Origin of the sequence: Aestuariivirga sp., from assembly GCF_047602625.1 — a bacterium.
Taxonomy (GTDB): domain Bacteria; phylum Pseudomonadota; class Alphaproteobacteria; order Rhizobiales; family Aestuariivirgaceae; genus Aestuariivirga.
The window spans coordinates 2407501-2463090 of record NZ_JASGGV010000002.1 but is presented as its reverse complement, the minus strand read 5'-3'; the positions used below and the strand labels follow the sequence as shown (position 1 = coordinate 2463090).

55 protein-coding genes, 1 tRNA gene, 2 rRNA genes and 1 pseudogene (2 of these 59 cut by a window edge) are annotated in these 55590 nt (G+C 62.1%); 31 read left to right on the top strand and 28 right to left on the bottom strand.

Annotated features, from left to right (window positions below; translation table 11 throughout):
• A protein-coding gene (locus QM694_RS17210; protein WP_415008141.1) for an aldehyde dehydrogenase family protein crosses the window boundary here: on the top strand, positions 1-816 show its 3' portion. Its footprint begins 654 nt before the window's first position; only the last 816 of its 1470 coding nucleotides appear in the window; its start codon lies beyond the left edge, outside the window; the stop codon is at positions 814-816.
• Between the two features lie 27 nt (positions 817-843).
• Positions 844-1869: a hypothetical protein gene (locus tag QM694_RS17205; RefSeq protein ID WP_415008140.1), complete on the top strand. Its 1026-nt coding sequence runs from the start codon at positions 844-846 to the stop codon at positions 1867-1869.
• Here QM694_RS17205 and QM694_RS17200 read toward each other — a convergent pair.
• The 3 genes from QM694_RS17200 to QM694_RS17190 are packed head-to-tail and all read right to left on the bottom strand — an operon-like array spanning position 1817 to position 4267.
• Positions 1817-2005, bottom strand: coding sequence for a tautomerase family protein (locus QM694_RS17200; RefSeq protein ID WP_415008139.1), 189 nt, complete (start codon positions 2003-2005; stop codon positions 1817-1819). The genes QM694_RS17205 and QM694_RS17200 overlap by 53 nt on opposite strands.
• A gap of 18 nt (positions 2006-2023) precedes the next feature.
• Positions 2024-3559, bottom strand: coding sequence for a UxaA family hydrolase (locus QM694_RS17195; RefSeq protein ID WP_415008138.1), 1536 nt, complete (start codon positions 3557-3559; stop codon positions 2024-2026).
• Between the two features lie 6 nt (positions 3560-3565).
• Positions 3566-4267 (bottom strand): GntR family transcriptional regulator, encoded by a 702-nt coding sequence (locus QM694_RS17190; RefSeq protein WP_415008137.1) that lies wholly within the window; start codon positions 4265-4267, stop codon positions 3566-3568.
• Between the two features lie 136 nt (positions 4268-4403).
• Here QM694_RS17190 and QM694_RS17185 point away from each other — a divergent pair, with 136 nt between their 5' ends.
• The 5 genes from QM694_RS17185 to QM694_RS17165 are packed head-to-tail and all read left to right on the top strand — an operon-like array spanning position 4404 to position 8165.
• Positions 4404-4856, top strand: a complete 453-nt coding sequence (locus QM694_RS17185) for a hydantoinase/oxoprolinase N-terminal domain-containing protein (RefSeq protein WP_415008136.1) — start codon at positions 4404-4406, stop codon at positions 4854-4856.
• Positions 4763-6472 (top strand): hydantoinase/oxoprolinase family protein, encoded by a 1710-nt coding sequence (locus QM694_RS17180; protein ID WP_415008135.1) that lies wholly within the window; start codon positions 4763-4765, stop codon positions 6470-6472. The genes QM694_RS17185 and QM694_RS17180 overlap by 94 nt, the downstream gene beginning before the upstream one ends.
• An 11-nt stretch (positions 6473-6483) precedes the next feature.
• Positions 6484-7395, top strand: a complete 912-nt coding sequence (locus QM694_RS17175) for a hydantoinase B/oxoprolinase family protein (protein WP_415008134.1) — start codon at positions 6484-6486, stop codon at positions 7393-7395.
• A complete protein-coding gene (locus tag QM694_RS17170; protein ID WP_415008133.1) occupies positions 7349-7771 on the top strand; it encodes a hydantoinase B/oxoprolinase family protein in 423 nt (140 codons plus the stop codon). The genes QM694_RS17175 and QM694_RS17170 overlap by 47 nt, the downstream gene beginning before the upstream one ends.
• Positions 7683-8165 (top strand): hydantoinase B/oxoprolinase family protein, encoded by a 483-nt coding sequence (locus QM694_RS17165; RefSeq protein ID WP_415008132.1) that lies wholly within the window; start codon positions 7683-7685, stop codon positions 8163-8165. The genes QM694_RS17170 and QM694_RS17165 overlap by 89 nt, the downstream gene beginning before the upstream one ends.
• A 95-nt stretch (positions 8166-8260) precedes the next feature.
• Here QM694_RS17165 and QM694_RS17160 read toward each other — a convergent pair whose 3' ends face one another.
• Positions 8261-9532, bottom strand: coding sequence for a D-amino acid dehydrogenase (locus QM694_RS17160; protein ID WP_415008131.1), 1272 nt, complete (start codon positions 9530-9532; stop codon positions 8261-8263).
• 54 nt (positions 9533-9586) lie between these two features.
• A complete protein-coding gene (locus tag QM694_RS17155; protein ID WP_415008130.1) occupies positions 9587-10444 on the bottom strand; it encodes an FCD domain-containing protein in 858 nt (285 codons plus the stop codon).
• Between the two features lie 205 nt (positions 10445-10649).
• Here QM694_RS17155 and QM694_RS17150 point away from each other — a divergent pair, with 205 nt between their 5' ends.
• The 5 genes from QM694_RS17150 (at position 10650) to QM694_RS17130 (ending at position 14250) form a co-directional block, all read left to right on the top strand.
• A complete protein-coding gene (locus tag QM694_RS17150; protein WP_415008129.1) occupies positions 10650-11735 on the top strand; it encodes a DSD1 family PLP-dependent enzyme in 1086 nt (361 codons plus the stop codon).
• A gap of 9 nt (positions 11736-11744) precedes the next feature.
• Positions 11745-12164 (top strand): RidA family protein, encoded by a 420-nt coding sequence (locus tag QM694_RS17145; protein WP_415008128.1) that lies wholly within the window; start codon positions 11745-11747, stop codon positions 12162-12164.
• On the top strand, positions 12161-12964 hold the full coding sequence (locus tag QM694_RS17140; protein ID WP_415008127.1) for a PhzF family phenazine biosynthesis protein: 804 nt from the start codon (positions 12161-12163) through the stop codon (positions 12962-12964). The genes QM694_RS17145 and QM694_RS17140 overlap by 4 nt, the downstream gene beginning before the upstream one ends.
• Positions 12965-12971: 7 nt before the next feature.
• Positions 12972-13715 (top strand): SDR family NAD(P)-dependent oxidoreductase, encoded by a 744-nt coding sequence (locus tag QM694_RS17135; RefSeq protein WP_415008126.1) that lies wholly within the window; start codon positions 12972-12974, stop codon positions 13713-13715.
• 61 nt (positions 13716-13776) lie between these two features.
• Positions 13777-14250, top strand: coding sequence for a hypothetical protein (locus QM694_RS17130; RefSeq protein WP_415008125.1), 474 nt, complete (start codon positions 13777-13779; stop codon positions 14248-14250).
• Between the two features lie 5 nt (positions 14251-14255).
• Here the strand turns inward: QM694_RS17130 and QM694_RS17125 are convergent, their stop codons facing one another.
• The 5 genes from QM694_RS17125 to QM694_RS17105 all read right to left on the bottom strand — a co-directional run bounded on the left by QM694_RS17125 (position 14256) and on the right by QM694_RS17105 (position 19703).
• A complete protein-coding gene (locus tag QM694_RS17125; RefSeq protein ID WP_415008124.1) occupies positions 14256-15023 on the bottom strand; it encodes an SDR family NAD(P)-dependent oxidoreductase in 768 nt (255 codons plus the stop codon).
• Positions 15024-15042: 19 nt separating this feature from the next.
• Positions 15043-16002 carry a cyclase family protein gene (locus QM694_RS17120; RefSeq protein ID WP_415008123.1) on the bottom strand — a complete coding sequence of 320 codons (960 nt, stop codon included), beginning with the start codon at positions 16000-16002 and terminating at the stop codon, positions 15043-15045.
• Between the two features lie 68 nt (positions 16003-16070).
• Entirely contained in the window at positions 16071-17102 is a 1032-nt protein-coding gene (locus tag QM694_RS17115; protein WP_415008122.1) for a substrate-binding domain-containing protein, read from the bottom strand.
• A 25-nt stretch (positions 17103-17127) separates the two neighbouring features.
• The gene (locus QM694_RS17110; protein WP_415008121.1) at positions 17128-18147 is read right to left on the bottom strand and encodes an ABC transporter permease; all 1020 of its coding nucleotides are present in this window, start codon (positions 18145-18147) and stop codon (positions 17128-17130) included.
• On the bottom strand, positions 18144-19703 hold the full coding sequence (locus QM694_RS17105; protein ID WP_415008120.1) for a sugar ABC transporter ATP-binding protein: 1560 nt from the start codon (positions 19701-19703) through the stop codon (positions 18144-18146). Before QM694_RS17105 ends, QM694_RS17110 begins: the two co-directional genes overlap by 4 nt.
• Before the next feature lie 210 nt (positions 19704-19913).
• On the opposite strand from QM694_RS17105, the gene QM694_RS17100 reads away from it, so the two are divergent.
• From QM694_RS17100 to QM694_RS17080, 5 genes are all read left to right on the top strand, one after another.
• Positions 19914-20849 (top strand): aldose 1-epimerase, encoded by a 936-nt coding sequence (locus tag QM694_RS17100; protein ID WP_415008119.1) that lies wholly within the window; start codon positions 19914-19916, stop codon positions 20847-20849.
• Between the two features lie 197 nt (positions 20850-21046).
• Positions 21047-21286, top strand: a complete 240-nt coding sequence (locus QM694_RS17095; RefSeq protein ID WP_415008118.1) for a hypothetical protein — start codon at positions 21047-21049, stop codon at positions 21284-21286.
• 102 nt (positions 21287-21388) lie between these two features.
• Positions 21389-22288 carry a DnaJ C-terminal domain-containing protein gene (locus tag QM694_RS17090; protein WP_415008117.1) on the top strand — a complete coding sequence of 300 codons (900 nt, stop codon included), beginning with the start codon at positions 21389-21391 and terminating at the stop codon, positions 22286-22288.
• Between the two features lies 1 nt (position 22289).
• On the top strand, positions 22290-22568 hold the full coding sequence (locus QM694_RS17085) for a chaperone modulator CbpM (protein ID WP_415008116.1): 279 nt from the start codon (positions 22290-22292) through the stop codon (positions 22566-22568).
• Between the two features lie 91 nt (positions 22569-22659).
• Positions 22660-23301 (top strand): SH3 domain-containing protein, encoded by a 642-nt coding sequence (locus QM694_RS17080; RefSeq protein ID WP_415008115.1) that lies wholly within the window; start codon positions 22660-22662, stop codon positions 23299-23301.
• A 4-nt stretch (positions 23302-23305) separates the two neighbouring features.
• On the opposite strand, the gene QM694_RS17075 is transcribed toward QM694_RS17080, so the two are convergent.
• The 6 genes and pseudogenes from QM694_RS17075 to QM694_RS17050 form a co-directional block, all read right to left on the bottom strand.
• Positions 23306-24202, bottom strand: a complete 897-nt coding sequence (locus QM694_RS17075; RefSeq protein WP_415008114.1) for a PfkB family carbohydrate kinase — start codon at positions 24200-24202, stop codon at positions 23306-23308.
• Positions 24199-25188 (bottom strand): sugar phosphate isomerase/epimerase family protein, encoded by a 990-nt coding sequence (locus QM694_RS17070; protein ID WP_415008113.1) that lies wholly within the window; start codon positions 25186-25188, stop codon positions 24199-24201. Before QM694_RS17070 ends, QM694_RS17075 begins: the two co-directional genes overlap by 4 nt.
• A 9-nt stretch (positions 25189-25197) precedes the next feature.
• Positions 25198-26068 (bottom strand): annotated as a pseudogene (locus tag QM694_RS17065) (carbohydrate ABC transporter permease).
• Positions 26069-26070: 2 nt separating this feature from the next.
• A complete protein-coding gene (locus QM694_RS17060; RefSeq protein ID WP_415008112.1) occupies positions 26071-27183 on the bottom strand; it encodes a carbohydrate ABC transporter permease in 1113 nt (370 codons plus the stop codon).
• Between the two features lie 68 nt (positions 27184-27251).
• Positions 27252-28901 (bottom strand): twin-arginine translocation signal domain-containing protein, encoded by a 1650-nt coding sequence (locus tag QM694_RS17055; protein ID WP_415008111.1) that lies wholly within the window; start codon positions 28899-28901, stop codon positions 27252-27254.
• A 186-nt stretch (positions 28902-29087) separates the two neighbouring features.
• The gene (locus tag QM694_RS17050) at positions 29088-30149 is read right to left on the bottom strand and encodes an ABC transporter ATP-binding protein (protein ID WP_415008110.1); all 1062 of its coding nucleotides are present in this window, start codon (positions 30147-30149) and stop codon (positions 29088-29090) included.
• 93 nt (positions 30150-30242) lie between these two features.
• Between QM694_RS17050 and QM694_RS17045 the strand changes: the two genes are divergently transcribed.
• Genes QM694_RS17045 through QM694_RS17035 form a run of 3 tightly spaced genes read left to right on the top strand, consistent with a single transcriptional unit; the run spans position 30243 to position 32452 of the window.
• Positions 30243-30989, top strand: a complete 747-nt coding sequence (locus tag QM694_RS17045; RefSeq protein ID WP_415008109.1) for a creatininase family protein — start codon at positions 30243-30245, stop codon at positions 30987-30989.
• A 12-nt stretch (positions 30990-31001) separates the two neighbouring features.
• Positions 31002-31673, top strand: a complete 672-nt coding sequence (locus QM694_RS17040; RefSeq protein ID WP_415008108.1) for a dienelactone hydrolase family protein — start codon at positions 31002-31004, stop codon at positions 31671-31673.
• Complete coding sequence (locus QM694_RS17035; protein ID WP_415008107.1) at positions 31673-32452, top strand: hypothetical protein; 780 nt, start codon at positions 31673-31675, stop codon at positions 32450-32452. Before QM694_RS17040 ends, QM694_RS17035 begins: the two co-directional genes overlap by 1 nt.
• Here QM694_RS17035 and betI read toward each other — a convergent pair.
• Positions 32449-33039, bottom strand: a complete 591-nt coding sequence (gene betI / locus QM694_RS17030) for a transcriptional regulator BetI (RefSeq protein ID WP_415008106.1) — start codon at positions 33037-33039, stop codon at positions 32449-32451. The two genes, QM694_RS17035 and betI, sit on opposite strands and share 4 nt — an antisense overlap.
• A 218-nt stretch (positions 33040-33257) precedes the next feature.
• Between betI and QM694_RS17025 the strand changes: the two genes are divergently transcribed.
• From QM694_RS17025 to QM694_RS17000, 6 genes are all read left to right on the top strand, one after another.
• Positions 33258-34130 carry a protein-L-isoaspartate O-methyltransferase family protein gene (locus tag QM694_RS17025; RefSeq protein WP_415008105.1) on the top strand — a complete coding sequence of 291 codons (873 nt, stop codon included), beginning with the start codon at positions 33258-33260 and terminating at the stop codon, positions 34128-34130.
• Positions 34131-34139: 9 nt separating this feature from the next.
• A complete protein-coding gene (locus QM694_RS17020) occupies positions 34140-36728 on the top strand; it encodes a hypothetical protein (RefSeq protein ID WP_415008104.1) in 2589 nt (862 codons plus the stop codon).
• Between the two features lie 24 nt (positions 36729-36752).
• Positions 36753-37691 carry an alpha/beta hydrolase gene (locus QM694_RS17015; RefSeq protein ID WP_415008103.1) on the top strand — a complete coding sequence of 313 codons (939 nt, stop codon included), beginning with the start codon at positions 36753-36755 and terminating at the stop codon, positions 37689-37691.
• An 85-nt stretch (positions 37692-37776) separates the two neighbouring features.
• Positions 37777-38988, top strand: a complete 1212-nt coding sequence (locus QM694_RS17010; RefSeq protein WP_415008102.1) for a lipase family protein — start codon at positions 37777-37779, stop codon at positions 38986-38988.
• Positions 38988-40187: a lipase family protein gene (locus QM694_RS17005; RefSeq protein WP_415008101.1), complete on the top strand. Its 1200-nt coding sequence runs from the start codon at positions 38988-38990 to the stop codon at positions 40185-40187. The genes QM694_RS17010 and QM694_RS17005 overlap by 1 nt, the downstream gene beginning before the upstream one ends.
• Positions 40188-40248: 61 nt before the next feature.
• Positions 40249-40533 carry a DUF3606 domain-containing protein gene (locus QM694_RS17000; protein ID WP_415008100.1) on the top strand — a complete coding sequence of 95 codons (285 nt, stop codon included), beginning with the start codon at positions 40249-40251 and terminating at the stop codon, positions 40531-40533.
• Positions 40534-40680: 147 nt separating this feature from the next.
• On the opposite strand, the gene QM694_RS16995 is transcribed toward QM694_RS17000, so the two are convergent.
• From QM694_RS16995 to QM694_RS16980, 4 genes are all read right to left on the bottom strand, one after another.
• Positions 40681-43929 (bottom strand): efflux RND transporter permease subunit, encoded by a 3249-nt coding sequence (locus QM694_RS16995; RefSeq protein ID WP_415008099.1) that lies wholly within the window; start codon positions 43927-43929, stop codon positions 40681-40683.
• Entirely contained in the window at positions 43926-44939 is a 1014-nt protein-coding gene (locus QM694_RS16990) for an efflux RND transporter periplasmic adaptor subunit (protein WP_415008098.1), read from the bottom strand. The genes QM694_RS16995 and QM694_RS16990 overlap by 4 nt, the downstream gene beginning before the upstream one ends.
• Positions 44940-45018: 79 nt before the next feature.
• A complete protein-coding gene (locus tag QM694_RS16985; RefSeq protein WP_415008097.1) occupies positions 45019-45222 on the bottom strand; it encodes a DUF2892 domain-containing protein in 204 nt (67 codons plus the stop codon).
• Between the two features lie 35 nt (positions 45223-45257).
• Positions 45258-46550 (bottom strand): NAD(P)/FAD-dependent oxidoreductase, encoded by a 1293-nt coding sequence (locus tag QM694_RS16980; RefSeq protein WP_415008096.1) that lies wholly within the window; start codon positions 46548-46550, stop codon positions 45258-45260.
• Between the two features lie 177 nt (positions 46551-46727).
• Between QM694_RS16980 and QM694_RS16975 the strand changes: the two genes are divergently transcribed.
• Positions 46728-47051 (top strand): ArsR/SmtB family transcription factor, encoded by a 324-nt coding sequence (locus QM694_RS16975; RefSeq protein ID WP_415008095.1) that lies wholly within the window; start codon positions 46728-46730, stop codon positions 47049-47051.
• A gap of 85 nt (positions 47052-47136) precedes the next feature.
• On the opposite strand, the gene QM694_RS16970 is transcribed toward QM694_RS16975, so the two are convergent.
• A tRNA-Met gene (locus tag QM694_RS16970) sits at positions 47137-47213 on the bottom strand.
• Positions 47214-47358: 145 nt separating this feature from the next.
• Here QM694_RS16970 and QM694_RS16965 point away from each other — a divergent pair.
• On the top strand, positions 47359-48501 hold the full coding sequence (locus tag QM694_RS16965) for an MFS transporter (protein ID WP_415008094.1): 1143 nt from the start codon (positions 47359-47361) through the stop codon (positions 48499-48501).
• On the opposite strand, the gene QM694_RS16960 is transcribed toward QM694_RS16965, so the two are convergent.
• Positions 48498-49403 (bottom strand): acetamidase/formamidase family protein, encoded by a 906-nt coding sequence (locus QM694_RS16960; protein ID WP_415008093.1) that lies wholly within the window; start codon positions 49401-49403, stop codon positions 48498-48500. The genes QM694_RS16965 and QM694_RS16960 overlap by 4 nt on opposite strands.
• A gap of 70 nt (positions 49404-49473) precedes the next feature.
• Here QM694_RS16960 and QM694_RS16955 point away from each other — a divergent pair, with 70 nt between their 5' ends.
• Positions 49474-50484 (top strand): arginase family protein, encoded by a 1011-nt coding sequence (locus tag QM694_RS16955; protein WP_415008092.1) that lies wholly within the window; start codon positions 49474-49476, stop codon positions 50482-50484.
• A 146-nt stretch (positions 50485-50630) separates the two neighbouring features.
• On the opposite strand, the gene QM694_RS16950 is transcribed toward QM694_RS16955, so the two are convergent.
• Positions 50631-51182: an HdeD family acid-resistance protein gene (locus QM694_RS16950; protein WP_415008091.1), complete on the bottom strand. Its 552-nt coding sequence runs from the start codon at positions 51180-51182 to the stop codon at positions 50631-50633.
• 146 nt (positions 51183-51328) lie between these two features.
• On the opposite strand from QM694_RS16950, the gene QM694_RS16945 reads away from it, so the two are divergent.
• Entirely contained in the window at positions 51329-52444 is a 1116-nt protein-coding gene (locus QM694_RS16945) for a hypothetical protein (protein WP_415008090.1), read from the top strand.
• 100 nt (positions 52445-52544) lie between these two features.
• Entirely contained in the window at positions 52545-53204 is a 660-nt protein-coding gene (locus tag QM694_RS16940; protein WP_415008089.1) for a DUF4240 domain-containing protein, read from the top strand.
• A gap of 42 nt (positions 53205-53246) precedes the next feature.
• Here the strand turns inward: QM694_RS16940 and QM694_RS16935 are convergent, their stop codons facing one another.
• From QM694_RS16935 to QM694_RS16920, 4 genes are all read right to left on the bottom strand, one after another.
• On the bottom strand, positions 53247-53510 hold the full coding sequence (locus QM694_RS16935) for a BrnA antitoxin family protein (protein ID WP_415008088.1): 264 nt from the start codon (positions 53508-53510) through the stop codon (positions 53247-53249).
• Positions 53494-53796 (bottom strand): BrnT family toxin, encoded by a 303-nt coding sequence (locus QM694_RS16930; RefSeq protein WP_415008087.1) that lies wholly within the window; start codon positions 53794-53796, stop codon positions 53494-53496. Before QM694_RS16930 ends, QM694_RS16935 begins: the two co-directional genes overlap by 17 nt.
• 126 nt (positions 53797-53922) lie before the next feature.
• Positions 53923-54037 (bottom strand): 5S ribosomal RNA (rrf, locus tag QM694_RS16925).
• Between the two features lie 69 nt (positions 54038-54106).
• Positions 54107-55590: ribosomal RNA gene (locus tag QM694_RS16920) — 23S ribosomal RNA — on the bottom strand; it runs 1262 nt beyond the window's last position.

Below are 55590 nucleotides of genomic sequence, written 5' to 3'. Positions count from 1 at the left end.
ATGGGCGCGGCACTGGTGCGCCATCCCATTCCCCGCCTCATCACTCTCACCGGCAGCGTGCGGGCGGGCAAGGCCATCTTCCGCAGCGCCGCCGATGATCTGAAACTTCTGCGCCTTGAACTTGGCGGCAAGGCGCCCTTCATCGTTGCGGAGGATGCCGACATCGGCGCTGCGGTGAGGGCGGCTGTTCTCTCGCGCTTCGAGAATTGCGGGCAGATCTGCATCTGCAACGAGCGCATGTATGTGCACCGGAAGATCGCCGATGAATTCACCGCGCGGTTTGTGGATGCTGTGAAGGCGCTGAAGGTGGGAGACCCGATGGCGCTCGTCGATGTCGGCCCCAAATTCAGCAAGGCCGAAGTTGAGAAGGTGGAGCGCATGGTGGCGCAGGCGAAACAGGCGGGCGCCTCCGTGCTGACGGGGGGCGGGCGCATGCAGGGCGAGGGTTTTGCGCGCGGCCACTGGTATGAGCCGACCGTGCTGTCGGTCAACGACAACCAGATGGCCATCATGCAGGATGAAGTCTTCGGACCCGTAGTGCCCATCATGGCGGTCACGGATTTTGACGAAGGCCTGCGGCTTGCGAATAAATCGCGCTATGGCCTCTCGGCCTATGTCTTCACCAAGGACATGCGCCGCCTGATGCGGCTTGTGCGCGAATTGAAATTCGGGGAAATCTATGTGAACCGCCCGGGTGGAGACGCCGTTCACGCCCATCACGCGGGCCTGCGCGACAGCGGCATCGGCGGCGAGGATGGGAAATATGGGCTTGAGGCCTATTTCCAGAAGAAGACGATGTATATCAATTACGCCTGAGGTTGCTCAGCACGCCGGGACGGGCGCATGAGCCTTGCGGCGCGCCTCCACCTTGCCCATCCGCCCGGCCAGCCGGTTGATCACCGTCCGGTCATCCTGCTCGAAGGTGATGCAGCAGAAATCGAAGCGGCATGGCCAATGTTTGATGCCGCGCTCCGGCACTCTCCCGCTTACCGCCTTGTGATCGCTGTGCCGCGCGAAGATGTCGTGCTTGTGCAGCGGCGCTTTTCGCATGAGCGGGTGGTTGAACATTCAAGCCATGTTCCCGCCGCACTGACGATCAGGGCCAACGAAACGGCGGAGCGCATCGCCAAAAGATTAGAAGCGCTGCCTCATGCGCCTGTCACGCGCACGCCGATTGCCGCCATGGTTGCCCGCGCCATCCTTCCGCTTACCGGCGCTCCACGGTTTGAAACGGCTGATGCCTTGTGCGCGGCATTGGGAAGGCCCGCCCAAATCCTCTGCCTCGGCAATGGCCCTTCATCACGCAAGGCGCGCGCGGACGATCACCGCGATGCCACGCTGTTCCGCGTCAACTGGATCTGGCGCAAAGACGCAAGCTTCAACCGGCCACGCATGGTGTTCACCGCCGATCCGGATGTTCCGCCGCACGGGCTGGATGCCATTCTTGGCTTTCCCGATTCAACATGCGGCTTCACAATTCTTGCTCATCATCTTCTGGCCGGGCGGAGGCCGCGCGCGGGCTATATTTTTGCAGACCATCTCTTGCCACCGCTGACCACCAAAGCGGAACCGCTCCGGCCGACAAACGGCGCCATCATGATCGCTACCGCTGCAGCCCTTCAGCCGAAGAAGCTCATCATCGGCGGCATCGATCTCTACCGCCATTCAGAAGGCCGCTATCCGGAAAGCCCAGCCATGGATGGCTATGCGCGCGGCCACAGTGCCGACTGCGACCTCGCCGTCATCAGGCACGCGCTCTTGGATTTCCCGGGAGAGATCGAACACCTCAACCCGGAGTTCGCGGCGGCACTCGCGGCTATTTCGGATCGCTCTCCAGCTTTCCCGCCGTCGCCCAGTCGTCACGGCTGACCGGCACGAACACCACATTGAAGTCGCCTGGCGCGCAGCGGAGAATACGCGCGCCTTCGCGCGTCACCATGTCGGCGAATTCGCGCTTCTGGTCCACGGTGCGGCCTTCAAGCAATTCCACATGGATAATCGGCATCGGCGTTTTTCCACTCTGTCAAAGCCAGGCATTCACGTGCCATGGCGCAAACTCGTCTTCGCCATAGCCCAGCAGCTCGCTCCGGGTCGGCGCGCCGGATGCGGTGGCCAGCATGGCGTGGAAGATGCGTTCGCCTGCCTCATCCAGCGTCTCGCTGCCATCGAGGATGCCGCCGCAATTGATGTCCATGTCGTCACGCATGCGCTCGAACATCGGCGTGTTGGTCGCCAGCTTGAGCGATGGCGCAGGGCGGCAGCCGAAACATGATCCGCGCCCGGTGGTGAAGCAGATGAGATTGGCGCCGCCCGCCACCTGGCCGGTGGCCGATACGGGATCAAACCCGGGCGAGTCCATGAAGACGAGGCCGCGCGTCACCGGTTCATCGGCATAGGCGATGACATCATTGAGATTTGTGGTTCCGCCCTTCGCCACGGCGCCCAGCGATTTTTCGAGAATGGTGGTAAGCCCGCCCGCTTTGTTGCCGGGCGAGGGATTGTTGTCGAGGCCCGCCGGTTCGTTCCGCGTATGCTCTTCCCACCATGCCAGAAGGCCGATCAGCCTTTCGCCAATGTCCTGGCTCACCGCGCGTTCAAGCAGCAGGCTTTCGGCGCCATAGATTTCCGGCGTCTCGGAGAGGATCGCTGTGCCGCCGCAGGCCACCAGCCTGTCGACCGCCACGCCGAGTGCGGGATTGGCGGTGATGCCGGAGAAGCTGTCAGAGCCGCCGCATTGAAGCCCAACCATCAGTTCGCTGGCCGAAACCGCTTCGCGCCGCGCTTGGCCGGCGATGGCGAGCATCTCTTCAACGGCGGATATTCCCGCCCTGATGCTGGCCCTTGTGCCGCCCTGCTCCTGCATCACCAATGTGCGCAGCAGCGGGCCTTCGGCGAGCCCCTCGTCATCCATCAGCGAAGCGATCTGGTTGTCTTCGCACCCCAACCCCACCAGCAGGATGCCGCAGAAATTGGGATGGCGCGCATAGCCGCCCAGCGTGCGGCGAAGCATGCCCATGGAGCGCCCGCCCTCCGCCACGCTGCATCCGGATTTATGCGTGAGGGCGATCACGCCATCGACTTGCGGATAGGCAGCCATGACGTCGGGATTGCGAAAGTGATCGGCGATCATCCGTGCGACAAGCGAGGAGCAGTTGACGGATGTGAGAACGCCGACATAGTTCCGGGAGCCCGCCTTGCCATCGGCGCGGCGGTAACCCTGGAATGTGGGGATATCATCGGCGGCAAGCGATGTTGCGTTGCTCAGCCGCGTGCCGATCCGGTGCTCAGCCTGCGAAGGCTCAAATCCAAGATTATGGGTATGCACGTGATCACCGGGCGCCACGGCGCACGTGGCAAATCCAATGGGCAGTCCCAGGCGATGCACCTGCGATCCGGCGCCGAGTGCTTTCACCGCAATCTTGTGGCCGAAGGGAATGGCATTCCGCGCGGTCACGCCAAATGGCTGGATGGTTTCACCCGCCGCGATATCGCGCGCGGCAATCGCCACATCATCTCCGGCGCGCAACAGAAGGGCGGGCTGGGCAATTGCCGCGGGCATGGAAGTTCAGGCGCTTTCGCGGTCGGCCCGGCTGGACGGCTCCGCCTGTTCGATGACGGCGGTCAGCAGCTTCACTTCCGCATCATTGTGGCTGCGGGCCAGGGCCTCGGCGCGATCGGCTTTTCCGGCGATCACCAATTCAATCAGTTCCTTGTGCTCGGCGATCAGTTCATCATAGTCGCGCGGCAGGAAGCCCGACTGCACCATGTGAAAGCGCACCTGATGCATGATCAGCCGGTGCTGTTCGGCCAGCCGCCCGTGGCGCGCGAGAGCGATGATCGCGGCGTGCAGTTCGAAGTCAATGTCGGTCGCATCCTGCAGCCGGCCTTCCTTCACCGCGCGAAAAAGTTCGGCGCATGTGGTGCGCAACCGGATGGCATCCTCAGCCGTGATGTGGGCCGAAGCGAGCCGCGCCCCCAAGCCTTCCAGCGCGCCGCGCAGGGTATAGACTTCCCACGCATCGGTGGGCGAGGAGCCGGAAACCTCCCAGCGGGTGAAGGCCACCTGCTTCACCAGTCCTTCGCCCGCGAGCTGGGCCAGTGCTGCCCGTACCGTGCCGCGGCTCACTTCCAGCTGCTCGGACAGCTGGGTTTCGAGCAGGCGGCCATTGGCAGGGAAAATGCCATCGAGGATATGCGAACGGATATGGTCCGCCGCGCGCCGGTCAAGCTGCCGCTTTTCGGACTTGAGGCTGGTGAGTTTTGACATTGAGTCTCGCAAGAAGTGTCTGACCTTTTCTAGGAGGCGCTGCCGCCCCGCGCAACCAAAATTGCTGACAATCGGTAATTGACAAATCTGTTAAAACCGGGAGACTGAACTTGTTGAATGTCAACAATGGTGCCTCATGAGCGCAGGCGTACGGATCGGCGTGGATGTGGGAGGCACCTTCACCGACTTTCTTCTCCTCCATCCAGGCGGCGCGAGCACGCCCCTCAAGATGTCCTCTACCCCTGCCGCACCGGAACAGGCGGTGATCACAGGAATCAGGAGCCTGTTGCAGCAGGAGGGCATTTCCCCCGGAGATGTGGCCGAAGTGCTCCACGGCACGACGGTTGGCTCGAACACCCTGCTGCAAAAGGCTGGGGCGCACTGCGGCCTCATCACCACGGCAGGCTTCCGGGACGTGCTGGAAATCGGGCGGCTGCGCACCCCAACCATGTTCGATCTGTCGTGGCGAAAGCCAGAACCGCTGGTGCCGCGAAAATGGCGGCTGGAGGTTCAGGAACGCATGGCCGCCGATGGGACGGTGCTGGTGCCTCTCGATGTCGATGCGGTGATCGCGGCGGGACGACTCTGATCGCGCAGGGCGTCACCTCCATCGCCATCTGCTTTCTCAATTCTTATGTAAATCCCGCCCATGAACGCGCGGCCGCCGGCGCGCTGGCGTCGGCCTGCCCCGAGGCTTCCATCACGGCGTCGATCGACGTGCTTCCCTCCATGGGAGAATATGAACGCTGCTCCACCACGGTGGTGAATGCCTATGTCGTACCGGCTTTGCGCGGCTATCTGACCCGCCTCGAAGAGGGCTTGCGCGGCATCGGCGTTTCCGCGCCGCTGCTCATCGGCAATTCCAATGGCGGCCTTTCAACGGCGGCCCATGCGCAGCGCAGGCCGGTGTTTTTCATTACCTCCGGGCGGGCTGCCGGTGCGGTGGGCGCGGCGCGGATGGGCACGCGCATCGGCGTTCAGGATCTGATCGCCTTCGACATGGGCGGCACGACGGCATCGGCCACGCTCATCCGCAACGGCGAGGTGAGCCGAACGCATGAATATGAGTTTCGCGATGGCATTTCGACACCCAGCCGCTTCATCAAGGCGGGCGGCTACATGATGCGCGTTCCCACCGTCGATGTGGCGGAGGTGGGAAGCGGCGCCGGGTCCATCGCGGCGCGCGATGAAGGCGGCCTTCTGCGCGTGGGGCCGGTATCGGCAGGCGCGCTGCCGGGTCCGGCGTGCTACGGAAAAGGCGGGGACTATCCAACCGTCACCGATGCCAATCTGGCGCTGGGCCTGATTCCACCCGCGCTGGGCGGCGGCTCGATCACCCTTGATGCAAAGGCGGGGCGCGCCGCCATCGCCCGCCACATCGCCCAGCCTGTCGATCTCAGCGTGGATGCCGCAGCACAGGGCATACGTGATGTCGTGAACGCCAACATGGCGCGCGCCATCCGCGCCGTGACAGTGGAGCGCGGCCTTGACCCCCGCGACTTCACATTGCTGGCCTTTGGCGGTTCGGGTCCCGTGCATGCCTGCGACGTCGCCGCCTCGCTCGGCATGACGCGTGTGCTGTTTCCGGCAGCACCCGGAGTCTTCACGGCTGCAGGCATGCTGGCGGGGCGGCTGGAGCATCATTTTCTCCGCCCCTTCCTGGCCGACCTCCGCGAGTTCGACGCCACAGGCCTTGAGACGCTCGTGCGCGTCATGCAGCAGGATGCCGCCAACGCCTTCTCTTCAGAGGGCTATCAGGGAACAGCCCTCACCCACGCATTTTCATTGGATATGCGCTTTCGCGGCCAGGAGGCTTCCCTCGCCATTGCCCTACCCGAAGACACGACAGCCGCCAGCTTGCGAACCGCGTTCATGGAAAACTACCGCGAGACTTATGGCTATGTCTCCGATGACCGGATCGAGACGGTGGCGCTTCGCCTGGTGGCGGCTTTGGCCGAAGGGCCTGTGCTGGATTTCTCCGCCGCACAAAAAACCCACACCCGCACAACCGCAAAAACCACACGCCCTGCCTATTTCGGCAGCAAGGCCGGGTGGCTCGATGTGCCGGTGATGCGGCGCGAGGCTGCGGGCGAAACACTAACCGGGCCTATCATTCTCGAAAGTGATGACTGCACCGTCGTGATCCCGCCCGATGCCCACGCGCTTGGCGACAGCGCGGGCAATCTGCTCGTGACGCTTGATTGAGGAGGCTTGAGATGCCCGCGCCGCCGTTCGATCCGATCACCTTCGCCGTCCTCAAAAACGCGCTCGATACCATCGTCGACGACATGGCCTATGCGGTGATGCGCACCGCCCGCTCGCCGATCGTCCGCGACGTGCTCGATTATTCCGTAACCATCTGCGACCGCCATGGCCGCATTCTCTCGCAGGCGAAAACCGTGGCGCTGCATCTGGGCGCCGTGCCCGACGCCATCGAGGTGGTGATGCAGCGCTTTGCCGGCAATCTGGCACCCGGCGATGTCGTCGTGCTCAACGACCCCTATGCGGGCGGCATGCACCTGCCTGATATTTTCATGTTCAAGCCGGTGTTCTTTGAAGGCGCTCTCTCAGGCTTCACCGTGGTGATCGCTCATCATTGCGATGTGGGCGGGCGGGTTCCAGGCTCCAATGCCAGCAACTCGACGGAAATTTTTCAGGAGGGCGTGCGCATTCCGCCCATGAAGCTGTTCGACGCGGGACAGCGCAATGAAACGCTGGTGTCGATCCTCCGCGCCAATGTGCGCCTGCCCGATCTCGTGCTCGGCGATCTCGACGCCCAGCACGCCACCTGCTCGCTCGGCGAGCGCGACCTGCGCCGCCTGTTCGAGCGCTATGGGCGCGACGAACTCGAGGGCTATTTTGACCGCCTCATCGACTATGGCGAGACGCTCACCCGCAAGGCCATCGCCTCATGGCCCGAAGGCGCCTACAGCTTTACCGACTACATCGATGGCGACGGATTTTCCGCCGATCCCATTCCCATCTGCTGCACGCTGACGGTGAAGGATGGCCACATCCACGCCGACTTCGCCGGCTCGTCGCCGCAGGTGAGAGGGGCCATCAACTTCCACCTTCTCGTTCGTGAAATCCTCAACCTATCTCACCATCCGCTGCGCGCTCGACCATGACGTGCCGAACAACGCGGGCGTCTATCGCTGCATCAGCGTCTCGGCGCCGGAAGGTTCGATCCTCAATCCACGGATGCCGGCGCCCGTCGCGGCGCGCGCGCTCACCGGCTACCGCGTGGTGGATACGGTGATGGGCGCCCTGGCGCAGATCGTGCCGCACAAGGTGATGGCGGCGGGCGAAGGCGGAAACACTGTGGTCGCCATCGGCGGCTATCACGGCGAAAATCGCGAACCCTTCATTCTCGTCGACATGATCAACGGGGCCTGGGGCGGGCGACTTGGCCAGGATGGCGTTGAAGGCGTCACCAACCCTTCGCAGAACATGTCGAACCTGCCGGTCGAAACGCTCGAAGTCGCGCTATCCCATTCGCGTTGAATCCTATGGCTTCCGCCCCAACTCGGGCGGTGCGGGAGAGTTCCGCGGCGGATTGGGCCTCACACGCTCCTACAGGCTTCTGGCGGAAGAAGCCGTTCTGCAATTGCGCGCTGACCGCACGGACCATCCACCTTACGGGTTGTTCGGGGGGCTTCCGGGCGCGCCATCACGAAACTTTATTTGCGAAGCAGGCGGCACTCTGCGCCCTCTTCCCGGCAAGACGACCATGCGCATCACGCGCGGCACGCTGGTGCTGCACGAACAGGCAGGCGGCGGCGGCTACGGCGCGCCGCAAAAGAGAGACCGCCACGCCCTCAATGACGATGTGCAAAATGGCAAAATAACCGGAAAAGCCGCGGCAAAGTCTTATGGCCGGAAGGCGGACCGAATATAAAGCTGACTCCGGCTAGAATGACGGAGCAGGCATCTCCACGTGTTTTCCGAACTTTATGTTTGCCGCATATGTACCAGTGCGCGTCTTGCTGAACTTCAATGAAACCCGGATGCAACGATGCCTTGCCCGGGTGGCGGGGCAATGCCTGGTTTGACGCCGCTGATCAGGTCGGCCGCCACGCGGCCCGAACCGCAGGACAATGTCCACCCCAGATGGCCATGCCCGGCGTTGATCCATACACCGCCAATGCGCGTCTCTCCGATGAGCGGCGTGCCGGAGGGGCTTACCGGCCGAAGCCCCGCCCAGACGCGTGACTTCGCGATGTCGAGGTGCTTGCGCATTTCCGGAAAGGTGTAACCTGCGTTGGCGATGATCGCCTCGGCGCGCGGCATGGCCGGGGCCGTATCATAACCGGTGATTTCCGCCGAGCCTGAAATGCGCATGCGGTCGCCGATCGGCACGAGGCCGAAAAGCTTGCTGTCATCGATCACGGGAACAGTGGGTGCATCTTTCCAGTCCCCGCGCGGGAAGGTGATCGACACGCCTTTCACCGGATAGATCGGAACGCTGATGCCGAGTTGCGCGAGGAGCGGCGTGGCGAAGCTTCCCATGGCAACGACGACAGTGTCCGCCGCGATCCGTCCCTTGTCGGTGATGACCGCCGCTGCCCGCCCGCCGCTTATCTCGATCTTCTGCACGGTCTCGTTAAAACGGCAGGAGACGCCCTGTTTTGCGCAAGCGGCGGCCAACCCTTGCGTGAACTTGTTGCAGTCTCCTACTTCGTCACGCGGGAAATAAAGCGCGCCTGCCAATGTCGATCTGGTGTCACGCAAGGCAGGCTCCAGTTCGACGCAGCGATCCGGGCTGACGCGTTCATAGGTCAGCCCGAGTCCGGCGAGATGATCGCTGGACCGCTGCGCGCCATCGAGCGAGTCTACCGAGCGGTAGATCTTCAGAACGCCGCGCGTTGCGCGGTCATAGGCGATGCCGGTTTCCGCGCCGATTTCCTGCAGCGAACGCAACGAATAGAGCGCTAGGGCAAGATTGGATTCCGAATTGGCGCGGAATTTTTCCGGCGTGCAGTTGGCGGCAAACTTGAGTCCCCAACCGAGCATGTGCGGAATGGCGCCATAGCGGAGCAACAGGGGCGCATCTTCCTTGCCGAGCCATTTGATGATCTTGAGCGGCATTCCCGGCTGCGACCATGGCTCAACCTCGCTGGCGTGAATCACGCCGCCGTTGCCCCAACTCGTCTCGAGGCCTGCGTCAGGCTGGCGCTCGACCAGCACAACATCATGGCCTGCCTTCCGCAAATACCACGCCGTTGCGGTGCCCACGGCACCCGCCCCCAGAACAACCACCGTCATCGTAACTTCCCCCTTCTGAGCGGCAGCAGCAATCGACGGGGCGCGAAGACCCTATCAGCCGCCTGCTGCCTTTTTCTTCGATCGTTTGCTCTCCGACAGTTTCGCCGCCTTTTCAGGCTCGCCCTCCGGCGCGCTCCACATGGATTCCCGCTCGCGTTCGATCCGGCCAGCCACGTCGCGCGCTACCTGGCGCAGGATTTCTTCCGACAGGCGTTTCGATTCCCGATAGAGTTCGCTGATGAGCCGCAGATGGCTGGTCATCTCGTGAAATGCCCGCATGGGATCATGCGCGGCGACGGCCTCATAGATCGCCGTATGATCGCGGACCGAAAGCCGGTCGGCATCCGGCATATGAATGGTGGTGGTGCGCTGGTCGATCAGCCAGCCGACCAGCGCATCATGGACGCCCGCGAACACGGGATTGCGGGTGATGACCGTGAGTTCGTAATGAAACGCCACGTCCGTGCGGATAAATGCGCCGGTATTGCCCAGCGCCGCCGCATTGGCATCCAGCGCCGCCTTGAGCCGGGCGATGTCTTCGTCCGTCGCCACCCGCGCGGCCTGCCAGGCGACTCCCGCCTCGAACAGCAGGCGGGCCTGTTCCATGTGCTCATGCCCATGCCCCGTCGCAGTAAGGCGGCGGATGAGGCCTGCCAGCTGGCCGCTCAGGAACTTGCCCGACGGCGCGGTGACGCGCGCCCTGGCGCCGCTGGTGATTTCAACCAGCCCCTGCTGCTGCAGCACGAACAGCGCCTGGCGCACCGAGGGCCTTCCCACGCTGAAGCGTTCAGCCAGTTCCTTTTCGGAGGGCATGGCATCGCCTTCCTTGAACTCGCCAGTTGAAATGGCGCGCTCAATGAGTTCGGCGATGTCGTCGGAGCGTTTGCGTCGGCCCAGAGGCGGCACTGACATCGGATCATCCCTTTCCGAAAGACCAAAATTCTGAGCATCCCCTATGGCGGCGCTCTCCTTTTCGCAATCGGGAACGGCGTAGAAATTCGGGGCAAAATGTACGCGATGTCAATAGGTATAACGCATATTCACCCTTGACGCCTTTGATCTCCACACGTTAACTGCGGAAACAGCCAAGGACCGGAGACGGTGGAACGGAGGCCTGATGCGGCGGCATGATGTGGCGACACCGGCGCTGCTTCTCGATCTCGACATCATGGATCGGAACATCGCCATCATGGCGGATGCGATCAGCCGGCTGGGCGTTGCCGCGCGGCCGCACGCCAAATCGCACAAATGCGTGGAGGTCGCGCGAAGGCTGGTTGCCGCCGGGGCGATCGGCGCGTCCTGCGCCACCATCGAAGAAGCCGAAGCCATGGCGCTTGGCGGAATCCCCGGTATCTTGATTACCTCTCCCATCGTATCGCCAGACGCCCTCGCGCGATTGAAGCGCCTGCTGCTGCGGGGAGCGGATGTTTCGGTGACCGCCGACAACCAGGCGTCAATCGCCACGCTGGACGGGCTGGCGGCTGGAATTGGGGCACGCCTCGCCGTGATCGTGGAACTCGATGTCGGCGTGGGCAGGACGGGCTGCCGCGAACCGGCGGATGCCGTGGCTCTGGCAAGAAGCATTGCAGCTTCACCGCATCTCTCATTTGCCGGGGTGCAGGCCTATTGGGGCAATCTGCAACAGGTCATGCCTTTTGCCGAACGCGCGAGGCTGGTGAACATTCAGGCGCGGAAGCTTGCAACCCTCATTGATGAATTGAAAGCCGCGGGCCTGCCGCCCGCAATCGTCACCGGCGCCGGGACTGGGACGCATGTCATCGACGCCGGTTTGGGCCTGTTCACAGAAATCCAGCCCGGCTCGTTTCTCTTCATGGACAGCTGCTACGGCAGCATCAGCATTTCGGAAAACGAAAATCCCTTCACGCCTTCCCTGTTCGTGGCGGCGACCGTGGTGTCCGCGAACCAGCCGAAGCGTGTGGTGGTGAACGCGGGCTTCAAGGCCTTTGCTACCGACAGCGGCAAGCCGGTCGCCCTCAGAGGCGGGCCGGCCAATGCCATTTACAAGTTCATGGGCGACGAACACGGCGCCTTGGATTTCGAGGGGAAGGATGCGCCGCCGGTCGGAAACGTGATTGAATTTCTCACCTCACACTGCGATCCGACCGTCAATCTCTACAGCGCCTATCATGTCGTCCGGGGGGACGAGGTGGTGGATATCTGGCCCATTCAGGGGCGTCACTAGGAGCAACCGATGAAAAAAGCGTTCCCGATCGATCATGCCGTTCCGATTTCCAAGGCGGTGCGCGCCGGGGATTTTGTTTTTACGTCGGCCTTCGGCCCTTGGCTGTTCGACCCAAGAGACGTGACCTTTGATGAGCATGGTAACATTCTCAGCGATGGCTCAAGCCACGGGTCGATGCCCTTTGATGAACAGGTTCACCGCACATTTGATTTCATCAAGGCGGCCCTGGCCGTTGCCGGCTGCACGCTTGATGACGTGGTCAACAGCGAGTGTTGGCTCAGCGATGCGCGCGACTTCGTGGCCTTCAACGCCATCTACAAGACCTATTTCAAGGATGCTCCGCCCGTCCGTTCGATCTTCCCGATGAAATTCATGTTCAACTGCAGGGTTGAAATGAAAGTCGTGGCTTACAAGCCAGCCGCCGGATGAACCTGCTGGGCGCCAGGCTCTATCAGGCCGTCACGTTTGCGGCCGATCCCCTGTCGGGAAATCCGGCCTTTGTGCTGGCCGGAACGCAGGGCGCTTCGGATATTGCTCTCACTGGCGCCTGTGACAGCCTTAGGGCCGATGTGCTTGCCGTCCTCGATGAGATGGAGAATGAGCAGCCGCTCTTGCGGTTTTTTACGCCGCAGGGACGCCATCCGGGGGCCGGCCATGCCACCATGGCGGCGGCCCATGTCTTTCTGGCCTCGCATCACCGCGAGGATGTAACTTTCCGGCTGACCGACGGCGGTTCACGCAAAGCCAGGCGCGATGGGGATATGATCGCCGTGGAATTCCCGCTGATGCCGTTCGTGAAAACGGACCTCGCCGGAGTTGTCGAAGCGGCTGTTGGCGCAACACCTCTGGAAACTTCAGTGGCGCCCTTCGGACATGTCGCCGTCTTCAAGGATGAAGCAACAATTGCGGGATTGGCGCCGGACCTTGATCGCGTTTCGGCTCTTGACCGCTCGGCATTGATCGCCACGGCGCCGGGCAGCAATGGCGCGGATGTGGTTATCCGCGTGTTCGCGCCGAAGGTCGGCCTGCCCGAAGATCCAGTTTGCGGAACCGCGCACCGGATCATCATCCCTTACTGGGCCCGGAAAATGGGCAAGGCGAAATTGCACAGCCGGCATCTTTCGCCGCGCGGCGGCGACTTGTGGTGCGAGGCGAAGGGTGAGATCGTCACCATTGCTGGCAAAAACCTGCTCGTTGTTGACGGCACGATAAAACTTTCAACCCGGTGACTAAGACATGAAAACGGTGATCATTACGGGCGCAGGCACCGGCATTGGCGCCGCAGCCGCACGGCTTCTGGGGACAAGCGGCTGGAACGTGGTGCTGGTGGGGCGCAGGCGTGACCTTCTCGAAGCCGTGGCAAAGGAGATCAGTTCCAAGGCAGGCAAGCCGCTGGTGCTGGCCGAAGACCTCGCAGATCCCGGCGCGCCCAAACGCATTGTCGAGGCAACCCTCTCCACATTTGGAAGCCTTGATGCGCTGGTCAACAATGCGGCAACCATCAAGGTCATGCCAATCGAAGACTATTCTCTCGACGTGATCGACCTTCATTGGGCCGTGAACATCCGGGCGCCTTTCCTGCTCACGCAGGCCGCTGTGCCGCACATGCGCAAAAGCGGCGGAGCCATCGTGAATATCTCTTCCTCATCGGGCACCATCCTGAGGCCGGGGCAATCGCTCTACGGGATGACCAAGGCCGCCCTCGAATACCTCACCCGGTCGCTGGCTGGGGAACTGGCGTCCGCGAAGATCAGGGTGAATGCGCTGGCGCTCGGCCCGGTGGACACGCCGATCCATCAAACATGGGCAAGCGATCTCGAAGCCGCCTATAAATGGCTGGCGGAACAGGTGCCGCTGCAACGGATTGCACGACCCGATGAAATCGCCCGATGGATCGAACTGATGGTGTCTTCCGACTCCGCCTGGATGACGGGCGCCTGCATTCCGCTCGATGGAGGACAGGCTCTTGATATCACCTGACAAGGCTTTTGCGCACCTGCGAGCCGTGTTAACCGCGTTCTGCCTGCTTATCCTGTTTCCCGTGGCTGTTTCAGCCCAGGAGCGGCATGCCGATCCGCAGCTTGAAGCGCTTCTTCCGCACACGCTCGGCGGCGCGCTGCTCAAGACGGAGAGCCAGTCCGGCAAGGATTTATCGACCGGGAGCACGGCGTTCGATGCGTTTCTCACAGCACTTGGAAAAACGCGCGCCGATTTCACCGTGGCAAGCGCCTATTCACAAGGCGAGCTCAAAGCGGAAGTGGGCGCGTGGCGCGTCAACGGAACGGATGAGGCAGCCCTTCTGAAAGGCTTCCGTCAGGTGTTGCAAGCGTCAAGCACCACGCCGCTCGCCAACGCACAGGAAAAGATGGCCGGAAAATCCGTGACGCGGATCGGCGATCCGGGCCAACTTACGCGCGGCCCCCTCTACGTCATCGCGCGGGGCAATACGCTGTTCTTTGTCCAGACGCCGGACCCATCGCTTGCCAATGAAGCGATGGGGAAATTGCCGCCATAGCAGCGCTACAGTTCGGCGTTGACGATGAAGCCCGCATCCACCAGCAGAGTGGCGGATGTCACATAGCTCGCGTCGTCGGACAACAGGAAGGCAATCGCCGCCGCGAGCTCCGATGGTTCGCCGACGCGCCCCAGCGCAATGCGCTCAAGATAATATTTCATAACATCAGGCTGCTCGAACATGCTGGCGCTCATGTTGGTCCTGACAGCGCCGGGTTCGATCACATTCACGCGGATGCCATGCTTTCCCAGCACCGATCCCAGTGCCTTGCCCAGCATGCTGATGGCGCCCTTGGTGCCGCAATAGGCGACTTGCGTGGGCGCGCCCACATGCGCGGAGATCGAACTGATCATGACGATGGCGCCACCATGGCCTTCCGCCATCATCTGCCGCGCGCCTTCGGTGCACACCACCCAAGCGCCCCTGACATTGGTTTCAAAGAGATTATCGAAATCATCAATCGATGTTTCATCCCAGGTCATGAATGGATTGATGGCGGCGTTTGACACGATGCAGTCCAGCCGCCCGGCGCGCTTGGCAACCTCGGCCACCATCGCCTTTACGGCCAAGGGATCGCGCATGTCGGCGGCAATGGCAAAGGCTTCTCCACCCGCATCCTTGATCATCCGCAATGTCTCGTCCGCGCTGGTATCAGGTTTGCGGTTCACCGCCACAAGAGCGCCTTCCGACGCGAGGCGCACTGCCGTTGCCTGGCCAATGCCCGTGGTGGCCCCCGTCACCAGCGCCACTTTTCCCGTAAACCGCGCCTTCATATTCTTCTCCTGGCCGTTGTCAGAACATTGCAATGGGATTCCACGGCGATCCCGTGGCGCCCGGCAGGCGCAGCGGCAGGCCGACCACCATGAATTCCCAGCGCTGCTCTTCCTCGCACGCCGCGGCGAGCTCCTCGAGCTGCAGGCTGTCGGAAATCAGCATTCCCATCGCGGTTAATTGCAGGACGTGGATTGGATAGGGCACACGGTCGACATTGCTTGGCACGGTTTCGCCATCGCCATCGGGAAGAAAACCGGCGATGCGGCGCTCGTGCATCCAGGGCACGGTGTCGATGTGCAATCCTGCCTTGCCTTCGCCCGCCGGGGGATATTCATTGCTCCATGCGCCAAGCGCGAGGCGGCGGGCATGATGGCCGGTGCGGAACACCAGAAGATCGCCCTCGCCGAGGCGGACGCCTTGCGCCTTTTCGATCGCTTCCAGTTCCTTGCGCGTCACGGCTTCGCCGGGCTCCAGCCATGGAACGCCGCGATAGCGCGCCGCATCGAGCATCACGCCGCGCCCCACAATGCCCTTGTGATAGGCGGCGATGCTGCCCCACTCGGAGCCTCTTGAGGTGAGGAGCGAAACAGGCTTGCCATTATAGAGCTGGCCCTTGAAGCCCACGTGATTGAGCGCATCCACATGGGTGTGGCAGTCGCCATGGCTGGCCATGGCGAGATAGCACATGCCGAAAGAAAGGCCGCTTTCGCTCACCGGCAAATCATGCATCAGCGACATCAGGTGCACGGCGGGATTGGGATTGTCCGGCCCCGCCACCTTGTTGATGGGAATGGCCATCGACACGGTGCGGCCGGACCGTACCAGGCTCGCGGCCTCAGCAATCTTGGCCGGGGTCACATAGTTCATCGTCCCCAGATCGTCATCCCATCCCCAGCGGCCCCAGTTCTTCACCTCTTCGAACATGCGTTCGAAGTCAGCAAAGGAAACCGCGGCGGGAGGCGTCAGTGTTCTGGTCATGGGGCTTTCCTGATGAAGACCGGCCCGGAGGTTGGTTATCCGGGCCGGACAAGAACCGTACAGCTTTCCTATTCAGCGCCCTTGGTGGCTTCAAGAATAAGATCGACATTGTCCTTGGTGATGAAGATCAGGCCGGAATCGCCGATGGCCGGCAGCGGATTCTGAACCCAGTGATCCATGCCGAGATTACGGATGATGTCGTTATGGAACACATAGAGATACATGACGCCGAAGAAATCCATGGTCTCGTATTTTTCCATATTGATCATCTTCACCGTGCCATCCTTGATGGAGTTCAGGAAGTCACGGCCCGCTTCATTGGACGTAATAATGATCTTGCCCTGCTTGCCGGCTTCGGTGATGGCGCGCACGATGCCGGGGCCTGCTTCGGAGTCAAAGCCAACCATGCCTGTGAGATCGGGGTGCCCCTGAACGATGGCGGCAGTATTGGCCGCCACCTGCTCGACATTGGTGCCTGACTCTTCATCGGCGACCACTTTCACATCCGGGCAATTCTTTGCCAGTGCGTCACGCAATCCCTGGCGCGCCTGGATGAAATTGCTGGCGGCGAGGAAGGAGATGGTGCCGATCTCGCCTTTCGTCAGGCCAGCCTCTTTATGATACTGGCACTGATATTCGCCGTGCTTGTAGCCGAGATTGTACCAGTTGGTGCCAAGATAGGTGAGGCGCTTCGACATTGGCAGATCACCGTCGGTCACGATGGTCGGCACCTTGTTGTCGATACACTTGTCCACTTCCGAAGCCAGCGCATCGTCCCAGCCGCCGACCACGATGACGCCAGCGGGATTCTGCGTGCACTCGGCGTCCACCGTGGCGATGAATGCGGCCAGATCCACAGACGTGGGACCAGCGATCCTCACCTTCACGTTCAGGGCCTTGCGCGCCGCTTCGAGGCCCGGATACACGCGCTCGACGAAGAGCGGCAGGTTCGACGCATTGCTGATCCAGACATATTCCTGGTCGGACCGGCTTGCGTCGCCGATCGGCTTGTCCAATCCCGTCGGCGCACCCGCGAAGGCCGGTCCTGCGCAGAAAAGGGCCGCGGCGGCTGTAAGCACTTTCCACATTGGCGATGTCATGACGTTTCCTTTCTCCCTGCTTTTATCAAACCCGCGTTTTGGTGCGGGCAAACTGGTCAAGCCCCACGCTGATCAACAGAACAAAGCCCACGACGATGAGCTGCCAGAACGGATTTATGCCGGCGATGATCATGGCGTTCTGCAACAAGGCCATGAACAGCACGCCAAGGAAGGCGCCAAAGATGGTTCCGACACCGCCGGAAAGGCTGGCGCCGCCCAGCACCACGGCGGTGATGACCTTGAGCTCCACGCCCTGCCCGGCCAGCACCACGGCGGTGTTGAGCCTTGACGCCAGAAGCGCACCGGCGAGGCCGGACAAAAAGCCCATGATGACAAAGAAAATGAAAATCGTGCGGTCGACATTGATGCCGGAAAGCTTCGCCGCGCGCGCATTGCCGCCGATGTAATAGGCCTGGCGGAAGAACCTTGTCCGCCCCACGAGGAAGCCGAAGATCAGAACGATCACCGCCATGAACCAGAAGGGCGAATAGATGCCGAGAATCTGCGTCTGGCCGAAAACCGTGAAGCCATTGCCGATGTTGGTGACACCGGCGCCCGACACGAGTTGCAGGCCGCCACGATAGATCGAGACTGTCGCCAGCGTGGCGATCAGCGCATTGATCTTGAAGCGGGTGACCAGCACGCCGTTGATGACGCCGAGAAGCGCACCCCAGACGCAACCGACGAGAAAGGCAGGGATGGGCGGGAAGCCCAGCATCTTCACGGAAAGACCGGCCATGATGCCGGAAAACGCCAGAATGCCGCCGATCGACAGATCGAACATGCCCGAGATCATCAGCACCATCATGCCGCAGGCAAGAATCGCGGTTTGCGCGGTGTCGAGCAGAACCACGGCCGCGTTGGCCGGCCTCGGGAAGGTGGTAGGCTCAAGGATCGTCATGATGACGACGAGCGCCAGGATGAGGAAGATCAGCAACTGCTGACGGTCCATCGCCATGCGAAGCCAGAAGGACCTCCCGCCCGAACCGCCGCTCTCGGGCTTTGCCTTCAGTGTTCCGTTGGCCGATGTTGCGTCACTGCTCATGCTGCACCGATGGGAGAAGGGGTTGCTGCCGCGGGAGCGGCAAGTTCAAGAACGGAGATTTCCGTGGCGCCCGCGGCATCCATTTCGCCTGCGACTTGCCGCTCGGCCATCACGACGATCCGGTGCGCCAGCGCCAGCACTTCCGGCAGATCGGACGACACCACCAGAAGCGCCATGCCCTGGGAGGCCAATTCGCGCAGAATGCGATAGATGTCGGCCTTGGAACCCACGTCGACGCCGCGCGTCGGCTCATCGACGATCAGGATGCGGGGTTTCCGCGCCAGCCATTTCGCCAGCATCACCTTCTGCTGGTTGCCGCCGGAGAGATTGCGCACCTGGCGATCAATATTGGGCGTGGCGATGCGCAGATCCTTGACGTGCCGTTCGCTGACTTTCCGGATCTCCGCGTCGGAAAGCAGGCCGGAATGCGTATAGGCATCAAGATTGGCCGCACCGATATTCGCGGCAATGCTGAAATCGAGAAAGAGCCCCAGTTCCTTGCGGTCTTCCGGCAGCATGCAGATTCCGGCCCGCATGGCATCCATCGTGTTCGCGAGGCTGACCGGCTTGCCGTCCACAAAGACCTTGCCGGACTGGATTCGCCGTGCGCCGAAGATGGCCTCGCAAACCTCCGTCCGCCCGGCGCCCAGCAAACCTGCGAGGCACAGGATTTCGCCATAGCGGAGCTTGAAAGAGAGCGGGCCAACCGGGTCGGCCACGAGATCCTGCACTTCCAGCGCCACGGGGGTGTCGGCGGCGACCCGGCGGAGGTCGGGTTCGAATGAAAGCTCGCGGCCCACCATGAGCGCAATCAATTCGCCGTGGGTGACCGACTTCGTGTCCCTGACACCCGTGACACGGCCATCTTTCAGCACCGTCACGCGGTCGGAAATCTCGAAAATCTCGGCCATGCGATGCGAGACATAGACCACCGCCGCGCCATGGGACGCCAGGCGCCGGATCACATCGAACAGCTTCCGCCCCTCCTTGATGGTGAGCGACGACGTGGGCTCATCAAGGATGATCACCTTCAATTCATGTGAGAGGCCCTTGGCGATCTCGACCATTTGCTGCTGGCCCGGTGAGAGCGTATCGACGGCCACGCGTGGATCGATATCGACATCGAGTTCCGCAAGGATGCGCGCCGCACCCTTGTACATCGCATCCCGGTCGATCAGCCCGAACCGGCCCGAGGGCTGCCGGCCGGCATAGATATTTTCCGCGACACTCAGAGCGCCAACCAGGCTCCGCTCCTGAAACACCATGGCAATGCCGGCGTCGGCGGCGCCCCGCTCATCCAGATTGGCTGTCGATACCCCGTCTATTTCGATGCTGCCGGAATCCGGTTTGTAGACGCCCGCAACCATGTGCATCAGCGTTGATTTTCCGGCGCCGTTTTCTCCGATCAGTGCGTGTATTTCGCCGCGCTTCACGTCCAGTGACACGCCGTCGACGGCGCGAACGCCGGGAAAGGTTTTCACGACATTGCGGATGGCCAGCCGGGGCACGCCTCCATCGGGCGCTTGGGCGGGTGCCGGCGTTCCTGCGGCGCTCATCTCACGCCCGCCGCAGCCGGAGAAACCGGAAGGATCGCAAACGATGTTAATTCAGAGAAGGTCACGTCCCCACGCCCCAACCTTCGTTTCAATTGCCGCCGCGGGAAAATCTCACAGCATGAGGGTAAGATGTCAATAGGTTTTTAAGCGTTGACCCCTTGGACCACTTTCAGCTTAATCGGCTCCGTCTCACAACCGGCAGGACTTCGCATGACAAGCAGGCTCGATCTTTTCAAACTCCTGCCGTCAGAGGCCGGCGATCTCGTGACCCTCGCAGCAGGCGATTGGTCGCTGGTCTTCGCACCCGATTGCGGGGCAAGAATCGTCAGCCTGACATTCCGGGGCCACAACGTCCTAAGGCCTGCGAGCGCCGAAGGCTTGGACAAGGGTCTCGTTTATGGCTTTGGAGGCTTCCCACTGGTCCCCTATTCGGGGCCGATCTTCGGTGACGGCTTCCATCACCGGAAAAGCTTCCACGCGTTGAGCCGAAATGTGCGGGAGGAGCCAACGGCCACGCATGGCGAAGGCTGGATCAGGCCATGGCAAGTGGTGGAACGCTCAGCGCAATCCTGCGCCCTGGCCTTCACACACCACGTTGAAGAAGGATCATTCCCGTTCCGCTACGAGGCCCGCCTTCTCTATTCCCTGTCTGATGATGGATTAACGGTAGATCTTTCGGTGACCAACATGGATCACCGCATCATGCCGGCGGGCATCGGATTTCATCCTTATTTTGAAAAACACAGAGGCAGTACGCTCAGGTTCGACAGCAGCGCGGTCTGGCCGCCGGATGCGCCGGAGAATCTGCTCAAGGGCATGATGCCGCATGAGGACGGCCTCGACTTTTCAGAGGCTGCGGATATTTCCGGCCTGGTTTTTGACAGGCTGTTTGACGGGTGGGATGGCGTGATGACGCTCCAGCACCCGGGCGGATTGACGATCACCATGAAAGCCGATGCGGGTTTTCCCAAACTCCAGATCTATGATGCGTGGGATTATCCCTATATCTGCATCGAGCCGGTCAGCAATGCGAATGATGGGTTCAACCGGCTTGCTCAAGGCGTGGCGGGGCACGGCGTGAGTGAATTGCATCCGCAACAGAGTATTTCCGGCCGATTTCGAATCGAGGCCAGTTACAAGCCGTGACGTTCGGAAGAATTGAATATTGCCACTGCAGGCAGACAGGCCGCGCTTGGCCGGAGGATCATCCCGGGAGTTAACGCCACAGATTCCTGGTTTGAAATTTCGCCTGGCAGTTATCATACTATACCCGTATCCAATTTTATCCCGTCTGGCGCGGCATCGTTTACGCGCCGCATGGATCTGAATACGGAGCTACTGCCATGAGAACACTGCTTCTGTCCCTCGCGATTTCAGGCGCCGTCTTGGCATTGCCCGCACAAGCGGAGCCCAGCCGCAGTTTCGGCAGCCGGCAATCCGTCATGGAAGATCAAAAGGCAGTATGGCTGCCGCTGACGCCTGAGATGCGTCCGTTTCCCTTGACGCCGTTTGAACGGGCAACCGAAGTTCTGGGCGCCACCAACGGCAACGACCGCCGCCCTACGCATCACAAACATCATTGACGCATCCTCAGAGCGCCCCAAATTGCACCCGGCAGCGTTTGTTTTTTTCTGCGGCGGGGGCTACTTCTCAGGCCGGCGTGAACAGAATTGATGCAGGGAACAATGGCGAAAAGTCCTTATGAGGTGCTCGGGGTGGCCGCATCGGCCACCGCACCCGAAATTCAGAGCGCGTACCGCAAACTCGCGAAAAAGCTGCATCCCGATCTCAACCCCGGTGACAAGGCGGCAGAGGAAAAATTCAAGGACGTGTCCGCCGCCTATGATCTCCTCAGCGATGCAGACAAGCGCAAGCGCTTCGATGCCGGTGAAATCGACGCGGCGGGCAATGAACGGCCGCAGCAACACTATTACCGTGACTATGCCTCGGCGGGGTCCGAACAGCCTTACTCCAATGCGTCGGGCTATTCGGACTTCATGGATGGCGATGATGCCTTCGCCGATCTTTTGCGCCGCGCCCAGCAGGCGCGCGCCAACCGGCCCGGCAGCGATCTGCATTACCGCTTGTCGATCAGCCTCGCTGAAGCCATCGCCGGTGCAAATAAGCGCCTCACATTGCCGGAGGGCGGCACGCTCGACGTCAAAATCCCGCCCGGCCTCACCGATGGGCAGGTGCTGCGCCTCAAGGGCAAGGGTGCGCCTGGCCATGGCACAGGCGCTGCCGGCGATGCGCTGATCGAGATCGAAGTGCTGCCCGATCCGCGCTTCACGCGCGAGGGAGACAATATTTCAATCGAGATTCCGGTGTCGCTGACCGAGGCGGTGCTGGGCGGCAAAATCCGCGTGCCCACGCCCACTGGCGCTGTCACGATGACGGTGCCGCCGGGGTCCAACACCGGCACCACGCTCCGGCTCAAGGGCAAGGGAGCACCCCGCCGCGAGGGCGGGCATGGCGATCAGCTCATCACGCTCAAGATCGTTTTGCCCAGAACCGCCGATCCCGATCTCACGGCCTTCGTCTCGGGCTGGGCCAACGGCAAGACCTTCAATCCGCGGGAGAGCTGAGATGGCCATGGACAAGCAGCGGTTTCTCACCACATCGGGAATCCAGATTCAAACACTCGACCTCTGGATCGAGCAGCACTGGCTGGTTCCGCATGAAACAGCGCAGGGGCTGGAGTTTTCCGAGGTGGATGTGGCGCGCGCCGCCTTCATCCGGCAGATGAAGGACGATTTCGGCGCAAATGATGCCGGAATCGACGTGATCCTTCATCTTCTCGACCAGATCCACGGGCTGCGGCAGGCCCTTTCGGAACTGCGTGAAGGGCTGGACAAACCTGTCTGACGCTCCGCCGGAAATCCGGCGCATTTCTGTCTTTATAAGAGAAGAAGGGAACGCCCGGACACGTCAGGCGTTTCCACAACGTGAGGTGAACATGCGTTTCAGACGTCTCTCCATTATCGGCGCCACGGCCGTCATGCTGGCGGGCTTTGCCACCGCGGCGCAGGCCTATTCGGGCTACGTGACATCCGATCTCAATGTGCGGGCAGGCCCCGGCACAGGCTATCCGGTCATCGGTGTTTTGCCGGGAGGCGCGCGCATCGAAGTGCTAGGATGCCAGCCGAGCTGGTGCGATGTCGCGGTGGACGGCCTGCGTGGATGGGCCAGCAGCAATTATATTTCACAGGAGCGCTACTACAGCCCGCCGCCGGTCATCGTCGAGCCGCCGATCTATTACCAGCCCTATCCGCCGCCCGCGTGGTGGGGGCCGGGCTATCCGGGTTGGAAGCCGGGCAAGCCGCCGCCGCATTGGGGTCCGGGAAAGCCGCCTCCAGGCTGGGGCGGGCCAGGCAAGCCTCCTCCGGGTTGGGGCGGGCCGGGCAAGCCGCCCAAGCCTCCAGGCTGGAAGCCACCGAAACCGCCGGGCGGGCAATTCCCGCCGGGTGGTGGGCCTGGCATGCCTGGTGGAGGCAAGCCTCCGGGTGGAAAGCCTCCGGGCTGGAAGCCACCGCCGGGCGGTGGATTGCCGCCTCCGGGTGGGGGGTGCGTGCCCATGCCGGGCAAGCCCTGCCCCTGACGGGCTAAAGAAACTTCATGACATCATCCCGGCGCAGCATCACCTGCTGCGCCGGTTCTGTTGAAACGAACAGCGCCGCCGCAGCGCGGGCGAAATCGGCGGCCTCGCGGATGCTCCTGCCCGCTGCGAGTTCAGCCGCCAGCGCGCCGCAAAAGCAATCGCCTGCGCCATGCGATGAAATGGCTTTCACTTTCACAGCCGGAAGCGGGAGCGGCTTCGCCCCCTGCTCCATCAGCACCAGCCCCTCCGCGCCAAGCGTGACGATAACGGCGTGATGCGTCCCGGCAAGCACGCGTGCAGCGTCTGATGCCTCAGCGCCATTGGTGACGGGAAGCCCCGCCAGCATCGCCGCCTCCACACGGTTGACAACCAGCACATCCACCAGCGCCGCGAGGCCTTCCGTCATCGATCGGGCAGGCGCGGCATTCAGCACCACGCGCGCGCCTTTCGCCTTTGCCGCGCGTGCAGCGGCGAGATTGGCGGTTTCAGGAATCTCATTCTGCAGCAGCAGAACGTCGCAGTCCCACAGCGCATCCCAGCCCTTGGGATCGGCCTTGAGATTGGCACCCGACACGACCACGGCGCCATATTCCCCGCCCGCTTCGCTGATCGCCACGCTCATGCCGCTGCCCTGCCCCGCCAGCCCGGCCACGCAAGATATATCGACGCCCGCTTCGATGAGATTGGTTAAGAGGCGTTTGCCGAAATCATCATCGCCCACGGCACCACCCATGCGCGTGTCAGCACCCATGCGCGCCGCCGCCACCGCCTGGTTGCCGCCCTTTCCGCCGCATTTATAGCCCCAGGCCTGCCCCATCAGCGTTTCATCGCGGCCCGGCAGGCGCGGCGCATCGACCATGATATCGAGATGGAGAGATCCCGCGACGCTGACGCGGTTCATGCTGCGCCGTAAAGCGCGGCCTGCAGGATGCGCTGGCTCGCCACGGCGTCCTGGCGTGCAATCGCCTCATCGAGCGCCGCATTGCCGCGAAGCTTGTCGAGCACCCGGCCCATGCCTTCAACAGCGGAAATATTGGCCGAACATTCCGCCACCGGATCAAGCCCCACGGCATCGGGGAAGGTGTCGAAATAGATGGCGTTCCTGTAGCCCAGCTTTTCCAGCGTGTAGAGCAGCTCCAGCGTTTGCGGCACATGCACGCTGCCCGCCACCAGCCCGTCATCGCGCTTGGCATAGCCGTCGTTCAGGTGAACGCCGAGGATGCGGCTCTTCCTGTGGATCAGCGCCGCCGCATAGGCCGGCATTTCATCCGCATACAGAACATGCGCGAAGTCGACCGTCACGCCCATATTCCTAGCCCCCACCTCCGCCACCATCAGCAGCGTCGTGCCCACATCGGGCAGAAGGCTGAAGGCGCGCGGCTCGTTCGGCTTGTATTCGATGGCAATATCGATTTTGGGGTTATGCGCGGTGATGACCTCAAGCGCCTTCGCCGCATCATCCCACATGCGGAGGTAATCGGCCTGGAAGGGATAGTCGAAACCATCCTGCCCCAGCCACAGCGTCATCAGGTCACCGCCCGCTTCGGCGAGGCTGTCCAGCCCGCGCAGCGTCAGGTCCAGCGCCTTGGCGCGCAAGGCCGGATCGGCGTGGGCAAGCGCGCCGGACTTGAAGCCGGGATCGGAATAATAGCGCATGGCGAAGCCGTTGAGGCTGATGCCCAGGTCATCCAGCGTCTTCCTGATCTCTCGCGCGCTCGTGCCTTCCAGATGATCGGGAAAATTGAAATCGACGGCCGACAGACCCGGCACCGTGGCGGCGCGGGCAATCAGGTCGAGCGAGGTGATGCGGTTGCGCCCCGGCCAGACCTGCGCCGCATTGGCCTTGAAGCCGTTGAGGCGGGTGGCATAATCAAAGCGCGTTTTCATACAATGCCTTTATTTTCCCGAGCCTGCCGTCAGGCCCTTCACGATGTAGCGCTCGAGCGCGATGCCGATGATGATGAGCGGCAGGATGGCGGCGGATGACAGCGCCGCCATCGACCACCAGCTGATCCCTTGCGAGCCCGTCTGGCTCGCCACCATCACCGGCAGCGTCTTGGCGTAGGAGCTGGTGAGAAGGGCGGCGAAGAAATATTCATTCCATGTGAGAATGACGGAGAGAATGAAGGCCGCCACCATGCCGGGCAGCGCGATGGGCAGGATGATGCGCAGGAACGCCCCCCAGGCCGAACAGCCATCCACCAATGCCGCCTGTTCAAGCTCCTGCGGGATGGTGTCGAACTGGTCCTTCATGATCCAGATGACGATGGGCAGCACCATCAGCGCATAGACCATGATGAGGCCCAACATCGAGTTCGAGCAGCGCCAGCTCCTTGTAGAGAACGAGGAAGGGCATGGCGAGCACGACGGGCGGCAGGATCAGCTGCGAGAGGAAGAAGAAGGAAATGTCCTTGTTGCGCCAGATCGCGAATTTATACTGGAACCGGCTCAAGCCGTAAGACGCCATCGAGCCCAGCACCAGCGCCAGTGCGGAGCCTCCGAACGAGGCTTGAATCGAATTCCAGAAACGCTTGATGAATTCCTCGCGCGGCGTCGATGGCGTGAAGATCGTATCGGGCGACAGGCCGATGGCGCGCAGCCCCAGCCAGCTCGGCGTATATTGAACCCACGGAATGATGTGGCCCAGCTGCACGTCCTTCGCCACCTTGAAGGTGGTGGAGAAGGTCCAGAAGATCGGGAATAGGGCGATCACCGTCCACACCGCCAGCGCCAGATAGATCAACGACCGCTTGAGCGTGTAGGGCATCGTCACACCGCCTTCTGCATGTATTTGGAGGTGAACTTCAGCAGCAGCGCCACGAAGATGATGATGACGATCAGATAGACCTCGGCGATCATCGTGCCATAGCCGACGTTGGAGCGGTCTTTATAGACGCGGAAAATATAGCTGGAGATCGTGTCGGTGGCGCCGCCGGGGCCGCCGGCCGTGGTGTTGATCACGATGTCGGCCAGCTTCAACTGAAAGATGATGCGCAGCACGATGGTGGTGAGGCTCACCGGCAGCATGAGCGGAAAAGTGATTTCCCAGAAGCCCTGCCAGCCCGTTGCGCCATCGACGCGCGCCGCCTCCTGCACCTCTTTCGACAGCGCCTGAAGCCCTGCGAGAATGAGGATCATCATGAAGGGAATCCACACCCAGGCATCCATCAGCGCGATCGTCGATTTCGCCAGCCATGGCGTGGTGAGGAGCGACGGGTTTTCCCAGCCGAACCAGCGCAGCAGATTGGTCACCGGGCCGAAGCGGTATTCCAGCATCGACTTGCCGATCATCCAGCTCACCGCCACGGGTGACAGCATGAAGGGCAGCAGAAACGCCACGCGGAAAAACTTCTGTGCCTTGATGTCTGCGTTCAGCAGCATGGCGAGGCCGAAGGCGATGGCATATTGCACCAGCACCGTCGCCACATAGAACACCATGTTGCCCAGCGCGTTCCAGAAATAGGGATCGGCCATCAGCTGATAAAAATTGTCGAGGCCGTTGAACTGCCGCCCGCCCGCCGATTGCAGGTTCCAGTCGCTGAAGGCGATATAGAGTCCGAAGAAGGTGGGGAAGATCACCAGCGCCAGCGTGAAGAGCACCGCCGGCAGCACGAAGAGCGCGCGCCAGCCTGCCTCGCCCAGGCGGAAAATATTGCCGACGCACAGCGCCACGCCCCAGAGCGCGTAACCCGCGAAGACCGGCATCCAGCTTGCGAAGCCGAATGTGGTGAGGCCCGCCGCATAAAGCGTTTGTGCCCCGGCGAGCGCCACGAGAAGGATGCTGGAGAGAAGAATGATAAGCTTGCCGAGCCGCCGCCGCTGTTCCGGCACCACGGAGGTTGCGGTCTCAAGGGCGGGTGCGGCGGATGCTGCTGATGTCATGGTGGCCGCAGGTCCCGGTTCCAGAAAATGAAACAGGCCGGCGGTCATGCCGCCGGCCTGCCGTTTGCTTACATACCCAGGGAAGCCTTGTAGAGCTTGATCTGGGTGTCGCGGCCAAGCTGGTCGGTGCGCTTCTCCCACGCGGCGGCAATGGCGTCCGCGCCCGCCTGCGCCGTCATCTTGCCGGCGTAGATGTTGGAGAGAATGTCCTCGGCTTCGCTGTAATACTGGAAGATGCCGGGGATGCGCGGTTCGATGGCCGCATTGGGGTGGTTGTAGGAGTTGAACTGCGAGTCGAGATAGTTGGTGATGAAGGCCTTGTCGTAGCCCGCTCCCACCCATTCGTCGATGTTGTGCTGGCTGTTGCGGTAGCACTGGCAGCCTGAAGGGTAGGCCGCCATCCACAGCGCGATGTCCTTGCCGCCGAGATGGGCCGCGAGAGACCACGCTGCCTTCTGCTTCGCCGCATCGGCGTCAACGCGGGCCATCACATAGATGCCCCAGCCCAGATAGGCGAGGTTGGGGGAATAGTTGGGGCCGGAGGGCAGCTTGTCCCACGCACCGGTCTTGGCGTTGTAGACGTCATCCGAACCCGGAAGGATGTCGAACGCCGTCTTGCCCTGAATGACCGAGCTGTCATTGGTGTTGACGTTCGAGCCGATGTCGCCCCACCACGAGAGCATGGTGCCAGTGCCGGCGAGGAACTGCTGGAAGCCCGTGGTGCCGGGATCGGCATTGAGCTGGTCCGCCGGTTCAGACGGCAGGCAGTCGAGCACGTCCTGGATGGCGCGCACGAAGGCCGGATTGTTGACGCGCGGCTTCATCGTCTCGGGGTCGAAGAGCCAGGCCTTGTCGTCGGGGTGCTTGGCATAGGCCGTGGCGCGCGACTCGAGGAAGTAGAAGCCGAAGCCGCCCCAGCCCTTGCACGGATCGAGATAGCCATAGAGATCCTGCCCGTCGAGCTTCTTGCCCTTCAGGAATTTCGTCGCGGCGTTCACCTGCTGCCAGGTCTTGGGCTCGCCCCAGGCGCCAGCGCCACCCGCCTTGCTCCACTCATCGGCCAGGCCCTTGTCGCCGAACACGTCGGAACGGTAGTTGAAGTTATGGCAGTCGCCGTCGATCGAGACGCGATACTGTTTGCCATCCCAGGTGCCAACCGGCGGCTTGAGATAATTCACATAGTCATCGATATCGATCTGCGTCTTCACCCAGTCGGGCATCACGGAGGCAAGGCCCTTGCCGCACACGTCGCCTTCGAAGGGCGCGCCCATTTCGATCACGTCGAAGTCCACCGTGCCGGTGGCGATCGCCTGCTGCAGGCGGGCGTTGTAATCGGCCTGCGCAAGGTCGATCCAGTTGATGGTGGCGCCGGTGTAATCGGCCCAGGCCTTGGAGAGGCCGCGGAACAGCACGTTGTGGACGTTCTGGTTGTTGAGGCCCATGAACGAAAGCTCGACGCCCTTGAACTCGCCTTCCTTGACGCTCGCCTTGGTGGCGCCCAGGCACATTTCGCCAACCTTCTGCCAGTCGGCATCGGTGGGCGATCCCTTGCCGACGCCCGGAATCTGCAGGATGGCGGCGCGCAGATCATCGGCGGCGGATGCCGTCTTGCTGTTCAGCGTCAGCGCCGGGGTGCCGACGGCGGCCATGGCCGCTGCACCGGCAGCGCCTTTCAACAGGCCGCGGCGGCTCAACTGATTATAGAAATCGACCTTCATGTCTTGATCTCCCACTGGCGTTCGATGGTTCTTATGTGAAAAATTCCGCGAGGCGCGGGGCATGATGAACGCTCGTCAAACTATGCAACATCGCCGCGTGATGTCAACGTGCGCGCAGCGCCAAAGCCGTTGAAAAATGGAAAGGATTTACGCCCGCGCCGTTGTGCATTGCGGCAAACCCGCCAATCAGGAAATGCGCTTGCCGGTTTCGGCATCGAAGAGATGCACTGCCGAAAGATCGGGCATCACAGCCAGCCTGTCGCCGGGCTTGGCCGCAATGCGCTCACGGAACACGCCGATCACTTTTGCACCGGCCAGCGTTCCGACCACCTGCGTCTCGGAACCCATGGGCTCGATCACATGCACGTCGATCGCCAGATCGCCGCCGAGCGACAAATGTTCGGGCCGCATGCCATAGACCGCCGCCTTGCCATCGCTGCCTGGAGGGGCTTTTGCCAGCGGCAGCTTCGTTCCGTCACTTGCCTCGAAGAACGGTTTCTTGCCGCCGCGGATCGTGCCCTTGAACATGTTCATCGCCGGTGAGCCGATGAAGCCCGCCACGAACAGATTGGCCGGCCTGTCATAAAGCTCGAGCGGCGCTCCCGCCTGCTCCACGATTCCATCATGCAGCACCACGATGCGGTCGGCCATGGTCATGGCCTCGATCTGGTCATGCGTCACATAGACGGTCGTGGTGCGCAGGCGCTGATGCAGTTCCTTGATCTCGGCGCGCATCTGCACGCGCAGCTTGGCATCGAGGTTGGACAGGGGCTCATCGAACAGGAACACCTGCGGCGCGCGCACGATGGCGCGGCCCATGGCCACGCGCTGGCGCTGGCCGCCGGAAAGCTGGCGGGGGTAGCGTGCGAGGTATGGCACGAGGTCGAGAATCTCCGCCGCCTTCTTCACCCGCTCGTCGATCTCGGCCTTGGGCGTTTTCCGCAGCTTCAGCGCGAAGCCCATGTTCTCGGCCACCGTCTTGTGCGGATAGAGCGCGTAATTCTGGAACACCATGGCGATGTCGCGGTCCTTGGGCGGCAGCGCATTCACCACCCGGTCGCCGATTTTGATGTCGCCGCCGGTGATATCCTCAAGCCCTGCGATCATCCGCAGCAGGGTTGACTTGCCGCAGCCCGAAGGGCCGACTAGCGCCACGAACTCGCCATCGGGAATGGCAACCGAAACGCCGTGAATCACTTCCTGTTCGCCATAGGCCTTGCGAACGCCTTCGATACCCACCGATGCCAAATCCACGCTCCCCGAATGCGCGCCCTGTTTTTCTGTCTCTGGACGCGGGGCGCGAGACTATGTCAGGAATGCCGGGCCGTCGAGGGGGTCAAGATGCGTTATGAGATGATGCTGCCGCACCAGATCCGCACCGCCATTGCGGATAACTGGCCGGTGGCGCTGCCTCTGGGCGTTCTCGAATATCACGGCGAGCACATGGCGGTCGGCATGGATACGCTGGCCGTCATCAAGGCTCTGGAACTGATCGAGACGGAAGGCAATATCGTCATCCTGCCCGCCTTCTATTATGGCGCGGCGAGCTATGCGGTCGAGCCGCCGGAGGGCAACGGCTCCCTTCAGGTCGATGGCGATGCGCTCACGCCCTTCGCGCGCCAGCTCTTCACCTCGCTGCTGCGCGTCGGCTTCCGCAACATTCACGGCTTCATCCATCACCAGACGGAAAATTTCACCGCCGGCATGCCCACCGATCTCGCCTTCAAGTCAGGCGCGCGGCAGGCGATCTTCGCCTTCCTCGAAAAGACGCGCGGCGAAGGCTGGTGGGGCAACGCCAACATGAATGATTATTACGGGCAGCACGCGGCGGGCGACAATCCCTTCAACTGGATCCGCATCCATCCGCTGCTCGGAGATGAAGGCTTGGGGGCCTATCCCTTCGACCATGCGGGCGAGGGCGAAACATCGCTGATGATGGCCATGTGCCCCGAAGCGGTGGACATGGCGCACGCATCGGACAAGCAATGGTATACGCAATCGGCGCAAAAGGCATCGCGCGAAACCGGCCTCCGCGGGCAGGCGTTCATTCTCGCGCATCTCCGCCGCGTTCTCTTCTCAAAAAGCTGAAAGGATACTCCCATGGGCACACGCATCAGTTTCAAACGTCCGGACGGCAAGGACGCGGAAGGCTATCTCGCCAAGGCGTCGAAGGCGAACAGCCCCGGCGTCGTCGTGATCCAGGAATGGTGGGGCCTGCAGGACCAGATTCGCGGTGTCTGCGACCGGTTGGCGCTGTCGGGCTATGAAGCGCTCGCCCCCGATCTCTATTCCGGCACCGTCATCCCCTATCACGATGCGGAGGCCGCCAATCGCGAAATGCAGTCGCTCAACTTCATCGACGCCACCGACCAGACGGTGCGGGGCGCTGTTCAATATCTCGCCCGCACAGGTGCGAAAGTGGGGATCACCGGCTTCTGCATGGGCGGCGCCGTCACGGTGATCGCGGCGGCACGGGTGCCGGGCCTCACGGCGGCTGCCGCCTTTTATGGCCTGCCGCCCGCCGAAGTGGCGGGGCCGAAGGACATCAGGATTCCGCTGCAGGGCCAGTTCGCCAACAAGGATGATTATGTCACGCCCGACGCCGTCAACGCCTTCGAGGCGGGGCTGAAGGCTGCGGGAAAGCCTTATGAGTTCTTCCGCTATGATGCCGACCACGCCTTCTTCAACGAACAGCGTGACGTGCATGAGCGGAAATCCGCCGAGCTCGCCTGGGGGCGGCTGCTCGCCTTCCTCAAATCCCATCTCGGGTGATGGACGATTTCTTTGCGCGCGGCTGGATCAAATTCCCGGCGGAAGCGTCCGTTGCGCGCTGGGCGGAACAGGCACTCCCTGTGGCAAGCGCGACGGCGGATGATCCCACCCATGCGGACTGGATGCGCTGCGACGGCACGTGGTTCGTCGGCGTTCACGCGCTGCCCAATGATGGCCGGGGCGCGATTGCCGGTGGCCCGCCGCTTGACGGTGCCGCGATGGCGTTCATCCGCGGCGATCTGGGTTTTCCGTCGATTGCGCTTGAGCGCGCGCAGGTGTCGATCTGCTATCCCGGCTATCCGAGACCCGATGCACATGAATCCGCACAGGCGGCGCGCTACCGGGTGACACGCGATTCCGCGCATGTCGACGGGCTGCACGCCGAAGGCCCGGACCGGCGGCGTTTCCTGCGCGAGCATCACAGCTTCCTGCTGGGCGTTCCGCTCACTGCATCGGATGAACACTCATCACCACTCACCGTGTGGGAGGGCTCGCATAGGATCATGCGCGATGCCTTCCGCCGCGCGCTCGGACAGGTGCCAACAGAACAGTGGCCCGCCATCGATCTGACGGAGATTTATCAGGACGCGCGGCGCAAGGCCTTCGACATCTGCCCCCGCGTGGTTGTTTCCGCGCAGCCCGGCGAGGCCTATCTCGTCCACCGCCTGGCACTGCATGGCGTCGCGCCATGGCGTGACAGCAGCCGCACGCTTCCACGCATCATCTGCTATTTCCGCCCCGAAGCCGGGGCCCCGCGTGATTGGCTCGACGCGCCTTAAGCGCGCTGCGCCACCAGCATGTCGACGTAATCCTCGATATTCGACACCACGGAATGGCCGTCCAGTTTTTCACTGGTGCGGGCATGATGAAGCCATGTGCCGTCGATCATCATGTGAATGCAGAAGGCCGCGGGCTTCACCCGCTCCGGCGGAATGAGCTGCCGGAGCGCGTGGCAGAGATTGGACGTCAGCCGGCGGTCCATCATCGCCTGCATGCGCTCGAACTCCGCCACCAGTGCGATGGACGCATAATAGCTCACCCAGGCGCGGGCTACCTCTCGGGTGAAGAAATGCGAGGCGAAGAAGGCGTTGATCACCGCGCTGATGCGGGCGCGCGGATCATCGAGGCCGCGCAGCCTGCCGCTGGTTTCCTGCAAAATAAGCGCATTCGCCTTGCGGATCACGGCGCTCAGCAATTCCGTCTTTGTCTTGAAATAGTAATTCACGATGCCATGCGACATGCCGGCGCGTTCGCCGATGCGGGCCATCGTCATGCCGTTAATGCCATGCTCGAGGAATGTCTGGTAGGCGGCTTCAATCAGTTGCTGTCGGCGGGCCATGTCAATGCGCGTGCGGGCTTTTCGCATGAACAACCCGTAACCAAGAGCAGCCTGATGCACAAGCCCGGAACTGCCCCAAAGTAAAATTTTATGATCCCGCACATTTCCAATTGGACCGCGGCTGGCAACGGCTCATCAACAGAGGCCCAAAAGTTGTGACGCCGTCACTTGCGCCTTTGTAACTTGACGGCAATCCGTGTCAGAATGCAGGGAACGGGCCAACAGATTTGCCGGGGATGAAAACCATGATTCGACGCGATTTTCTGCGGGGCGGCGCGGCTCTGGCCCTGTCGGCGCTGGCGGTCCGGCCTGCCCTTTCCGCGGTGCCCACGCCCTTCACCTTCGACATGGCGCCGCCGATGACCGACGGCAAGGCTTTCGTGGACTGGATGGCGAAGCAGCGCGGTGAAGACCCGGCCTACCTCCTCAAGCGCTGGCAGCGCTACGAGGTTCTGGTCGCCAACAAGGACGTGCGCGACGACCGCAACAAGCGCGCCTTCCTGCTCACGCCGCGCGAGCGCTTCGTGACCAGGCCCAACCTGCCCCGCGCCTATGACAATGCCTTCCTCGACATCGGCTATGGCGTCACCATTTCAGGCCCGCATCTGGTCGGCCGCATGACGACGACCATCGACGTGCAGCAGGGCCACAAGGTTCTCGAAGTGGGCACGGGCTCGGGCTACCAGTCGGCCTATCTCTCGCACCTCACCGATCAGGTCCATACCATCGAGATCATCAAGCCGCTCGCCGAACGCACGCGCGGCGTCTACGACCAGTTGATCAGCGAGGGTTACAACGAGTTCAAGGCGATCAGCACCAAGAATGCCGATGGCTATTATGGCTGGGAAGAAGCCGGCCCCTTCGACCGCATCATCGTCACCTGCGGCATCGACCATGTGCCGCCGCCGCTCCTCAAGCAGTTGAAGCCCGATGGCATCATGGTGATCCCGGTCGGCCCGCCCGGCGCGCAGCACGTGCTCAAGGTCACCAAGACGCAAGGCGCCGACGGCCAGTTCACCGTGGCGCGCTCCGATATCTATAATGGCCGCGTGGTGCCTTTTGTCCCGTTCACGAAGCTTGAGGGCGATGTTATCAAGGGCACCCACAACGGCGGTTGAAAGGTCAGCATGACGCCGGATACTGGCGCCCTGCCGCGCTCCGCCTATCTGCCTGTCGCCCTCACCGCCGGCGCCGTCATCGCGCTGCAGATCGCCGTCATGCGCGTCTTCGCAGCCGGAAGCTGGGTGCATTTCGGCTCGCTGGTCATCAGTCTCGCCATGTTCGGCTTTGGCCTCGCCAGCGCCGTCATGTGCATCGGCACCCGCTTCTTTGAACGGAACTGGAGCGGCACCGCAGCGGCAAGCCTCATGCTGTTCGGGCCGCTGGCGGCCTTTGCCAATCTCACGGCGCAGCAGATTCCCTTCAACGCCATCTTCCTGATCTCCGACCCGGCGCAGAAGTGGCGGCTGGCGGCGAACTTCCTGCTCTATTTCCTGCCCTTCCTGGCGGGCGCGTTCTTTCTGGGTGCTGTATTCCTCCGGGCGCGGGAAACCTTCGCGCGCGTCTATTTCGCCGATCTCGCGGGCTCAGGGCTCAGTGGCCTTGCCATGCTGGGGGCCATGTATGTGCTGGCCCCCGCCGACATGATCTTGGCGCCCCTGGCGCTCTGGGCGCTGGGCGGGCTTCTGTGGTTCGGGGCCATGGGCAATCGCACCGGCCTCGTCAGCTTCGTGATCGCCGCGATGATCGCCTTCGGCGCGCATCTCGCCGCTCCCTCCCTCGGCCTCACCACGCTTGCCGTCTCGGACTACAAGGGCGTCGCCTATGCGCGGAAGTTCCCGGATGCGCAGCACGTCTACCGCAGCCTGTCACCCTTCGGCGATCTCGAGGTCTATTCAAGCTCCTATCTTCATTTCGCGCCGGGCCTTTCCGACAACGCCGCCTTCAACCTGCCGGAAGAGCCGGCCAACGCCTATCTCGCTCTCTACAATGACGGCGAAGGCCCCACCGGCATCATCCGCAACCTGCCCGATGCGCAGACCGCCTATTTCCGTTATTTGCCGATGTACTATCCTTATGTGCTGAAGCAGCAGCCCGACACCTTCGTGGCACAGCTTTCAGGCGGCATTCCCGCCGTGGTGGCGCTCCGCGCCGGTTCCACCCACGTCACGGCGGCGGAAGCCAACCCGGAGGTGCTCAAGGCCTTCGCGTCAAAGCCCATTGCCGATTTCACCGGCGATCTGCTGAAGAATCCGAAGCTCACCGTCGTCAACCAGGAAGGCCGGCTGTGGCTCGCCAACACGGCGGAGCGTTTCGATGTCGTTGACCTGAGCCTTGGCGACAGCGCCGGACTGTCGCTGCCCGGCGGCTTCGCCATCACCGAAAAATATGCCTACACGCGCGAGGCGATGGCCAGCTACATGGCGGCACTGAAAGACGGCGGCATTCTCTCCGTCACGCTGTGGAACAAGGAAGACCCGCCCAAATCGGTGCTGAAGCTTTACCGCACCATGTGGGAGGCGGCGGATGACGTGTCGGAGGCGCTCCGCCCCAACAGCTTCTATGTGGTGTCGAGCTATCTCTCCACCACCACCGTCCTCTACAAGAAGGGCGGCTTCACGGCGGACGAAATCGCCAAGCTCAAGGATTTCACGGCGTCGCTTTCCTTCGACAATGTCTATTATCCCGGCATCCCCTTCGATGATCAGGGTACGGACAAACTTCTCAACGACTACGAGCAGCAGATTTTCGGCAATGGCGATCAGGCCGATACGTCATCGAACGGCGATGGCGATGTGCTGGCCCCTCTTGGCGATAATGGCGATGCGCCGCAGGTGCTGCCCTCGACAGCTCTTGGCCGCCTCGTCTGGCATGCCATGGTAGCGGGCAACATCGACGGCATTGCCAAACGCTATGTCTTCGACATCCGCCCCCTCACCAATGACCGCCCCTATTTCGCGGCCTATGTGAAGCCCTCCGACCTGTCGCGCACCACCGACCGGCTCGATCTCTTCCAGGACGACTGGGGCTATATCCTCGTCTGGGCTACGCTCGGCATCGCGGCGGCGCTGGCCACCGTGCTGGTGCTGCTGCCCGCCGTGTTCGGCTGGCGCAGCCTCATCTCGCGCACGCAGGGAAAAGGCGGCACCATCGTCTATTTCTTCTGCCTTGGCGCCGGCTTCATCATGGTGGAGGTGGGACTCATCGCCAAATTCGTGCTGGCGCTTGCCAATCCCACCGTCTCGGCGACGATCCTGCTCAGTGGCATCCTCGTGTTTTCCGGCTTCGGCAGCTTCGTGTCGGAGCGTTTCCTGCCCAATGCCAGGCGGGTGCTGCCGCGTGTGCTGGCGGCCGTCGTGGTGCTGCTGATCGCTGCCAGCCTGTTCATCGATCCGCTGCTCGACTGGATTGGCGGCTTTGATTATCTCGCACGCCTTGCGCTCAGCGTGGCGCTGGTCGCCCCGCTCGCCTTCCTGATGGGCTTCCCGATGGCCACCGCCATGACGTCGCTCGGACGACTGGGCAAGGATTCGATGTTCCTGTGGGCGTGGGGCATCAATGGCTGCGCCTCGGTGATCGGGGCCGCGGCGGTGCCGGTCATCGCCACCGCCTTTGGCCTGGGCTCCGTGCTGCAGGCCAGCGCCTTCTTTTATCTCCTCGCCATTCCCTGTTTCTTCGCGGTATTGAAAGGCAACACATCCGTCCGGAGCAGCTAGATGCGCCGCCGATTTCTGGGAGTGATGGCAGCGGCCCTGGCAGCGGCAACGCCCTTGGGCCGTGCCCTGGCCCGCAGCCGGTTCAGGAAACTCACCCGTGACGCCATGGTGATCCGCGAACTGCGCCATTCCGCCTTTCCCTATGACGGCGTGAACCCCGATACGAATGAGCCGTTCATCACGCTGGTCGATGGCAAAAGGCCGGGCCATGTGTCGCCGCGCGGCGGTGTCCTGTGGCAGGATGAAACCTACAGCGACAGGCGTTCGCTGCTCTATCTCCCCAAGGGCTTCGATCTCGCGAAGCCCGCCGCGCTCATGGTGTTCCTGCACGGCAATGAGGCGATCCTCCAGCGTGATGTGGTGGACCGCCAGCAGGTGCCGCAACAGCTTGCGGACTCGGGCCTCAATGCCGCGCTCGTTGCGCCACAGCTCGCCCATGACGCGCGCGATTCAAGCCCCGGCAATTTCTGGCGCGCCGGATATTTCCGGCAATATTTGAAAGAGGCAGGCTCGGCGCTTGCAAAGCTGCACGGGCAGGAGGCGAGGGGCGAAGATTTCGATCGCCTGCCCGTCATTCTCGTGGCCTATTCCGGCGGCTATTTTCCCGCCGCATGGATTCTCAAAGCCGGCGGCGCGAACCAACGCATCAGCGGCTTGATCCTCATGGACGCGCTTTACGGCGACACCGAAAAATTCGATGCCTTCATTGCCGAGCGCCACGCCCATGCCTTTGTGTTCAGCGCCTATGGCAAATCCTCGGCGCGCTGGAACACGGGGTTGATGGGAAGGTTCGCGGCGCGCGGGTTTCCATTTACGACAGACATTCCGCAAAAGTTGAAAGCGCCCGCCATCGCCTTCGCCGAAGTGCCCGAAGACATCAAACACGTGGATTTTCTCTCGCAGGCCTGGACTCAAGAGCCGTTGCGCGACGTGCTTGCGCGCGTATCAGCCTATCGCCGTTAAGCAATTCACAGTTGCGGGGCTGCCTGCGCTTTGCCATTGTGCCGCAAAGTCAAGGACTCACCCAAACGTGCACGCTGACAAGAATATGGAAAGGCATAAGACCCTCCTGCCGGAACTGACGGTGTGGCGCATCTTATGCGGCCTCCTGGCGCTCGCCCTGCTCTTCCATTTCGCCGCCAAGGCGGAGGCGCGTCCAAGCTGGACGGGCTTCTATACAGTGGACCCGTCGCAGGCCGCGCTGCCGCCCGGCACACTCATCCGCTACGAGAAACTGGGCACGCCGCCTTTCTTCCGCGCCAAGGGCTGGCGCATTCTCTATGCCACGCGCGATTATGCGGGCCGTCCGATCATTTCCTCCGGTCTCGTCGTGCTGCCGGATTATGCGTCCTCCAATCCCGCCGCGCGCACCATCGTCGCCTGGGCGCATCCGACGACCGGCGTGGCGCGGCAATGCGCGCCGTCGCTCACCAAGCAGCCGCTCGGCACCATGTTGGCCCTCAATTCCTTCGTCACCTCGGGCCACATCGTCGCCGCCACCGATTATCCGGGCTTGGGCACGGTGGGGCCGATGGGCTATCTCATCGGCAAGGGCCAGGCCTATGCGGTCATCGATTCCGTGCGCGCCGCGAAACAGATCCCCGGCGTCGGCGGCGGCAACCGCTATGCGCTGTGGGGCTATTCGCAAGGCGCGCAAGCCGTGCTGTTCGCCTCGCTGCTGGCGCGCGGCTATGCGCCGGAGCTTCAGCCCGTCGGCGTCGCCGCGACAGCGCCTCCCACCGATCTCGAGCGCCTGCTCGCCAAGAAGCTCGACACCACGGCGGGCCGCATCATCAGCAGCTTCGCCATCGGATCATGGGCCGTTAAATACGGCTTGCCGCTCGAGGCGATCGCCAGCCCCACCGTCATCAGCTACATGCGCGGCGTCGACCAGAACTGCATCAATAATTTTTCCGGCATGATGGCGGCCTTCGAGGCGCAGCAGCCGCTCAAGGGTGATTTCCTCTCCGCCGATCCCTCCACCACGCCGGGGTGGCGGCAGGCGGTCACCGATAATTCGCTCTACAGCCTGGGCAAGAACATGCCCGCTCTCATCCAGCAGGGCGACATCGACCAGATCGTGTCTCCGGGCGTCACCACCTCCTTCGTGCGCACCACCTGCCGGAACGGCGTGCCGGTCAAATATGTGACGCTCAAGCAAAAGGGCCACGGCACGTCCGCCGATGCCAGCGTTCCCGCAGCGGTCGGCTGGATCAATGACCGCTTTGCGGGTTCGCCCGCGCCATCGAGCTGCCGCTGATGAAAAGCGGGAGATCGATCATCCTTCGCACTCTCTTTACCTGCCTGGCCCTGCTGGTTGCGTTCAACGATGTGCCAGCCCAGGCCGATCCGCACGCCAATCTGCCACGCTTTTACACATCTTCACCGCGCGAAGCGGCACGGCCGCCCGGCACGCTGATCCGCTATGAAAAGCTGCCGATGCCGGCCTTCTTCCGGGCGAAGAGCTGGCGCATTCTCTATGCCACGCGGGATTTCCGCGGGCGGCCTGCCATCTCCTCCGGCATTGTGGTGCTGCCTGACTATGCGCCGCCCAATCCGGCGGCGCGCACCATCGTCGCATGGGCGCATCCGACAACCGGCATTGCGCGGCACTGCGCGCCCTCGCTCGCGCATGAACCGCTCGGCACCGTCTGGGGCCTCAATGAGTTGATCACCGCCGGGCACATCATCACCGCCACCGATTATCCCGGCCTCGGCACCGCTGGCCCGATGGGCTATCTGGTCGGCAAGGGCCAGGCCTATGCGGTGATCGACTCGGTGCGCGCGGCCAGGCAAATCCCCGGCGTCGGCGGCGGCAGGCGCTATGCGCTGTGGGGCTATTCGCAGGGCGCCCATGCCGTGCTGTTCGCCTCGATCCTCGCCCGCCGCTATGCGCCGGAACTTCAGCCCGTGGGTGTCGCGGCGACGGCGGCGCCCACCAATCTCGAGGTGCTTCTGGAAAAGAATCTCGACACCACGGCGGGCCGCATCATCGGCAGCTATGCCATCGGCTCATGGTCGGCGAAATACGGGCTGCCAATGCAGGCCATCGCATCGCCGGGCGTCATCGCCGACATCGCCCGCATCGACAAGGATTGCGTCAGCCGTCCGTCCGAACTGATTTCGGCGCTCGAGGAACAGCAGATGCTGGGCAGCGATTTCCTGTCCGCCGATCCCTCAAAGGTTCCAGGCTGGCGGCAGGCCATCCAGGAAAATTCGCTGTTCGATCTTCCCCGCACCATGCCGGTGCTGATCCAGCAGGGCACCATCGACAGGATCGTCAGGCCATCTGTCACCACCACTTTCGTGCGCAACACCTGCCGCAATGGCGTGCCGGTCGATTACATCATGCTCAAGCAGAAGGGGCATGGCACATCGGTGGAGGCCAGCGTTCCCGCCGCCATCGGCTGGATCAATGACCGCTTCGCAGGAGTGCCCGCACCCGCCACCTGCCGCTAGGCCCAACCGTTTTGTGAGTTCAGCGTTTGCGTTTCCTCATATCGATGAAAGGGAGGCCATCATGGCTGACAACAAGAAGAAGACCGGCGCATCCGACCGCAGGACGGTCGCCAAGGGCGAGAAATATGAAGTCGCCTATTTCGCCCGCAAGCACGGCATCACCGCGCAGCAGACCCGCGACCTCATCGACAAGGTCGGCAATGACCGCGAGAAGCTGAACAAGGCGGCGGAAAAGCTGAAGGGCAAGAAGCCGGCAAAGAAGGCCAAGAAGCCTGCCGCGAAAAAAGCGAAGAAGCCCGCCGCCAAGAAGGCGAAGAAATCCGCTGCTAAAAAAGCGCGGAAATAGCTGCCCCGAAAAGGATAAGGCCCGCGATCCTTGCCGGATCACGGGCCTTTTTATTTGCGAGAGCGCGCCTCCATCTTAACTTGCTCTTCCGGACAGCGGCACAGGAACATCACCGTTCGTTGCCGTTCATGGGATGCCTTCCATGTCTCAGCTTGAGGCTTCGCTTGCACCGACCGGTTCCGAAGTTTCGGCTGGCTGCGGATCGGGACGGCTGTCTCCTCTGAGCACGACGTAGATCGCCGGGATGACGAGTACCGTCAGCGCAGTGGATGAGGCGAGTCCAAAGAGCAGCGAGATTGCAAGCCCTTGGAAGATGGGATCGGTAAGGATGACGGCGGCCCCGATCATGGCGGCTATGGCGGTGAGCAGGATGGGCTTGAACCTGATCGCGCCCGCTTCCAGCAGAACGTCCAAAAGAGGCTTGCCGGGGCTGCGGGCATGGCGAACGAAATCGACAAGCAGGATCGAGTTGCGGACGATAATGCCGGCGAGCGCGATGAAGCCGATCATCGACGTCGCCGTGAACGGCGCCCCAAACAGCCAGTGCCCGCCCAGTATCCCGATGAAGGTAAGCGGGATCGGGGTGAGGATGACAAGCGGCAGCTTGAAGGAACCGAATTGGGCAACGACGAGGATGTATATGCCCAGGATCGCCACCATGAAGGCGGCGCCCATGTCACGGAAGGTCACCCAGGTCACCTCCCATTCGCCGTCCCAGAGAAGCGTCGGATGGCTCTCGTCTTCAGGCTGACCGTGCAACGATATCACCGGCTTGGGGAGGTTCCCCCAATCCGCCTTCGATATGGCTTCGTCCACCGCAAGCATGCCGTAGACCGGCGCTTCGTAAGCACCGGCAAGCTCGGCCATCACCATCTCTGCCGCCCGGCCGTTGTGGCGGTAGATCGGGTAGGATGCCGGTTCGCGCGAAACGGAAACCACATCGCCCAGTTCGACCACGCCGCGGCCGCCTGGCAGCGCATTGGCCGGAACCGGCGTGGTCAGCAGGCGTTCATCCACCACCGCATCCGACTTGGGCAGCGCGAGGCGGATGGGGATGGGCTGCCGTCCGCCGCCGCGGTGCGAGTAGCCGACGGTCTTGCCGCCATAGAGGTAACTCAGCGTGTCGTAGACATCCGGCTGCTCGACCCGGTAATATTCGAGATTGTCCTGGTCGATCGCGATGCGCACCCGCTCCGGCTGATTGTGGTAGCTGTCATCGACATCGACGATAAAGGGCACGCTCTCAAAAGCCTGCCGCACTTTTCCGGCCACCGCGCGCCGGGTTTCCGCGTCAGGCCCGTAGACTTCGGCCAGCAGGGTGCCGAGAACGGGCGGCCCTGGGGGCGGCTCGACCACCTTCACAACGGATCCCTTGGGCAGTTCCATGCCTTTCAGGCGCTCGCGGATGTCGAGAGCGATGGCGTGGCTCGTCCGATCCCGGTCACTCTTGCCCAGCAGGTTGACCGCGATGTCGCCTTGCTCGGGCCCCGAACGCAAACCGTAGTGGCGCACCAGTCCGTTGAAATCGAACGGCGCGGCAGTGCCTGCATAGGTTTGGAACGAGACGGCCTCCGGGACCGCTCCGAGACGATTGACCATGGCCTGCAAGGTCCGGTCGGTATCCTCTACGGAAGCACCTTTCGGCAGGTCAACCACAACCTGAAGATTGGCCTTGTTGTCGAAAGGCAAGAGCTTGACGGTAACGTGCTCAGTATAGAACAGGCTGAGGGAGGCGAGCGTGGCGGCGCCGACCAGGAAGAGGAAGGTCCACGCCCGCGCACGGCTTTTCAGGATGGGCCGGGCGGCGGCGGTATAGAGGCGGCCGAGGCGGCCGCCGCCCGCATCCTGGTGGCCGCCGCCATCGTGAGAACCGCCGGTCTTCATCATCAGCCATGGCGTCAGCACGACTGCGACGAAGAAGGAAAACAGCATGGCCGCCGAAGCGTTTGCCGGTATCGGGCTCATATATGGGCCCATCATGCCCGACACGAACAGCATGGGAAGCAGGGCCGCCACCACCGTCAGCGTGGCGACGATCGTCGGGTTACCGACCTCCGCGACCGCATCGATGGCGCCCTGAACGCGCGATCTGCCGTCGTGCATGGCCCAATGGCGGGAAATATTCTCGATCACGACGATGGCGTCATCGACCAGGATGCCGATCGAAAAGATCAGCGCGAACAGCGAGACGCGGTTAAGCGTATAGCCCATGATCCATGAGGCAAACAGGGTGAGGAGAATCGTCGTCGGGATGACGACGGCCACCACGAGCGCCTCGCGCCAGCCGATGGCGACGGCCACGAGCACCACGATCGATACCGTCGCCAGGCCGAGGTGGAACAGCAGTTCATTTGCCTTCTCGTTGGCGGTTTCGCCGTAATCGCGGGTGACGGTCATCTCGACGTCGGCCGGAAAAATCTGGCCCCGGACCTGTTCGAGGCGATGCACGATCTCGTCCGCGATGACCACGGCATTCGTGCCAGGACGTTTGGCGATTGCGAGCGACACCGCCGGTGCCCGATCAAGCCCATCCGCTGTTTTGCGGATATCAGTGACGCGGTTCTCTGCCTGAGCGGTCGCGAGCACGACCTTGGCGACATCGCGGACGTAGACGGGGCGCCCGTCGCGGGCGGTCAGCAGGATATTGCCAATTTCAGGCAACGCCTGAAGCGTCTGGCCAGCCACGATGGCGCGCTGCTGCGTATCCTCGCGCACGGTGCCGATGTGGAACGACCGATTGGCCCCTTCGATCTTCGCCGCAAGCTGTTGCAGGGTAATGCCGTAAAGGGAGAGCTTTTCGGGATCAGGCTCGACGCGAAACTGCTCTGGCTGCTCTCCGACGATATAGGTGAGCCCGATGTCGGGCAGCTTCGACACTTCGACCTGAAGTTCGCGCGCCAGCCGCGTCAGCCCGTTCGCCGTCCAGCGTGACGCCGTCTCCGGCGTCGGCCGCAGCGTTACGACGACGATCGCCACATCGTCAATTCCGCGTCCGACGATCAGCGGTTCGGGGATGCCGACGGGAATGCGGTCCATATTGGCGCGGATTTTTTCATGGACGCGCAGAACAGCCGCATCGAAGTCGGTGCCGACTTTGAAGCGCGCCGTAACAAGAGTCCCGTCATCCTCGGTCTGGGAATAGATGTGTTCAACGCCGTCGATGCTCTTGACGATTGTTTCGAGCGGTTCGGTGACCAGCTTGACCGCATCCTCGGCCTTCAGCCCATCGGCGGTAACGCGGATGTCGACCATCGGCACCGAGATCTGGGGCTCCTCCTCGCGCGGCAGCGTGACAAGAGCGATCATCCCGAGCGCGAGCGCGGCAAGAAGGAACAATGGAGTGAGCGGCGAAGTGATGAAAGTGCGGGTGAGGCCGCCGGCGATGCCGAGCTTCATGGCAGTATCGCCCGGTCGCCGGCATGCAAGCCTGTCAGCACTTCGACCAAATGCTGTCCGCCATCTTCGACGGATTCGCCGAGGATGACGGCAACATCCATTGCGCCGCCGGCAGTTGCAACGCTTACGTAATCGATGCCATGGATCGTCTTTATCGCATCGGCAGGAACCGCAAGGACCGTGCGCTTGCCGACCGGAATCGATACCAGCGTCCGCTCGTTGACGAAGTAATCGCCAACCCCGGCGGCTTCGACATCTGCGATCACCCGGCCGTCAGTGATTTCAGGATAAACCTTGACGATCTTTCCCTGATGGGCTGCGGCTGGTTCGCTGGCTGACTGGGTCAGACCGCGCTCGCCGACAAGAACTTGCGCGCCCTGTACGATTTCGGCGGCATGACGCTCGGGCAGCGACAGGCGCAAATAATAGGGACCTGGCGCAATACGGGCAATCTCCTCGCCCGCGAGAACAACTGAGCCGGGCGTGACCGGCACGGTCAGGATGCGTCCCGCAGCCGGAGCAAGGACGTCGCCTTCCTTTGCGCTCTGTTCGATGACAGCCTTGTCCGCGATGGCGGCGGCGACCTGGTTGGTCGCAACCTCGAACTGCATCCGGGCGGTGTCGAGACTTGCCTGGGAGACCGCTCCAGAATTTCTGAGCTGCTGCGCGCGCTCAAGCTCGATGCGCGCGTTGGCGAGCTGCGAATTGAGGGCCGCGATCCTGGCGTCCGCGGCGGCGAGCTGAAGCGCCAGCTTGTCATCGACAACCGTGGCGATAACGTCGCCTTCCTTGACCTCGTCGCCCTGGCTGATGCGCAGTTCGCGGATCGAGCCGCCGATGCGCGCCCGCGCCGGCAGGACGATGCGGCTTTCGACCTGACCGAAGACCGCCTTTGTTTCGGGAATCGTGAGGGGTTGTACGACGAACTCCGCCGCCCAGGATTTCGGCGCAGCGAGCGCCGCCAGCGCTGCAATAGCGATGGCGGCGAAACGTGGGACAGATCGAGGCATGGATAACAAACTCTTTCAGGCAGGAACTTTGACTTGCTGCGCTGGGGCACGGATGTGAGGAACGCCCAGCCGCAATCGGCTATTTGAAGGCGCATCCCGCCTTGATGCCGAGCATGCGAAAGACAATGGCTGCCGGGCAGAAGCCGGTGACAGAAGCCTGCATCAAATTCAGCCCGACAAATGCGTTCAGCAGATACCACCAGGGCGATACGTAAAAGCCAAGCGCGAGCGACAGCAGAACCATGAAGCCGGCGAACATCAATACAGCGCGATCGATTGTCATTCTCTCTTTCCTTCCTTCTTTTGCCAAAGCCGCGGTCAAACGGCGGTCTCAGTATGGATTTCCTTGAGTTTTTTGATGCCAAGCGTGTCGAGGACGAGGTTTTCGTAGAAGGTTTCCGCCTTGCCCTGCCGGATCTTGCGCAGGAAATACTTCTCGAAGCCGACCTTGGCGGCATGGACCCATTTGCCCTGCGAGGACCAGTTCACGTTGCGCGGCGGAATCTGCGGCTGCGCGACGAAAGCAATGCCCTCGTCGCCGAAGTCGGCGAGGCAGACCGCATTCCAGCTCGCGACCGCCTTCAGCTGTTCGCCCTTCAGCAGCGCGGCGATGTTCTCGGCCGTGGCCGACACCATGAACTCAATCATGAAACCGGTCTTCGGAACCCCGACAGCAAGCGGGGTCTTGCCGACCGGAGGAATGGCGACGCAGACGCCGACCGCGAAGACGTTCGGGAAGGCCGGGTTGCGCTGATACTTGTCGATCGTGATGAAACCGCGCGGATTGGTAAGCCCTTCGATGCCATGGACGGCTGACACGCCCCTGAAGGCCGGCAGAAGCATCGAGAAGGCAAAAGGCAATTCGTGCGCCGTCTTGACCGAACCGTCGTCGTTCACTTCTTCGACAAAGAGCTTATCCGGATCGGCCTTCACCGTGCGCGCGTTCGTGATCCATTTGATGTGGCGCTCGCGCATGGCGCTTTCGATCAGCCCCTTGGTGTCGCCAACGCCATCGAGTCCCAGATGGCCGATATAGGGTTCCGGCGTAACGAAGGTCATCGGCACCCGGTCGCGGACGCGGGCGTTGCGAAGCGCCGTGTCGACGATAAAGGCAAACTCATAGGCCGGGCCGTAACAGGAAGCGCCTTGAATGGCGCCGATGACGACCGGGCCAGGGGCTTTGACGAGCTTGTCGAACGCGGCCTTCGCTTGTACGGCATGGCTGGTCTGGCAGACCGATTGGGTGTGCGCCTCTGGTCCGAGCCCCGGCACTTCGTCGAAAGCGAGGTCCGGTCCGGTCGCGATGATCAGATAGTCGTAATCAAGAATGTCTCCCCCGTTGAGCCGCACGCGGTTCGAGCCCGGCTCGACGCGCTCCGCTCCTTCCGGGCGCAGCTCGATGCCGCGCCCCTTCAAAACCGGGGTGAGGTCAACGCTGATGTCTTCAGGTTTTCTCCAGCCGACGGCCACCCACGGATTGGAGGGGACGAAAGAATAGGTTGAACCGAGGTTGACGACGGTTAGTCGATCTTCACGCCGAAGTTTGGCTTTCATCTCGTAGGCCATAATGACGCCGCCGAGACCTGCGCCGAGAGCAACGATGTGGGACATGGCATTTCCTCCCTTTGTATCCACGCCGCCAGACGGCTGGATTCTTTCGTATATTTTGTCTTGCGGCCTGGCCCGCAGCGCCCCGGGCAATTTTTTGCCCGCAGTTTTCGAAAGCCTCCCGACTCTCTGCTCTTGCATATAACATTCAAAGATTATAAATTCAACTCTATGAATGTTATGGAGATGATTCCCGCTGCCAAGACAGCCGCCGGGTTGATGCGCAGCCTCTCGCACCCGCAACGGCTGCTGGTTTTGTGCTGTCTTGTGGACGGCGAAAAATCAGTCGCGGAACTGCGCGAGGAACTTGATGTCGGTCAGGTGGCTATGTCTCAGCAGCTCATGCGGCTAAGGGCGGACGGGCTTGTCGAGGCGCGGCGCGAGGGTACGACCGTTTATTATTCCATTGTCCGGCCCGAGGTTTTGACCGTTGTGGGGACACTGCATGCAGCCTTCTGCCCGCCAGGCGCAGCCAAACAGGCGCGTGGCGGAGGGCGGAAATGACGCAGTCACCGGCTTGCTGGAACCCTGTGATTTCCGCACAAACGAAAAACCCCGCCTTGGAGGGCGGGGTTATCGCAAGTAAAGTTGGTTGCGGGAGCCAGATTTGAACTGACGACCTTCAGGTTATGAGCCTGACGAGCTACCGGGCTGCTCCATCCCGCGTCATGAACGCGAGGGGTATGTAGCAACGGGTTTTCCCTTTGTGAACCCCCAAATGACCGATTTTTGCACTTTCGTGACGATTTCCGGAACCGCCCCGCGCCAGTGATTGCGACGCCCCGGCTGCACGGCTAAAAGCCGCCCGGCCATGGCCTTTTCCGCCAAATTCATCAGCCCCCGCGCCGCCATTATGGCGGTGTTTGCCGCCTTTGGCACCGCAATGGGGGCGCTGGCGGGGTCGATGCCCACCGTCACCGCGCGCGCCGGTGTTTCGGCCACCGATCTTGGCCTCGCCATCACTGGATGGTCGCTGCTGACGGTCATCGCCATGTCGTCGGGCGGGATGATCGCCCGGCACGCCAGCCACCGGCAGGTGCTGCTCACGGTGCTGCCCGCAACAGCACTTTTCACGGCGCTGATCCTCACCGCGCCCTCGTGGTGGGTGTTCATGGCGGCCTATGTGGTGCTGGGCCTTGTCTCGGGCTCGACCGATCTCTTCATGAATGCCGAGGGTGCGTCGATTGAATACGACTTGAAGCGGCCGATCTTCACGGCCTTCCACGGCAGTGTCTCGGTGGCGCTTGCGATGTCGGCCATCGCCGCCAGTTTTCTTTCGACGCTGATCGGCACCTGGGCCACGGCGCTGATGGTGCTCCTGGTATTCGGCGCGGCATGGGCGATGGTGCGGCGGGCTATCACCGCGCGGCCCATCGCCATCGGCCACGCGGCGCGCATCTCGGCCATCCCCAACAAGCTGCCGCTGGTGTTTCTGGGTGTCGCCGCGGGCCTCATCATCGCGGGCGAAACGGCGGCGACGCTGTGGTCGGCGGAATTTCTCAACCAGCTCGATCCGAGGCTCGCCGCCATCGCCGGGCTGGGCGCTGCCTTCTTCGGCCTGTGCAATGCCGTGCTGCGTTTTCCCGCCGATCGACTGCGCGCACGGTTCGGCGACATTCCGCTGATGGCGGTGTCGCTCATCGTGGCGATTGCCGGCTTCGCGGTTCTGGCACTGTCTCCGGGATTCACGGTGAGCGTCGTAGCCTTTGCAAGCGTCGGGCTTGGCACGGCGGTGCTGATCCCTTGTGTCTTCGCGCTGGCCTCGGCCTTCGTGCCTGCCAACCGCGCGGCGGGCATCAGCTTCGTGTCGATGGTGGCGGGCGCGCCGCGCGTGCTGGCCCCCACGGTGTTCGGCCTCGTGGCGGGCAGTTTCGGCATTGGTGCCGCCTTCGGCATGATCGCCGCAGGCCTTGCCGCGGCGCTGGCCCTCATCGCGCTCCGGCAAAGGCTTTAGGCGTTCAGCCAGCGCTTGCCGATGCGGCAGGCCACCGAATAGGCGGGGTTGAAGACATTGGCCACATCATAGCGCACCGCCTGCCCCATCAGATGGCTGGCGGCGATGGCCGTCATACCATAATCATCCGTCAGCACACGGAGCATTTCGCTGGTGGCATGCTGCAGCGCTTGGTCGAGCGGGCGGGCGTTGCCGATGGTGAAGACGTCCTCCGCCGTGAAGCCTCTCGGCCACAGCAGCGTCTTGCCCTTCACCACCTTCAGCGTCACGCGCACCTCCGCCGCCGTTTCGATGCCGGTGCCGGCGATCTCGCCATCGCCCTGCGCCGCGTGAACGTCACCGAGAAAGAACAGCGCGCCGGGCGCGGAGACGGGAAAGAGAATTTCCGTTCCCTCGGCGATGCGGCGGTAATCCATGTTGCCGCCATAAGGGCCAGAGCTTGACGTGGTGATCGCCTCGCCGCCCGAAGGCGCCACGCCCAGACAGCCAATCATCGGCTTGATGGGAATTTCGGGCAGCTGATGCGCGCCCGGTTCTTTCAGGCGGCAGGAGCCGCTGTTGGTGTCGATGATCCAGTCCACCTTTTCGCGCGGCGGCAGATGCGGCACCATCTTGGGATCGACCACATTGGCGGCCAGCCCCTGCATCGTCCAGCCGGTGGGCCTGACCATGGCGATCTTCTCGATCAACACCGACAGCGCATCGCCCGGTTCCGCGCCCTTCACGAAGATCGGCCCGCTCATCGGATTGGGATTGCGCGCCGGGCGTTCGTCTTGGGCGTCGAAGCCATGGGCGTCGAGCGTCGCGGCAATCACCGTGTCGCCATCGGCAACGGTCAGTTCCGGCGCGTGGCTGCCGATGGTGTTGAAGAAGCGGGTGGGGGAAAAATGATGCGTTGTCATGGCGCAAGACTAGAGGAGGTTGCGGCTCCTGTCGCGCGCCGTCTAATCTGCCCGCAACAGGGAGATCGCCATGACCGAAGACGAGTTGCAGGCCGCGAAGAAAAGCTCCGAGAGCTGGTACTGGTGGGGCATTCCCGCCTTCTTCCGCTGCCCGTGGAACGAAGATCCGGCTCAAGCCGATATCGCGCTGGTGGGCGTGCCGCATTCCTCCGGCAATGGCTCGACGGAGCGCGACCAGCATCTGGGGCCGCGCGCCGTGCGCCATCAGTCGGGCTTCTACCGCCGCAGCCATTTCGTGCACGGCTTCGCGCCGTGGGATGTGGCGCGCATCCATGATCTGGGCGATGTGCCGCTGCCCGAAGCCATGAACAATGAAGCCTGCGTGCGCGACATCGAGGATTTTTTCGCAAGGCTCGATGCGTCGGGCACACGGCCTGTCTCGATCGGCGGCGACCATTCGATCACCGGCCCCATCATCAAGGCGATTGCCGGGCCGGGGCGCAAGACCGCGGATGGAAAGCCGGTGGCGCTCATCCACTTCGATGCCCATACCGACTCTTACGACAACATGCCCCACTGGCTGGGGGCTAAACGCTCCGCCGCCCATTGGGCCGCCTATACGGTGAAGGAAGATGCGGTTGATGCGGCGCGCAGCGTGCAGATCGGTATGCGCGGCCATCCGGCGGGCGCCATTCACGCGGGCGGCGTCGGCGGCTCCAGCCGCGCGCTGGGCTACCGCGTCATCACCATGCAGGAGTTCGAGGAGATCGGCATCAAGGGGGCCCTCGAGATCATCCGCCAGCGGGTGGGCGATGGCCCGGCCTACATCACCTTCGATCTCGATTCGCTTGATCCGTCGGTGGCGCCCGGTGTCTCCAATCTGGAGCCCGGCTTCGGCGGTTTTTCCATCCGCGAGGCAACGCGCCTGCTGCAGGGGCTGATGGGCCTCAACATCATCGGCGGCGATGTCGTGTGCCTCATGCCCACCAAGGACAGTCCCAACCAGATCACCGCGCAGGTGGCGATGGTGATGATGTTCGAACTCATCACCCTCATCGCCGGAACGAAGCGGAAGGGTTAGGGCACTGGGTGTCCCGCCGCGCTCAATCCCACATCCCGTCATTCCCGCGACGGCGGGAATCCCGCTTCTTTTCTGCGCAATTCATCGCACGAAGCGGGGTCCCCGCCTGCGCGGGGGTGACGATGTTTGGCAATTGAGAACTGGCGTTACGCCTTCGCCGCTGCGCTGCCCTTGCTCTTGATGCGGAAGGCGAAGGCGATCAGCGCCACGCCGAAGATCACCGCATAGATGCCGATGGTCCAGATCAGCGCCAAGGCGCCCTGGTCGGGCCTGGCGATCAGGAAGAAGGCGAAGAGAATCGAGATCACGCCCGACAGCCCCAGCCAGAACTCGCCCTCGATTTCCTTCCTGAGCTTGATGGCCGCCACCAGTTGCAGAACGCCCACCACGAGGATCCACGCCGCAATGGCGATCAGCAACCCGATGGCCGTGATGGCCGGCATGACCAGCGTGATAATACCGGCGATGATGCCGACCACGCCCTGAAGGCCCACCAGCCAGCGGTCATCGCCATGCGTCGTTCCGGCAATGGCGCTCCACAGCGCGAAGATGCCGTCGACGAAGGCGTAGGCGCCCCACACGATCACCAGCGAGGCCAGCGCGATATGCGGCATGGCGAAGGTGAGAATGCCGAAAATCACGGCCAGCACGCCGCGCAGCAGGAACACCCACCAATATTGCGAGAGATATTTATGCATTGTCGCCCCCATCGGGTTGTTGCAGCCCATGGGCACTATAGGGCGGAGGCGTGCCGCAGCGGAAGATCAAAAATCCATCCGCGCCCTGTCGGGTTTCCGTAACCCTTTTATGAAACTCTGGCCCGGCATATCAGGGTTTTGCGTCCATGGCTTTTTCCATTCTTCGCGCCGCGGCTTTCTGCGTGGCGGCGGCTTTCACACTCTCCGCCGCCCATGGCGCGCCGCTCAATATCTACAGCGAAACCGGGGCGGACCGTCTCTCGCCCGCCGTGCAGGATGCGCTGCCCCGCGTCTATGTGCCCAATCATGCGTCCAACAGCGTCAGCGTCATCGATCCCGCCACGCTGAAGGTGGTCGATCATTTCAAAACCGGTTTGGGGCCGCAGCACATCATTCCCGCCTGGGATTTGAAGACCCTGTGGGTGGCCAACAATGCCACCGCCACATCGCGCGGCAGCCTCACGCCGATTGATCCCCTGACGGGCAAGCCCGGCAAGGCCGTGCCGGTGAACGATCCCTATAATCTTTACTTTCTGCCCGATGGCTCGGAGGCCATCGTCGTCGATGAAAGCCTGAAGCGGCTGGAGTTCCGCGATCCGCAGACGATGGCGCTCAAGCACGTCATCGAGACGCCGGATTGCGCGGGGATCAACCACGCCGATTTCGCAGCTGACGGGAGCTTCGCCATTTTCACCTGCGAGTTTCGCGGCAGCGGATTGGTGAAGATCGACCTCAGGCAAAACAGAGTTGTCGGCATGCTCAAGCTGTCAAAGCCCGGCATGCCGCAGGATATAAGGCTGTCGCCCGATGGTTCGGTGTTCTATGTCGCCGACATGATGAACGGCGGCGTGTTCCTGATCGATGGCGCGGATTTCAAAGAGGTGGGCTTCATCGCCACCGGCCTCGGCGCCCATGGCCTGGCAGTGAGCCGCAACGGCACCAAGCTTTTCGTCTCCAATCGCGGATCAGACCGCATGCCCGGCGGCCCCCATGGCAAGGGCAGCGTGAGCGTCATCGATTTCGCCACCCGGCGCGTCGTCGCCACCTGGCCCATCCCCGGCGGCGGCAGCCCGGACATGGGCAACATCAGCGCCGATGGCAAGCAGCTCTGGCTCTCCGGCCGCTTCGACAATGTGGTCTATTGCTTCAACACCGAAACGGGTGCTGTCGTAAAAATTCCCGTCGGCGGCGAACCCCACGGCCTCACCGTCTGGCCCCAGCCCGGCCGCTATTCCCTGGGGCATACGGGGAATATGCGGTGAGGGGGATGGCTGCCTGTCCCGGCATTTGAAAACTATGGTCAGGCGGCGAGACAGGCAGTAAGTTTTACCGTGTCAAAGCGCTTTTCGCCACGACGGACACATGAGCAGGTTGCGTGACTGGGTGATGCGGATTCTCGATCCCCACGGAGTTGACTCCTCCGCCGATCCTCTTGTTGATCTTTCCAGCCCGATCGAAGATTCGGTGTTTTGGTACATTATGAGCCGCTGCGATTACGCAAGCAGTACGCCCGCACGATACTACAATGTTCTTTCGTCAATGCTTGCCCAGATGGAGACGGCGCAGGTCGTCCGCTTTGCCGTCAAGCTGTTTGATCTCAAACGTCAGCTCAATCACTGGGATTATTGGGCGATGTTTCATCTGATCGCACCCGAGCCAAGCCGCCGGCAGTTTTCGGGATTTCAGAACAGCTTGATTTCCGCAGGGCCAGACGCTTTTGACGGCGTTCTCAAAGACCCTGAAGTCATCATGGTGTGGCTGAACGTCGTCACGCGCAAGGGGCTGGAGTTGCATGAACTCGCAACGGCTCCGTCCGACATGCTCCGTGCCGCAGAGCAGAGCGGCGCTGACTGGGATGCGGCCGCCATAACGCAAAGAGTGAAAGATTTTGAGACCATGCCCTTGGATGGTGACCACTGGCATATCGACGAGGGCAGCCTGGCGCTTCATTTTCCACGTCTCCATGCGATTCTGACAAACCGCATTTCCAGCCGGGACGGCGCGCCTCAACGCATGAACTGAAACACAAAACCCGCCGCTCATTGCTGAGCATGCGGTGAGGAATTATTTTTTTGACACTTCAAGCTTTTCGGCCAGCCATGTCTTGATGAGCGACTGATAGGGAACGTCGCGCTTGTTGGCGGCGATCTTGATGCGCTCCAGCAGGCTATTTGGAAGCCGCAATGAGATTGCCGTTGAAGACGGCTTGAGATTCGGCAAGCGGACTCGCTCCGCCTTGTTCCAATCCACAAGGTCAGCGGAATCGGTTGATTCCCAGAACGCGCGCTCCTCGGCTTCCGAGGCGAAGTGCTTAACCTTGCTGGTCATAATGCGTCCGCTCCTTGCGGCTCATGTCGCGGGCGGAGATGACACGGATTTTTGTTCCCCGTTCCCGCACGGTGAAAGTTATATGCAAAAGCCGGCCATTGTCCGTTCGCCCCAGAGCATGAATCCGTCTTTCGCTACCGCTATGCTTTTCATCCGGCACAGCCAGCAGAGGCTCGTTAAAAAAAATCTGCTCAGCTTCAGCCTGACTCACGTCATGCTTGTCGGCATTTTTGCGTGCATTTCCGGTATCCCAGTCAAAGCCTGTGACGAGACCCCAATCAATCATCTCTGTATATTATCACAATATACAATTGCAGCAATACCCTCCAAAACACAAAACCCGCCGCTCATTTCTGAGTCGGCGGGTTTTGAAGAACCGTTGAATGAAGGGATATCGATCTGTCTTTCGCAGGCCTGGCAGCGACCTACTCTTCCGCGTCTTAAGACGAAGTACCATTGGCGCTGGGGTGATTTACGGCCGAGTTCGAGATGGGATCGGGTATGGACGCCCCGCCAAAGCCACCAGGCCGGCGAAAGACAGAAGAATGAAGCACAAGATTTTGGATCGTATCCGATGTGGACACTGATAATGAGAGCGATTCAAGCCGTTCGAACGATTAGTACCGGTAAGCTGCGCCCATTGCTGGAGCTTCCACACCCGGCCTATCAACGAGGTCGTCTTCCTCGGTTCTCAAGGGAGAAATTGTTTTGAGGTGGGTTTCCCGCTTAGATGCCTTCAGCGGTTATCCCGTCCACACATAGCTACCCTGCACTGCGGCTGGCGCCACAACAGGTCCACCGGAGGTGTGTTCAACCCGGTCCTCTCGTACTAAGGTCAAATCCTCTCAATTCTCCTACAATCACGGCAGATAGGGACCAAACTGTCTCACGACGTTTTGAACCCAGCTCACGTACCACTTTAATCGGCGAACAGCCGAACCCTTGGGACCTTCTCCAGCCCCAGGATGTGATGAGCCGACATCGAGGTGCCAAACGATTCCGTCGATATGGACTCTTGGGAATCATCAGCCTGTTATCCCCGGCGTACCTTTTATCCGTTGAGCGATGGCCCTCCTCACGTGGGACCACCGGATCACTATGGCCGTCTTTCGACTCTGCTCGACTTGTTAGTCTCGCAGTCAGGCAAGCTTATGCCATTGCACTCGACGACTGATTTCCGACCAGTCTGAGCTTACCTTCGCACGCCTCCGTTACTCTTTGGGAGGCGACCGCCCCAGTCAAACTACCCACCATACACTGTCCCGGATCCCGATAAGGGACCGCGGTTAGACATCCATGTCGCCAAGGCTGGTATTTCACATTTCGGCTCCACCCAAGCTAGCGCCTGGGCTTCAAAGCCTACCAGCTATGCTACACATGCCAGCACGAATGCCAGTGTAAAGCTATAGTAAAGGTGCACGGGGTCTTTCCGTCTGACCGCAATTACCCCGCATCTTCACGGGGAGTTCAATTTCACTGAGTCTATGCTGGAGACAGTGGGGAAGTCGTTACGCCATTCGTGCAGGTCGGAACTTACCCGACAAGGAATTTCGCTACCTTAGGACCGTTATAGTTACGGCCGCCGTTTACCGGGGCTTCGATTCAAAGCTTGCACCTCTCCTCTTAACCTTCCGGCACCGGGCAGGCGTCAGGCCCTATACGTCATCTTTAGATTTCGCAGAGCCCTGTGTTTTTGCTAAACAGTCGCTACCCCCTAGTATGTGCCCCCCGCCAATGGTTGCCCACCGACGGGGCCCTCTTATCCCGAAGTTACGAGGGTAATTTGCCGAGTTCCTTCAGCATAGTTCTCTCAAGCGCCTTGGTATACTCTACCTGACCACCTGTGTCGGTTTCGGGTACGGATTGATGTGGAGGCTATTTCCTGGAACGCATGCGCTGCCCTCGAAATCCAATAATCTCGGACAACTTCTTGCATTCGTCACCTTCCACTAGCCCAGGAATATTAACCTGGTTGCCATCGGTTACGCCTTTCGGCCTCACCTTAGGATCCGGCTCACCCTGCTCAGATTAACTTTAAGCAGGAACCCTTGGTCTTTCGGCGACAGTGTCTCTCACACTG

Bases quoted from the DNA above. Each gene is read 5' to 3' on its own strand.
- QM694_RS17205 (WP_415008140.1), top strand. From the start codon at position 844: ATGAGCCTTGCGGCGCGCCTCCACCTTGCCCATCCGCCCGGCCAGCCG.
- QM694_RS17200 (WP_415008139.1), bottom strand. From the start codon at position 2,005: ATGCCGATTATCCATGTGGAATTGCTTGAAGGCCGCACCGTGGACCAG.
- QM694_RS17195 (WP_415008138.1), bottom strand. From the start codon at position 3,559: ATGCCCGCGGCAATTGCCCAGCCCGCCCTTCTGTTGCGCGCCGGAGAT.
- QM694_RS17190 (WP_415008137.1), bottom strand. From the start codon at position 4,267: ATGTCAAAACTCACCAGCCTCAAGTCCGAAAAGCGGCAGCTTGACCGG.
- QM694_RS17185 (WP_415008136.1), top strand. From the start codon at position 4,404: ATGAGCGCAGGCGTACGGATCGGCGTGGATGTGGGAGGCACCTTCACC.
- QM694_RS17180 (WP_415008135.1), top strand. From the start codon at position 4,763: ATGGCGGCTGGAGGTTCAGGAACGCATGGCCGCCGATGGGACGGTGCT.
- QM694_RS17175 (WP_415008134.1), top strand. From the start codon at position 6,484: ATGCCCGCGCCGCCGTTCGATCCGATCACCTTCGCCGTCCTCAAAAAC.
- QM694_RS17165 (WP_415008132.1), top strand. From the start codon at position 7,683: ATGGCGTTGAAGGCGTCACCAACCCTTCGCAGAACATGTCGAACCTGC.
- QM694_RS17160 (WP_415008131.1), bottom strand. From the start codon at position 9,532: ATGACGGTGGTTGTTCTGGGGGCGGGTGCCGTGGGCACCGCAACGGCG.
- QM694_RS17155 (WP_415008130.1), bottom strand. From the start codon at position 10,444: ATGTCAGTGCCGCCTCTGGGCCGACGCAAACGCTCCGACGACATCGCC.
- QM694_RS17150 (WP_415008129.1), top strand. From the start codon at position 10,650: ATGCGGCGGCATGATGTGGCGACACCGGCGCTGCTTCTCGATCTCGAC.
- QM694_RS17145 (WP_415008128.1), top strand. From the start codon at position 11,745: ATGAAAAAAGCGTTCCCGATCGATCATGCCGTTCCGATTTCCAAGGCG.
- QM694_RS17140 (WP_415008127.1), top strand. From the start codon at position 12,161: ATGAACCTGCTGGGCGCCAGGCTCTATCAGGCCGTCACGTTTGCGGCC.
- QM694_RS17135 (WP_415008126.1), top strand. From the start codon at position 12,972: ATGAAAACGGTGATCATTACGGGCGCAGGCACCGGCATTGGCGCCGCA.
- QM694_RS17125 (WP_415008124.1), bottom strand. From the start codon at position 15,023: ATGAAGGCGCGGTTTACGGGAAAAGTGGCGCTGGTGACGGGGGCCACC.
- QM694_RS17120 (WP_415008123.1), bottom strand. From the start codon at position 16,002: ATGACCAGAACACTGACGCCTCCCGCCGCGGTTTCCTTTGCTGACTTC.
- QM694_RS17115 (WP_415008122.1), bottom strand. From the start codon at position 17,102: ATGACATCGCCAATGTGGAAAGTGCTTACAGCCGCCGCGGCCCTTTTC.
- QM694_RS17110 (WP_415008121.1), bottom strand. From the start codon at position 18,147: ATGAGCAGTGACGCAACATCGGCCAACGGAACACTGAAGGCAAAGCCC.
- QM694_RS17105 (WP_415008120.1), bottom strand. From the start codon at position 19,703: ATGAGCGCCGCAGGAACGCCGGCACCCGCCCAAGCGCCCGATGGAGGC.
- QM694_RS17100 (WP_415008119.1), top strand. From the start codon at position 19,914: ATGACAAGCAGGCTCGATCTTTTCAAACTCCTGCCGTCAGAGGCCGGC.
- QM694_RS17095 (WP_415008118.1), top strand. From the start codon at position 21,047: ATGAGAACACTGCTTCTGTCCCTCGCGATTTCAGGCGCCGTCTTGGCA.
- QM694_RS17090 (WP_415008117.1), top strand. From the start codon at position 21,389: ATGGCGAAAAGTCCTTATGAGGTGCTCGGGGTGGCCGCATCGGCCACC.
- QM694_RS17085 (WP_415008116.1), top strand. From the start codon at position 22,290: ATGGCCATGGACAAGCAGCGGTTTCTCACCACATCGGGAATCCAGATT.
- QM694_RS17080 (WP_415008115.1), top strand. From the start codon at position 22,660: ATGCGTTTCAGACGTCTCTCCATTATCGGCGCCACGGCCGTCATGCTG.
- QM694_RS17075 (WP_415008114.1), bottom strand. From the start codon at position 24,202: ATGAACCGCGTCAGCGTCGCGGGATCTCTCCATCTCGATATCATGGTC.
- QM694_RS17070 (WP_415008113.1), bottom strand. From the start codon at position 25,188: ATGAAAACGCGCTTTGATTATGCCACCCGCCTCAACGGCTTCAAGGCC.
- QM694_RS17060 (WP_415008112.1), bottom strand. From the start codon at position 27,183: ATGACATCAGCAGCATCCGCCGCACCCGCCCTTGAGACCGCAACCTCC.
- QM694_RS17055 (WP_415008111.1), bottom strand. From the start codon at position 28,901: ATGAAGGTCGATTTCTATAATCAGTTGAGCCGCCGCGGCCTGTTGAAA.
- QM694_RS17045 (WP_415008109.1), top strand. From the start codon at position 30,243: ATGCGTTATGAGATGATGCTGCCGCACCAGATCCGCACCGCCATTGCG.
- QM694_RS17040 (WP_415008108.1), top strand. From the start codon at position 31,002: ATGGGCACACGCATCAGTTTCAAACGTCCGGACGGCAAGGACGCGGAA.
- QM694_RS17035 (WP_415008107.1), top strand. From the start codon at position 31,673: ATGGACGATTTCTTTGCGCGCGGCTGGATCAAATTCCCGGCGGAAGCG.
- betI (WP_415008106.1), bottom strand. From the start codon at position 33,039: ATGCGAAAAGCCCGCACGCGCATTGACATGGCCCGCCGACAGCAACTG.
- QM694_RS17025 (WP_415008105.1), top strand. From the start codon at position 33,258: ATGATTCGACGCGATTTTCTGCGGGGCGGCGCGGCTCTGGCCCTGTCG.
- QM694_RS17020 (WP_415008104.1), top strand. From the start codon at position 34,140: ATGACGCCGGATACTGGCGCCCTGCCGCGCTCCGCCTATCTGCCTGTC.
- QM694_RS17015 (WP_415008103.1), top strand. From the start codon at position 36,753: ATGGCAGCGGCCCTGGCAGCGGCAACGCCCTTGGGCCGTGCCCTGGCC.
- QM694_RS17010 (WP_415008102.1), top strand. From the start codon at position 37,777: ATGGAAAGGCATAAGACCCTCCTGCCGGAACTGACGGTGTGGCGCATC.
- QM694_RS17005 (WP_415008101.1), top strand. From the start codon at position 38,988: ATGAAAAGCGGGAGATCGATCATCCTTCGCACTCTCTTTACCTGCCTG.
- QM694_RS17000 (WP_415008100.1), top strand. From the start codon at position 40,249: ATGGCTGACAACAAGAAGAAGACCGGCGCATCCGACCGCAGGACGGTC.
- QM694_RS16995 (WP_415008099.1), bottom strand. From the start codon at position 43,929: ATGAAGCTCGGCATCGCCGGCGGCCTCACCCGCACTTTCATCACTTCG.
- QM694_RS16990 (WP_415008098.1), bottom strand. From the start codon at position 44,939: ATGCCTCGATCTGTCCCACGTTTCGCCGCCATCGCTATTGCAGCGCTG.
- QM694_RS16985 (WP_415008097.1), bottom strand. From the start codon at position 45,222: ATGACAATCGATCGCGCTGTATTGATGTTCGCCGGCTTCATGGTTCTG.
- QM694_RS16980 (WP_415008096.1), bottom strand. From the start codon at position 46,550: ATGTCCCACATCGTTGCTCTCGGCGCAGGTCTCGGCGGCGTCATTATG.
- QM694_RS16975 (WP_415008095.1), top strand. From the start codon at position 46,728: ATGGAGATGATTCCCGCTGCCAAGACAGCCGCCGGGTTGATGCGCAGC.
- QM694_RS16965 (WP_415008094.1), top strand. From the start codon at position 47,359: ATGGCCTTTTCCGCCAAATTCATCAGCCCCCGCGCCGCCATTATGGCG.
- QM694_RS16960 (WP_415008093.1), bottom strand. From the start codon at position 49,403: ATGACAACGCATCATTTTTCCCCCACCCGCTTCTTCAACACCATCGGC.
- QM694_RS16955 (WP_415008092.1), top strand. From the start codon at position 49,474: ATGACCGAAGACGAGTTGCAGGCCGCGAAGAAAAGCTCCGAGAGCTGG.
- QM694_RS16950 (WP_415008091.1), bottom strand. From the start codon at position 51,182: ATGCATAAATATCTCTCGCAATATTGGTGGGTGTTCCTGCTGCGCGGC.
- QM694_RS16945 (WP_415008090.1), top strand. From the start codon at position 51,329: ATGGCTTTTTCCATTCTTCGCGCCGCGGCTTTCTGCGTGGCGGCGGCT.
- QM694_RS16940 (WP_415008089.1), top strand. From the start codon at position 52,545: ATGAGCAGGTTGCGTGACTGGGTGATGCGGATTCTCGATCCCCACGGA.
- QM694_RS16935 (WP_415008088.1), bottom strand. From the start codon at position 53,510: ATGACCAGCAAGGTTAAGCACTTCGCCTCGGAAGCCGAGGAGCGCGCG.
- QM694_RS16930 (WP_415008087.1), bottom strand. From the start codon at position 53,796: ATGATTGATTGGGGTCTCGTCACAGGCTTTGACTGGGATACCGGAAAT.